Origin of the sequence: Sporosarcina soli (genome assembly GCF_042655805.1) — a bacterium.
Taxonomy (GTDB): Bacteria; Bacillota; Bacilli; order Bacillales_A; family Planococcaceae; genus Sporosarcina; species Sporosarcina soli.
The window spans coordinates 288,446-346,116 of the sequence record NZ_JBHSNO010000008.1; the positions used below are offsets into that span (position 1 = coordinate 288,446).

Consider the following 57,671-nt stretch of genomic DNA (forward strand, 5'->3'; position numbering starts at 1 on the left):
TGCTTCGACAGTCGATTTCCAAGTTTCATTTCCCTCTATGACTGACTGTGGGGCTAATTCTTGTACTTTCAGCACTCTAACCTCGGCTCCTGCTTCTTTTGCTCCTGCTTCTGCCCATTTTGCCAATTGAAAGTTTGTACCACCCATACTATAAAAAACAACAGCTAATTTTACATTTGACATTTTTTTCGCTCCTTTGATTTCTTCATTATTTTTCTGATAGACCAAATTCGCATATACTATTTGTTATTTTTTCATGATCTTTATTAGAATCACCTCGACAATAAATACATATTTTCAATGTAGTACCGTTCTACATATTCCCCCAAAGTAGAAGGTTTAATCATATATTGAATTACGTCAAGGCATTAGAAGTGATTTTCGGCTGATCTATGTGTTTTAGAATTCATAGATCCGCCTGTAAACATATAAACAATAAATCACTAGAGAGAACCATGAGTAGTGACGGGGTAAATACTTCCCTTAAAAGCGAATGAAACTCGCCCCGTCTCCTCAGATACTACGAGTACAAGGGCGTCACTTCGTTCGGATAAACCTAAAGCGGCGCGATGTCGAGTACCCATTTTTTTATCACCTGTAAATTTGTCTGATAGCGGAAGAACATTTGCTGCGGAAACAATTTGATCAAGACTTACCATTACAGCACCGTCGTGTAGTGGATTTCCAGGGAAGAAAATGGATTCCAACAAAGAATGAGTCAATTCTGCTCCAATTGGAATACCCGGTTTCACCAAAAGCTCAAGAGGGTCTTCCCGCTGAATCACAATTAAGCCACCATGTCTCAGCTTAGACATATTTTGTACGCAAATTGACAATTCCGGATATTTGCCCGTAAACGGAGACAAATAACAATTCAAATAAAATGTTGCAGCTTTCATTTCAATGTCCAAAAAATCCTCTTTAATTTTCTCAAAATTACCAAGAAGACAATTCTCTTCGTTATCTATTGCTTCTAAATTATTTTGTAAGGCTGTTATAACTTGATGAATATCCTCTGTTAATGTTTGTTTCATCGGTGAAAAATCACAACCAACATTATTCACGAATACTCTCCTCCTCTTTTTTCACTCTTATTACGTAAATTTATCTTCTAAATATACTTAAAGATTGGCCCAGTGGGAATTTTTTATGCATTTCATGTCTTAAGGATGGAAAGCAAGAGAATAACTATTGTAAAAACCATTTAAAACTAAACATTGTTGAGGTGCTGCAAAATGCCTTACGTGACCGTAATCGGCGGAGGAACTTTTGAGGTGGAAAAGGGTAAAAAGTTAGTTTTGGCACTGGAAGATAACGGCGTAAGTATCCTTCATCGTTGCGGAGGGAATGCCATTTGTACGACTTGTAGAGTAGAGGTTTTAGCAGGTGATTACTTGGAGGTAACCAATAAGGAAAAGAAAGCTTTTGCGGATAAAGGAATTGACGATACTTTAATTGACGATTGTTTGCGTTTATCTTGTCAAATTCTTGTGAACGGAGATATTACTGTTCGCCCAATCCTGACAGCTGAAAATACCGGCAAGCCCGTTGGTCCAAGGCCGGCTAACTAAATCAGATCAATCTGCCAAATGAGCTTTATCTAGATCAAAACAATGTGTCACGAACTTCCAAAAACATCGCTCGAACAATCATGACGGTTCGATCAAATATTTTTTGTTCGAACCGTCATGATTTAACGTTTAATTGACACTAAACATTTTCATCATCCGTATTTCCCCATAATCTATTAGGACTCTGTTTCTAAAAATTCTCTTTCAATATCTTGCGAAATGTCTGTAGTTCTCCTATATGCGAATGGACTATTTAGGTACGTGTAGTAATGCACCGATTACAAACTTACCGTCTTTTATTCTCTGTGCTTTATATAGGAGCTGTTCTATATAATTGAACCTCCTTGTCATTCATTTAATTTCCTTCACTAAAACAATTGTTTCTATGGTCATTTCAGTAATATCTATACCTATAATTTGGAGGTTGGCTCAAAGTTGAGCAGTCCTATCTCAAAGGGGTTGCACAACCTTCAACAAGCTGGAATAACGCTAATTAACTAGCAACTTTAGCTTGTGTGTTATTTCTTGCATAATAATAAATTTGATTATATGTTTATTAAACTCGAACTAAATGACCAAATAACGATACTAATGTGAGACTCACTAAACCTACAGAAACCGCAGCAAGTAGACCAATATAAAATGGCTTCAGGCCAAGTCCTTTAAACAATTTGAAGTTTGTGGATAAGCCGACCCCTGCCATTGCCATACCCAATAAATATTTCGAACCAAAAGAACTCCAAAAAGTATATAGTCCTACCCAAGAATCAATATCTAAAAAACCGAACGCTTTGCTTGTTTTTTCTACCGTCATATCACCAATTGTTCTAAACATTGAGAGCAATAAGAATCCTATTACAAATAATGGAATGAATTTATACCATTTCGGAATCGCATTCTGTCCTTTTGAACTATTAGATCTTTTATAAAAAAAATAAGATAAGGCGGGTATAACTACTATTATAAATAAATTTCTAGTGAGTTTTGTTACAGTTGCTACATCAATAACTTTGGGCATATCATATACTTGACTGTAGATTAAAGCAGATCCAGTCACCTGAGCAGTATCATGAATCGCTGTTCCTAAAAACAAACCAGCCTTTATTGGATCATTACTAAATAAAGCATTGGCTAAATAAGGGTATAAAAGCATTCCAATTAAACCGAAAATAGTAATATTAGCTACAGCGTAAGAAATTTCATTATCTTTAGCCTTTATTACAGGGGAGATTGCCATAATTGCTGTAACTCCACAAACACCTGTACCTCCAGCAATTAAGGTGCCAAGTTTTTCCGGCTGTTGCATTTTATTTGTGAAATACACAGTAATAAGTAATCCACTCGATATACAGATGATTATTAGAGGCAATCCCCAAGCACCTAATTTTAATGCTTCTATAAGACTAAGCCTGAGTCCTAATAGAATAATCCCAGCCCGCAAAGCATAGTTTAAAGAAAAAGAAACACCATTTTCAAAGGTTTTATGCAATCCAATTGTATTTCTTATAATTAATCCCATTAAAATGGCAACAAATATCCCCGAAACTGGACTAGCACTACCAGCAGGTACAACATTCAATGCAACTAAAATCAGCCCTATCAAATCAGCTATATAAATTCCTAATAATGTAATGATAAGACACAGTAAAATTCCTGGTATAATTTTACTTATCGTGTTCCACATGGTATCCATCTTCTCCTCTATATATCTAGTGTCCGACAATCAGTGCCATTCCTCATGGTTATGAGAATTAAATCATAACCATCTTACAGAATATGGCACCTTCCTTTTCCAAATTGTAATTTTCGTAGAATATTTAAACTTTGTTATTTTACTTTTACTGATTTAATAGTTTCGTTAGGTTCTAAGACAGGAACATCAACTTGAACAGTATTAGGATACTTAATTCCTGCTCCTGTATTTAGGGCGACAACCTTCTCATCTTGTTTAATCCAGCCTTCTTTTCTTAACTTGCGGGCCGTCTGCTGTTTTGGCAGCTAATTCTCTTCCCGCTTCAGAATTGCCAGCTTGTACAATCACTGGATGTCCTTGTGGTGTTGTAGGTGATTCGAGTGTACCTTGTGCTTTAAAAAATTCCCCTTTATGATTAACTGGGTGTATTTTTTCGGATCGAGGCACTTCCCTCGTTCTTTGTCGTTTAAAATGGCTTCTTCTTCAATTGAAGACCAGAACCTCTTCTTCGCTATTAAAAGACGTAACTATATTCCAAGCTGCCCGTCCTTTTGATAAATGATTAATGACATTGAATTTTCTAACAATATGGAAAGGCTCATTGTACGTAGACTGTTCCTGTGGTATCACACATTGGTCAAAATTCAGTTGGACGGTAGTTGCCCCATGCACAACCCCATCTTTTTTCCTTTTTGCATCATTTCTTGTTCGCCGGAAAAATGTCCATTCATACATTCGCCCCCTATGGTATGTATGCCTTGTTGTTAGCTGTACTGGTAAAACCCACGTCCTGTTTTCTTACCTAACCATCCGGTATTTACGTATTTCCGAAGTAATGGACATGGGCGATATTTGCTGTCGCCAAAGCCTTCGTGGAGTACTTCCATAATATAGAGACACGTATCCAAGCCGATAAAATCAGCCAAGGTTAATGGACCCATGGGATGATTCATGCCAAGCTTCATGACCGTATCAATATCTTCTACTGACGCTACACCTTCATGAAGTGCAAATACTGCTTCATTGATCATCGGCATCAAGATACGATTCGCAGCAAAACCTGGCAGATCGCTTATTTTCACCGATGTTTTATCTAGTTGTTTTGCCATTTGTTCAATCTGATGGTAGGTTTCGTCACTCGTTTGTAAACCACGTATGATTTCAACGAGTTTCATTACTGGAACCGGATTCATAAAATGCATGCCAATCACTTGTGCCGGGCGGTTGGTATGTGCTGCAATTTCTGTTATCGATAGGGAAGAAGTATTGGTCGCCAGAATCGCATGTGCTGGTGCCATCTTATCCAGTTCAGAAAATAGGCTTGCTTTTATTTCCATATTTTCGACCACTGCCTCAATGACAACATCACATGATGAAGCATCTGCTAACGTTGTCGAAGGATGTAGGCGGTTTAAAATTTCCGTTTTGTCCGTCCCCGTTAGGCGTTGCTTTTCAACTGAGCGTGTCAGCAATTTCTCAATTGTTTTCATCCCGTTATCTAATGCCTGCTCATTTGTATCGTTTACTAACACATTGAAATCGGACTTGGCCAAGACCTGAGCGATCCCTAACCCCATTTGTCCAGCTCCAATTACCATGACATTTTTTATATCCATCTCGTTCCATCATCCTCCCTTATCCCCTTTTTCAGACTCTTTGAAAAGGACCTACTCACTTTTCAAGAAGCGATGTAGGTTCCTTTATAATGTAGCATTTTTTCAGTTATATCCCCCTACTTTAATTGAAGCACGTAATTCTGTTTTTAAAGCTTTACCAGACGGGTTGCGAGGAATTTCTTTTACAAAACTAACTGATTTTGGTTTCTTATAACTTGCTATTTTCCCTTCACAATAGGTAATTACTTCTTTCTCTGTAAGCGACTTACCTTCAGCAGCAACAATAAATGCCTTCACTGATTCTCCCCAAACAGGATCAGGCACACCGAGAACAGCAACATCCTTTATTTTCGGATTCATATGAAGTACATCTTCTATTTCACGTGGGTAAATATTGACCCCACCACTTATTAACATATCTTTTTTCCGATCAACGATATAATAGAAGCCTTCTTCATCCTGCATAGCCATATCGCCGACTGAAAAATATCCTTCATGGAAACCTGCTTCTGTTTCTTCGGGGTTTTTATAATACTCAGTCAGTAAATATGGTGCTTTAAAATATAACTCTCCAATTTCTCCTTGCTGAACAGGCTGTTTTTTATCGTCCAAAATAACACATTCCACAAATGGAAATGGATGTCCTACACTTTGGTCTTTATGATGAATATCTTTCGGTTTCATATTTAACGTCAATGCACTTTCCGTTGTTCCATACCATTCATGTAAACCAGCATCTGGAAACGTATTTAAAATATCCTTTTTAATTTGTGTTGGTAATGGCGCACCACCAGAACTCAACACCCTCATTGAAGAAATATCCGCTTTTACCTTTTCTTGTACTTCAACTAAAAAAGCATGCATTGTTGGTGTTAAAAAGGTATTTGTAATTTGATAGGAAGCAATATCAGCTAATACCTTGTTAGGGCGGAAGGTTTCATGGATAATGATTGTTCCACCAACAATCAATTGCGTCAACAAAAATATCAAAGGTGCCGCATGATAGATCGGTCCCCCAACTAAATGAATATCTGACTCATCCAATTTAAATTCATATGCCACAGCCATTCCTGTTAAAACACGTGAACGATGTGAAATTACTATTCCTTTTGGATTCCCTGTCGTTCCAGAAGTATAACCAAGATAGAGCGGATCCTCTTCTTTTATGTCAACCTCAGGATTAGAACTATCCCCATTATCTAGGAGTTCTTCATAGCTAATCATATTTTCAGAAGTTGAATCACCAACAATAATAACTGTGTCTAATTGGGGTAAGCCTGGTAAAATTTCTTTTATTACATCTACATATTCTTCTGTAAAAATAATCCCTGTACTATCAGAATTATTTATAAGATAGTCAATTTCTGCTCCAACTAAACGATAATTAATTGGAACCATAATAATACCAGCTTTCGCAAATCCAACAATTAATTCCGCATATACTAGGTGATTCTTCATAAAAACTGCAATTTTATCACCCTTTTTAAAACCGCGATCAGATAATGAATTAGCAACTTTGTTTGCTCGCTCATTTAATTCACCATATGTAAGCACCTTGTCTTTGAAAATGACAGCACGCTTATTATGATATTTTTTAGCATTTTGCTCGAGAATACTTCCTAATGTCAGCATATTTAATCCCCCTATAATTTAGGTTAAATTCACACCATCCAATTAAACGTTCTTTTTTATTGCTTAATATACTTGTTCTCCTATTTACTTAAACTATCTATTTACCCCTGTAAACTTGCGGGTGCGATTCCCTTAAATACTTCTAATTCTTCTGAATGCCATCCGAATCGTGCATAGGAAAGAGGCCATGCAAGCGGCTGAGGGACTAAATCTTAAAGTGTAATGCAAATCCAAACAATTGGAAGTTAGCAAGAATATCGCTTTGGAAATATACCACACTTTTCGTGGGCGGCAGGTGAGCCTCGTGTGCTATCGCACTACGGGGTCTCACCAATGCCTTGCTTCCCACAGGGGTATCCATATATTTAAAAATACAATTCAGAGGATTGTTCGGATTTCATCATATTTAAATATTTGCTGAAGCCCCAACACATTATGTTTTTATCAGAAAAGTTTTGCAGGCATAACAGCCTATCATTCAATACCTAAGGCAAAACCTATTAAAAATAAGATCTACATTTGATTTTTCTACCCTTTTTTATTTACCATAATTATTTGCGAATTAGTATATTCAACGAGCCCAGCATTTTCAATACCTATGCCTGATTGTTTGTGGCCGCCAAACGGGTAATTTGGTGCAAAAATATGCACTTCATTGACCCAGACAGTTCCAGTATCAAGTCTTTTGGCAAGATCTTTTGCTTGTTCAACATCATTACCCCATACTGATCCACCAAGTCCATAAATCGAATTATTGGCACGTTCAATGACTTCATCGTAATCACTATATTTTAAAACAGGAAGTAAAGGACCAAACGCCTCTTCGGTTACTACCCTTGATTCTTCCGGTGGATTATCTACAATGCTAACAGGTATAAAGTACCCTGGCTTTTCCTTAACTTGCCCGCCCAAGGCAAATTTCGCACCTATTTTCTTTGTATCCTCTATAAGTTCGATCACCCTTTCATATTGCATTTGATTTTGTATCGGACCAATGCCAGTATCAGGATCACTTCCACTTCCGACTTTTACAGTTTTGGCAAACTCAACTAGTTCATGAAGAACAGCATCATAGATATCCTCATGTACATAAAGCCGCTTAGTCGCAACACAGAATTGTGCATTATTTTGGAAAGATGCCCAAAATAGCTCTTTGGCAATAGCCTTCGGATCAACGTCTGGTAGAACAATTGCCACATCGTTTCCACCCAGTTCTAGCGTTACACGTTTCAAATTAGATGCGCTACTTTTCATGACCTTTTTACCAGTTGCCGATGAACCGGTAAAGCTAATTTTACTCACTTCTGGATGCTCTGTAATCCATTGTCCAAGTTCATTTCCGCCTGAAACGATATTAAGTACCCCTTTTGGAAGAATCTCATTAGCAATCTCACCTAATTTAAGTAAACATAAAGGTGTATATGGAGACGGTTTCAATACAACCGTATTACCCGCCATAAGGGCTGGAGCGATTTTCCAAACGGACAAAAGAATAGGGAAATTCCACGGAGTAATGGCGCCTACAACTCCAAGCGGCGTATAATGTTTTTCAACGATATGGTCATCCGTTTCTTCGATGACTTCTACTTTTAACCTTTGTTTTGCAATTTCTTTAGCCCAGTATACAGAGCCACCGACTTCCCATTCTGCGTCTGGTCTAGGTTTGCCCTGCTCGAGGGTTAAAAGATTCATAAACTCTTCTTGATACTCTTCAATCGCTTCTCCTAATCTACTTACGTATTTACCACGTTCCTCAATCGGTTTACGGGACCATTCTTTAAAAGCATTTTTTGCTGCCTTAACTGCTTCATCTAAATCCTTTTTCGTTGCATTTGGAGCAGAGGCAATCACCTTTTCATTAGCCGGATTGATAACGTTGATAGAATCTTCCGTTGTTACAGATTTCCCATTAATTGTATTACTATAAACATTATTAAAGATACTGATTTTAGTTTTGCTCATCTTATAATCCTCCAATTTTTTTATTGTTTTTGGCCTTTGAAACATTTCTAGAGTCTATTTCTAATAACCCTTTCCTCGTAATCCTATACCTAACAAATACAACCTTAATTTTAAAATAGGTGATAGTTTTTAGACACTAAATTAAAACTCCATCACTCTTCTTCCTCACATTTTTTCACTCCACTGCGTATTTCAAGTTACCCATTTGTAAATAAAACTATTTTTAGCATCCCTTCCTTCCATTGGAATTGGGTGAATAGGAATGGTTTGTCCCAACCAACTCCAATGTCCCCATCAAACGGGACGAGCGATAACGCGGTAGCCGAACAAAGTGTACAAAATGATAGTGCCTGAAATATTGGTATGAAAGCAACATCGAGAAAAACTTGACACATACTTCCCGGTTAATATCTTGACATCATATCGTTGTTCTGAAATTATTGATTAGTTGCTTCTATAGAATAAGAGAGATTGCCTTTTTCTTTTGGACGGTCAGGATTCACGAAAATGGCCAGAAGAACCGCCGTTATAACGAAAAAGCATGCAATTATAAGTAACGATGCATTGTATGCAAATGATAGATTGTCTTTGTATGCATCGAGAATCCAGCCGGTAATAATCGGGGCAACTACGCCTCCTAGATTATATGAGGATACAGTGATACTCCCCATAAGTCCCTTTCGTCGAGGCATAAAATTCATTAAAAATGGAATCGGGACGGATAAGGCTACCATAGCAAAGCCGGAAGCCAAGCCAATTGCAATTATCACACCAATGGTAGACTGATTCACCGTAATGGACCAAAGGCACACGGCAGACAAGAGCAAAGAGACTGCTAAAACGAGTACTCTTGATTTACGATCACTCTGAGTTTTCTTAAACAGATGATCTGAAAATGAACTAACAGAAATGGACACTGTCACGCTAGCTAGTCCAACAGCCATCGCTGCATAGCCCACCTGTACTGGCGACAATTTTATGACTTGTAAAAGATAAGCCGGCATCCATATCGAAGTCCATGAGAGCACCCAGAATGCAGCAAATAGTGCTAATAATGTGAGATAACAAGCGGGTTGACGTAATACGTCCAACAATTCTTTTACTCTTAACTTTGGAAGTGCCTCTTCAAAGTATAATTTTTCTACCGGGGATACAGGCTCCTCCTTAGCGAATGTAACCCATAATACTACCCAAATCAGGCTAATTACACCCGAAATAACAAATGTCATTCTCCATTCGTAACTTTCCAATGCCCACACGATTAATGGAACACACAACGTGCCTCCAAGAATCCCCCCTGAGATGAGTATTGAGTTGGCTTTTCCTCGTGACTCAGGTCCAAACCATTTGGTAATTGAATTGTAACTCGTTGGTGTAAAGGGTCCTTCAAATGCTCCAAGCAAGCAACGGTAAAGCAAGAACAGCGGAACTGTTGCAATAAAAGCAACGCTGAATTGGAGCACTGACCAGACAATCAGTAATATCGTTAATAATTTTTTAACTCCAATTTTATCGGAGATAGATCCCCCAAATAGAGCAACAATGGCATAACACCAGAAGAATAAGCTACCAGATAACCCCCATTCGATATAACCCATATTTAATTCTTCCATAATCCATAAAACAGCATAGCCAGTTACGGATTTATCAATCCAGTTTATGAGCATCCCTAAGAACAAAAAAACTAGAATGAGCCAACGCATAGCAAATCTCCCCTCATTAATTTCGTTCTTCTTAAAATATTGTTGTTTTTCTCTAATTTCCCTCTATTAATATTGGGATAAATACAGCAGTATACTGCCGGGAGGGGGCAATCCTGGAATTGAACTATCTGTTTTAAAACTAGTTGAATAATTTCCTGTGACCGTATCTTGGATCTTCACATTAACACGGCGTCACACCCTCAAATTTTTTCATTACAGGAATGGCTTTTTATTAAAATCACGCTTTATGAAAGCGGATACAAAAAGCGGTAATATAATCTGACTCTCAGTGTCGCCAAGGCAGGTAGAACAAAGGCTTTCTCACTCACACGAGAAACTTTTTAGGATTTCCATCTCTATATAGTTTCAACTGTTCAAAATGGCTTCAATTTACCATAGTTAAGCAAATCATCATGTGAATTGGACTAGCGGGTTAGTGGGTATTGGTACTCCAAGATTTCCACGTAGCGTAGAAGCTTCATATTCTGTACGGAAGAGACCTCGGCGTTGTAATTCAGGGATCACAAGTTCAACGATATCTTTAAAACCTTCTGGAAAATGCGGTGCCATAATATTGAAACCATCTGCTCCATCATTTAAGAACCATTCCTCTAATTGATCAACGACCTGTTCAGGAGTGCCAACAATTTCACGGTGTCCACGTGCACCTCCAACATGTTCATAAATTTCACGTAAAGTCGTTAAATTATTTCTTTCAGCAATTGCTTTGACAAGGGCTGGACGCATATTAGGATTTGTACTATCTTTATTTTGTCCGACACCTTCTGGCAACGGATCATTAATATCATATCCTGTTAGATCAAAATCTAAAACGTTATATAAAGATAAATAGGCTAATCCATCTTGAGGTGTAATATAACTGTTTAATTCTTCTCGCTTCCTCTTTGCTTCTTCTTCTGTTTTTCCAACTATAATAAAGGCACCTGGCATGACTTTCAAATCATCCGGTTGTCGACCATATTTCGCTAACCGTCCTTTTACATCACGATAAAAGGACTGTGCCTCTTCCAATGTTTGCCATGCAGTGAAAACAACGTCTGCTGTTTTGGCAGCTAATTCTCTTCCCGCTTCAGAATTGCCAGCTTGTACAATCACTGGATGTCCTTGTGGTGTTGTAGGTGATTCGAGTGTACCTTGTGCTTTAAAAAATTCCCCTTTATGATTAACTGGGTGTATTTTTTTCGGATCGAGGTACTTCCCTCGTTCTTTATCGTTTAAAATGGCTTCTTCTTCAATTGAAGACCAGAACCTCTTCACCACCTCTATACTTTCCTCTGCACGTGCATAACGTTTAGAATGATCTACATGCTGTTCAAAGCCATACAATAACGCTTCTTCGCTATTAAAAGACGTAACTACATTCCAGGCCGCCCGTCCTTTTGATAAATGATCAATAGCATTGAATTTTCTAGCAATATGGAAAGGCTCATTGTACGTAGATGTTAAAGTCGCTGTTAAACCGATATTTGTTGTAACAGCAGCTAAAGCTGAGATTAGAGTGACAGGATCTATTTGATAACCTGGATAACTATCCTTTGAAAGCGGTCGCATATGAGCATCAGCAAGGAAAAACATATCAAACTTTGCTCGTTCTGCTAATTGCGCAATTTCAGCATAGTAATCTAAGTCAAAAATACGCTCAGTTCCAGCTGTTGGGTATCGCCAGCTCGCTAAATGATGCCCAGTTGTTAAAACAAAAGCACCTAATCTCATTTTTTTATTAGTCATATCAATCCGTTCCTTTCTGAATTCTAATACCTTGATATATATTCAAAATCTACTTAAAAACCACAGTATGAATTTGATAATAATAGTGTCTCTTTAAAAATATTTGAATTGATAGATCATAGATTTATCTAGCCATGCGCTTATAATGGCAGGCAAATTGTTCATATCCGATTCCAATTTTGGATTACCTATAACGGATGTAATTTTCTTCATGCTTCAGGTTCTTGTTTTCAAGGGCTTTAATCATTCGATTATAATTAGAAATCAGCCCACTTTTCGGGAATGAAGCCAATATTTCTACGATAATATAACATGGGGTCTATATCGTTTTTCTTCATATCGATCACTTCCCCAATTAAGATTAGATGATCCCCAGCATCTATTTGCTGCACTTTCTTACACTCCAAAGCTCCGTATACATTCTTTAAAATTGGAAGATCATTAGAAGATGGTCCCCATTCCACTTTAGAAAAACTATCCTTTTCTTGTTTACTGGCAAATATATTACATGCGTCCTTTTGTTCACCTGATAGAATATTAACTGCAAATGAATCAACGTTTTTAAATGTTTCGTATCTTCTAGATCCTTTATCGATGCACCACGAAATCATTAGTGGTTCTATTGAAACGGAGACAAAAGAATTCGCCGTCATACCTACCGGATTATTATCTTTATCTTTTGTTGTAATAATTGTTACACCTGTTGGGTAACCGCCCATAATTTCTTTATATAAATCAACCTTTTGTTTTTTTACAATCATTGTTATTCCTCCAATCGAAGCTTATTTAGGTCTTTTAATCTTGTTAACATATTTACTTCCTTGCCAATATCTCTAGAAGATTTGTAATCTGAATCATGAGCCATAAATTCAAGGATCCGATTGACCCTAGATGGCGCGTCAAGAAGAACAGCAACGGGAGAAAATCGTCTACTAGCTCGGCTATAAGGACTATCTGACTGTTAGTACAAAGAGCTAATATATTCTTACGGGTATGATGACGTCAAGCAATCTAAACGACGGTAAAGCTCTATCCCCCTTGGACTTCAGTGTATTCAAAATCCTCTAAATGAGGAACTAAATTTCCACGGCCAAATCGCAGTTTGCCGTTTTTTTCTGCGCGATGTTTATGAGCCTCTAAGAAACGTAGAATTTTTCTTCTTCTTTCCAAAATATCTATATAGCCATTTTTATAAAACCACGCCTCGATCGTGTTGTAAATGCCTCTGTTTATTCGATAGGAATCTCTACAATAATTATTAAATACTAAATCAGGGAGACTTATTAGTGAGTTTATGGATGTATTTGATATACACATAGAAAGATAATCTTTAATCATACAAATCACCTCCAATAGCAATAATGTCTTTTGAACCAAAAGCCTTAAATGCGAGAATGGTAATAGGGCCTACACCATTTACTGTAACTGTGTCACTGGAATTAAAAGGGCTCGAACTTACGCTGTTTAAAGCTACTGCTACTGGCTCTACTAATCCACCTCCACTTTTCAATATTTTCTTAATATTGTTTATAGTGTATAATAGTTGAATGAGTATGTGAAATACACATTTTTTATACTACGATAGGCATTACCTATGGAGGTTTTTCAATGAGAATTGAAGATTTAGTTTATTTATTAGAAATAGCACGTACCCGCTCATTTTCAACTGCTGCTAATAACTTGCATATTTCTCAGCCCAGCATAAGTCAAGCAATAAAAAAACTTGAGGATGAATTAAATACTAATTTATTTATTCGGTCAAGAGCCGGTATAACCTTGACAGAAATAGGGGAGGACATTGCAAGAAAAGCACAAGCAATATTAAAACTTGTAGAGGAAATTAACAATGTATCCAATATGTTTGATAGTGAATATACTGGAAAACTGTCTATAGGAGTTATACCTAATATTCTGACCCCAATTCCAGGGACCATTAATACTTTTAAAAAAAGCTACCCCAAAATTGATTTAGAATTTGTAGAGGATGGCAGTCAACAAATAATGGATCAGGTAAAAAACAACGAATTAGACATAGGGATAATAGCTACACCAAATAACTTATGGGGGGACGAAGATTTACTTGTTTATAAAAAGCTTGCGGTTGGGGAGGTAATGGCCTGTGTAGGAAAGAATTCACCCCTTGCTTCATTTCGATCACTTACACCTGAGCAAATTATTAATTATCCGATTGTTCATTTTGGTTCTCGGTTTGCATCTATTACTAATTTTATAAACGAATTGAGGAAATTTGGTGAAGTAAAGACACTTTTTTCCTCTACCAATAACGAAATTTCCAAGCGTGTAATTACCGAAGGCTTGGCCATTGGATTTATGTTAAGCACTTTTTTAAGTGAAGACCTTTATGTTAAAAGTGGTGATATCATCCCCTTACCTGTTACAGATATACCTAATGGTCTTACTTTCGGATGTATTTACTCAAAAAAACTATCTTTCCCACCTATTTATAATGAATTTATAAAAGTTTTTAAATCTCAGTTAACGCCGCTAGTGCCTAATTTATTTAATTAGTATTAACAGAATATATAGGGTCGGCTATAATCCGAAGTAGATCCCAAAGTAGTTTCGGAAGGTGATGATATCCTCTTTGTAAAACAACTAGGTGAAAAGTATCATCTTTGCCAAGTACCTTCTTTATCTTATATTTTTTTAAGATCATCTGGATGTTTGTCTTCATAGACTGGATGCTTTTTTAATAAGTAGATGAGAAAAAGGTAATAGCGATTTAATTTCTTTTTGAGGTAGCTTTTAATAATTTTAAAGAACAATTTTTAATCATATTCCTTTGGACATACTTTAAAGGAATAAAGTTCAATTTCCACCATCTATTCCAATGAAATCACCTTTATTGGAGAACTACCAACATTTCGATTGATATTATTCATAAATGTATATGCGGATATATGAACGTTCACAAGCCGTAAAACAATCATTTACGAACGTTAATAAATGGGGAATAAAAGGGATTCCTAACTGTTCGTAAATGTATATATTTACGGCAATCTTAATTAAAAGCACCCAAATATTCTCTTAGCGTAGGAAATATCGGCTTTCTGTAACTCGAAAATTGCTTAGCGTATGTTTTCCGCGTTTTGTTGGTAAGACCCCATATAAAGGAAAATCCTAACTCTTCAACCTATTTTGTACTTGCTTTCGAAGACATTCATGACGGTTCATTATTCAGACGGAATTTTTCTCATTATGGAGAATACTTTGCTATAATATTATCAATTTTATACGGTAAAGAGTTCAGTTCACATGGCATGTTGGAAACTCATGGGATTTATAGACTGCCTGAATTCTTACCTCCAGTCAATAGCTTTTTATGAATTAATTTGTATGGTGGGATACATTCTCTATTCGGGAGGGGGGCCCCTCCCGAACAGAGAATAAGCATGCCAAAAAGACCTAACGATTTTTCATTTTTTCGCAAGGTCATTTATGATATAGTGAATATAATGGATTATACACGCTATACACGCAACTTTATGGGGTTTTCCCTGGGGTTTCGTTTTTAGTTTGTCATAATAATCTACGAGATGGTTCTTTATTTTTTTCGTAACGTAATCATCGTCTTCACCATGAAAAACAAGATCTTTCGTAAAAGACGGTTCCCCCGACGATTGATGATATCTTTCATTTGATGTTTCCCGGATTGATAGACACGCAAATCAATACCAACATACGCATTTACTTGCTTATGGGTTTTAAAACGACGAATATCTCCTAACTCCCCTATAATCCTGACGGCTGTTGTCTCGCCGATTCCTGGAAACGAAATCAGTACCCGATATTCCACTTTTCCTTCGGAAAGGGTTATCATTTGTTTGATGAGCTGCTCTTTCTTTTCCTTTAATTCACTTATTCTACAAGCATAGTCACGTACCTGTTCACATCGTACATCGTCTTTTGGGATGGCTGGATAGGAAAGCTTTGCTGCCTCTAGTAGACATTTTCCTTTTGCTTCTGCACGTTGGAGAGACAAGTTCTTTTTAGTGTTTTGCTTTAAACGATTGCGAATGACTGTTCTCGAATGATTAAGCACTTCATCAGGATGCGGATATAACTGGACAATATTTAAAAAGAGCGCAGAACGCGTGGAAAATACGTTTTCAAGTTCTGGAAAGCTCAGTTGTAAGATCGCATGCATTCGATTATGTAAATGATTGATTTCTGTATCCAGCTCATCATAATAGCGTGACCATGCCCGCATTTGTCGATAATAATCTTCTTCAACGTAGGTATGAACACGTTCGTTACGGAAGTGTGTCCGGGCTAATCCATGGGCATCTGCTTTATCTGTTTTTTGTCGTCTCATCGTCTTGGTTTCTTCATTTGCTTGGATCGGATTTAGACAGCAGTAGGCGTATTGATGATCCTGAAGAAATCTTTCTAACCCTTTGGAATAGACGCCCGTTGCCTCAAAGACAATTTCAGGTGCTTGCTCATCCTGTCCTTTCAGCTCTTAAAGAGTATCGTGGAGCTTTTCAAAAGATGGACGATTATGTAGGATTTCTCCTTCAAATTCACATTGACGATATTGATTGTAAATGACCATTGTACTTTTCCCCATACTGACATCAAATGCCACGACATGTTTAATCATTAATCCTTCTCCTTTATAGCCAATCATAGAAGTCTTCACAGAGCCTTATCGATTCTATTTTCTTATACACGATCTCGAAGGACCCAACATACTAATCTGATTCAAATAAGGGTGTGAAGTGGGCCGGTTTTTAATACGGATTCTTTGTTGATCCACGAGGCTGTTCGGCTTTCCTCCACTTCTACTATAAAAAAATAGTAGCACAAACCATGGCCTTGGTTTGCACTACTAATGTTAGTATGTTTTTTATTTGGATCTTTCAGCGTAAAGTTGTTGACAACATAAATGGCTTCATGGTATATTTATCTCGAATTCGAGATAAATGAATTCCGGATATGAGAGACAATCACTTGGAGGTGAAATATAACATCATGAGCTTTTTCAATAAATTATTCGGTTCAAAACAGGAGGATGAAAATCAAATGGCAACTTTAAATATTGGGATTATTATCGGATCAACTCGTGAAGGTCGTGTATCTCCACAAGTCGCACAATGGGTAAAAGAAATTGCAGACAAACGCGGTGACGCAAACTATACAATTATCGATATTGCAGATTACAAATTACCACTTTTAGGTGAAGCAGGTGCCGATGCATCTGGTGCTACAGCTTGGTCTGAAGCAATCGCAAAACAAGACGGTTTTGTATTTATCGTCCAAGAATATAACCACTCCATTACAGGTGCGCTGAAAAACGCTTTGGATTACTTACGTGAAGAGTGGAACAACAAAGCAGCGGGTATCGTATCGTATGGTTCAGTCGGCGGTGCACGTGCAGCAGAACATTTGCGTGGCATTTTAGGCGAATTATTAGTCGCTGACGTACGGGTACATCCAGCATTGTCTTTATTCACTGACTTTGAAAATGGAACAGATTTCAAACCGAAAGCAGTTCAAGAAGATTCCGTCAATCAAATGCTCGATCAAGTCATCCCTTGGTCTAAAGCACTTTACACAATTCGCTAATGGTGCAAGAGTCATGGTTGCTCATTCAACCATGACTCCCTAATTATGAAGGAAAGTGGTCAATGCGATTTGACTATTTTCCTTTGTATATAGTCATACTGCACACTACAAGATGGAGGTTTATAAAATGAGTCAAATTGCAGGTCACCATCATATTTCGATGATTACAAAAACCGCTGGCGAAAATCATCATTTTTATCGAGATATTTTAGGCTTACGCCGTGTAAAAAAGACCGTCAATCAGGAAAACCCGAAAATGTATCATCTCTTTTATGGCGATTTAACTGGTAGCCCAGGAACCGAATTGACTTTCTTTGAAATCCCAAATGCCGGACGGACGCATCGCGGGACAAATGCAATTACCAAAATCGGTTTGTTCGTCCCGACACAACAAGCCTTACATGACTGGTTACACCGTTTAGATGAACATCATATTTCACATAGTGGCATCACTTCATACGCTGATCGTGAGGCGATTCATTTTGAAGATCCCGACGGACTACGTTTAGTATTACTCAATGGCGAAAAGGATACACTCCCTGATTTCTGGACAGCTTGGCCTGATTCCCCTATCCCAGAAGAGTCCCGCATTTTAGGTATGGGTCCGGTGGAAATAACGGTCCAAAATGCGAAAAGTTTAAGTGCTACGTTAGAGAAAATTTTCGGCTATACACTAGCAAAACACACAGGGGAAGGTTTACTGTATCAATCTACAAAAGGTCATGCATTTGGAGAGATTTTAATAGTTGAGCAAGATGGGCCTGTTGAAAAACCGGGTAAAGGAAGCGTCCATCATCTCGCTATCCGCGTAAAAGATGGCGAGGACCTTCGTTATTGGGCTGAAAAAATCAAAGATTATGGCTATGATATCCTCTTTATGAAAGATCGCTTTTACTTTGAAAGTTTATATTTCAAAGAGGAAAACGGCATACTGTTCGAGCTGGCAACAGATGGACCTGGCTTTACAGTAGATGCATCTGTTGAAAGCTTAGGGACAAAACTTGATTTGCCTCCTTTTTTGGAAACAAAACGTGAAGAGATTGAACGCAATTTAAAACAAATAGATTAAAGGGATGAGTGCGCAATGGACTTTTTAAAGTTAATCGAAAAAAGACGTTCTGCGAATAATTTTATCGAAGATGTCACATTAACCGAAGAAGATTTAGTTCCGATTTTTGAAGATGTGAAGTTGGCTCCTTCCGCCTTCAACCTACAGCATACAGAGTATATAACCATTTTCAATCCGGAATTGAAGGAGAAAATTCGTGAGGCTGCCTTTGGGCAATACAAGGTGCACAATGCTTCCGCTGTCATTATCGTGACAGCAGACCGCTACGCCTATCGTCAAACAGAAAGATTAAATAAAGGTATGCTGGATTTGGGGATGTTAACGGAATTTGAATTACAGGAAATAATTGATGATAATACAAAGTTCTATGAATCCCGTGGAGAAGATTTTATGAAAGAAGAGGCGATTCGGAATGGTTCTCTTTCGGCCATGCTCTTTATGCTTGCTGCCAAAAACAGAGGAATCGATAGTTGTCCAATGATCGGTTTTGACGAAGATCAAGTAAAGGAAATTTTGAATATCCCTCACAATCAGGAAATCGTTCTAATGATGACAGTTGGCAAGGAAAAAGAAAGCAGCCGCCGTTTACGGGGCTATCGCAAACCTGTCGGGGAATTCGTTACATTTATTAATTAAAAGGAGTAGGAGTATAATGAAAAAACAAACTACTGGTATCCACCATATTACAGCGATTGTCGGACATCCACAAGAAAATATCGACTTCTATGCAGGCGTACTTGGTTTACGTCTCGTCAAACAAACAGTGAACTTTGATGATCCAGGAACATATCATTTATATTTCGGGGACGCAGGCGGCCACCCAGGAACAATCATCACATTCTTCCCTTGGGCTAACGCTTATCAAGGACGTATCGGAGACGGACAAGTCGGCGTCACAACTTATGCCATTCCTGAAGGCTCAATGGACTATTGGGTCAACCGCCTTGAAAAATTCGACATTGCTTTCACCAAAGCAGAACGCTTCGGTGAAAATGTTGTCCAATTCGACGATCCTCATGGCCTGCATCTTGAATTGGTAGAGCGTGCAGAAGGTCCGACCAATCATTGGACGTTCGGCGATGTAACGCCTGATGTAGCGATTAAAGGTTTTGCAGGTGCAACCCTGTATTCGAGCAAGCCTGAACAGACAAAAAACACCTTGGTGAATGTCATGGGCTTGGAAGAATTCGCAACAGAAGGCGATTATATCCGCTTTAAAGCAAGTGCGGATATCGGCAACACAATCGATTTGAAAATGGTAACAGGCACTCGTGGTGCAATGGGTGTCGGTACCGTTCACCATATCGCATGGCGTGCAAATGATGACCAAGATCACTTGGAATGGCAACGTCACGCCCAAGAAAACGGGCAACATGTCACAGAAGTAAAAGACCGCAATTACTTCAATGCGATTTACTTCCGTGAATCTGGTGAAATTCTATTTGAAATCGCAACAGATCCTCCAGGTTTCGCACATGATGAATCGGAAGAAACAATGGGGAAAGCGTTGAAACTCCCTGCACAATATGAACAGTTCCGTGAAAAACTGGAACACTCCCTTATTCCGATTGAAGTACGTTCGTTAGACTAAAAAGTAAAAGAGAGACGCCATCACCTGAAAAGTGATTGGTCGTCTCTCTTTTTTGTTCATTATGAAATCAAGTTTAAAAATTGCCGGGTCCGTTCTTCTTTCGGATTCGTGAAAATTTCACTCGGTCCGCTTCGTTCCACGACTTTTCCTTGATCCATAAAGATGACGACGTCCGCTGCGTCTTGTGCAAAACGCATTTCGTGGGTCACAACGACCATCGTCATGCCTTCATTGGCAAGGTCTTTCATCACTTGCAACACTTCCCCGACAAGTTCCGGGTCCAAAGCGGATGTCGGTTCATCGAACAACATGACTTCGGGTTCCAGCGCTAATGCTCTTGCAATGCCAACCCGTTGCTGTTGCCCACCCGATAGTTGAAATGGATAGAAATCGAGCTTGTCTCCCAAACCAACTTTCCGCAACAATTGCTCGGCTTTTTTCCGGGCCGTTTCTTTTGGTACTTTCTGAACGATCACCGGACCCTCCATCACATTCTCGATCGCAGTTTTATGGGGAAACAAATTATATTGCTGGAAAACCATGCCCGATTGTCTTCTAACCGCATCAATTTCTTTTTTGGACACCCGTTTTGAAAAATCCGCTTTCTGTCCATTCAGGCTAATCGTTCCTGCTGTCGGGACTTCCAATATGTTCATACATCTAAGCAATGTCGTCTTTCCAGAGCCTGACGGACCGATGATGACGACCACTTCGCCTTTATCCAGTTCTAAATCGATCCCTTTTAGTACTTCAAGTTCTCCAAAACTTTTATGTAACCCTTGAATTGAAATCATAGTGTACTCCTTCACCATCTCTGTTTTCTATCCGTATTACCTCTTCACAAACCGATCCAATCTATGTTCAATGCGGCCTTGAATTAAGGAAAGGATGAAACAAATGACCCAATAAATGACCGCAACCTCAACATATAACAGTAAAAATTCATAATTCGTCGCGGCAATTTCCTGCGCCCTTCTGAACATTTCCGTCACTAAGATCAATGATGCCAAGGATGTGTCTTTTACAAGACCGATAAATGAATTGGAAAGCGGCGGGATGGAAACCCTTGCCGCTTGCGGTAAAATGATTCTTCTTAACGACTGTGCATAGCCCATCCCAATCGTCTGCGCCGCTTCCCATTGCCCTTTCGGTATCGATAAAATGGCAGCACGGAGAATTTCAGAAGCATACGCACCTACGTTCAATGAAAACCCTAAAACAGCTGCCGGGAACGGATCAATCACCACTCCGATAGTCGGTAGCCCATAAAAAAGAATGAACAACTGGACAAGGAGCGGTGTCCCCCGAATCGCGGACACATAGATCCTTGCGATGATCTGCAAAGGTTTGCTCGTCGAAATCCTGGCCAAAGCAGTGAAGATGGCAATGATCAGCCCGAAAAAGAAAGCGATCAATGTTAAGGGGATCGTATAAGTGATCGCTCCTTCCAACAATGGCCGTAGAGAACTTTGAGCAATATCCGTCAATCGTTGTAATCTTTCCGGATCGATTAATACATTATTGTAGTACATCTTCGCCAAACCACTTCTCGGAAATCTCTAGGTGCGTACCATCTTCAATCATATCTTGAAGCGCTTGATTCACCGCTTCAACCAATGTTTCATTGTCTTTTCTGAACAATAGACCAATATCGATCACTTCATCGGCTTGCGCCACGATTTTAACCGGGGCATCCGGTCTCTGAGTTAAATAGTCCAGCACCGATAGCTTGTCATTCACCGTGACATCCACACGCTTTGAGCTGATTAAATCGACCGACTGTACAAATCCTTCCACACTTACGATTTCAGCACCATAAGATTCTGCGATTTTTCTATGGTTACTCGTCATCGTCTGTGCAGCTTTTAACCCTTTAATGTCTTCGTATTTCGAAATGTCATTATTGTCCTTACTGGCGACGACAACACCAACCGATATATTATAAGGTGTCGAGAAATCATACTTTTCAAGACGATCCTCATTAATACCGACTTGGTTGGCAACCATATCAAAACGCTTCGCATCCAATCCTGCAAACATCGCATCCCATTGTGTTTCCAAGAATACTGGTTTCACACCAAGGCGTTTTGCAACTTCTGTTGCGATATCCACGTCAAATCCCGTCAATTGCCCGGAGTCATCATGAAACGTAAACGGTGGATATACCCCTTCTGTACCGATGACCAGTTCGCCTTTTTCTTGAATATCAGCGAGTAAATCTGCGGAAGTACCACCCGTTTTTTCCTTATTTCCTTCGCTTGCTGTATTTCCTTCTTTCTTAGCAGTTCCGCACGCAGCCAATAGCACAACTGCACAGATTAGCAAAAGAAATGACCAAATACTTTTTTTCATGACTCCACTCTCCTAAATTCATATCTACCGACTTGGTTTTATGTAGTATACAACATTCTATAAAATCGGTCAAAATAATAAATTGCGAATAAAAAAAGAAGTGTCCATATACACTACTTTCGGAAGTGTAGTGCGATATCTGGGACTACTTCTTATTATGAGCTGCGCTTGCGCAATTAATTCTCTTCAAAATTTGTGACATCCGAAGGAGGCTTGGGACAACAGGCTGTTGGTCACTCAGGCGTTGCCAATCAAACAGCGAAGAGGTTGATTTGCCTTAAATTCTGGACGCGGCGATCTTAGACTGAGTTCCTCTATTCAAACAGGGTTTGAACCCCCACTGAACGGAGTGCATAACTAGCATCCATCCCGCCACTTAAAGAAGTGAGGGACTTCTGCTGAATTAAGTTAAACATTGTATTCTTCCTATATGTTCTTCTCCAATCAGAAGCCGCAACATCGTTTGGTTTCACGATGTTACGACTTTCATGAATACATCACTTTGATAAAAATTCCGGCGTACGTTTCTCCAAAAAGGCGCTTGTCCCTTCGTTTGTATCTTCGGTTGAGAAAAGTATAGCTTGGGAAAGCTTTTCGATGAGTAAACCTGTTTTCATATCTGCATCAAATCCAGCGTGAATGGCCAGCTTTGCAAGTTTTACAGCTAACGGGCCTTTCGAAAGGATTTGAGCCGCTGTTTTTTCCACTGCTTCTTTTAATTCACCTAAAGGGACAGTTTCTGAAACAAGTCCAATTCTTTCCGCTTCTTCCGCCGTAATAATCTTCCCTGTTAAAATTAAGTCAACCGCTTTCCCTTTCCCGATTAAGCGTGCCATTCTCTGCGTGCCGCCCGCACTTGGAATAATGCCTAGATTCAACTCAGGAAGGCCAAACTTGGCATTTGTCGAAGCAATCCGAATATCGCACGCCATTGCCAGTTCACAGCCACCTCCAAGTGCAAAGCCATTGATCATCGCAATTGTCGGTTTGTCATATGCTTCGATATAGTCATAGATTTCCTGCATCCCCCCAGGTGTGAAAACATCCAAAGGTTCGCGTTTTTGAAGCTGACTGATGTCTGCCCCCGCTGCGAATGACTTATCTCCTTGTCCCGTAAAAATAATACAATTTATTTCTTTGTCATCTTTTAATCTAACGAGCGCGTCTTTCATTTCCCCAAGTGTTTCTTTACTTAATGGGTTACGCTGATCAGGCAAATTTATAATAATATAAGCAAGTTGATTTGATTTTTCTACTAAAATATTTTGATAGTTATTCATCTCTTCACCATCCTTATTTTTCAAGTAGTAAAGAATCTCCAGATCCTTCATGAATCGCTTTATGTCTTTCGATTTCTTCTTCCACTAGTACACGTTTCAAAATTTTCCCTACCGTGGATTTCGGTAACTGCTCTTTAAATTCGATTGCACGAGGAACCTTATATTTGGCCAATTTTCCGGTACACCACGCTATCATTTCATCCTCAGTTATATGCATTCCTTTTTTGAGAACGATGGCCGCTCTGACCGATTCCCCGCTATATGAATCAGGTACACCATAAACACAAGCTTCTTCGATTCCCGGATGCTGATAGAGTACGTCTTCCACTTCAACCGGGTAAATATTGAAACCACTCGCAATAATCATTTCCTTCTTTCGTCCAACAATAAAGAAATAGCCCTCTTCATCCATCGTGGCAATGTCGCCAGTATATAGCCATCCATCCCGCAACGCCACGGAAGTTTCCTCTGGATTTTTCCAGTATCCTTTCATGATTTGCGGTCCTTTCACGACTAATTCCCCTGTCTCCCCTGGTGGCATTTCCCTTGTCCCGGTTTCAATATCCACAATCTTGGCGTCAGTATTCGGATACGGCACTCCAATACTACCTACTTTCCTTTTTCCACTTACAGGATTCCGGTGCGTCGTCGGGGCCGTTTCTGACATGCCAAATCCTTCAAAAATGGGGATATTAAATTTTCGCTTGAATTGGTTGATGATTTCCACGGGGAGTGGCGCTGAACCGCAACTGCAATATTTAAAGCAACTTAAATCGTCCGCCGTTAAATCAGGCTGATTCAATAAGGATATATACATTGTAGGGACACCAGGAAAAATAGTCGGCCGATATTTCCGTATCAGATCTACAACCTTGTTGATTTCAAACTTTTCGATTGTAATGTACGTAGCCGCAGAAAAAATCGCACTATTCAAACGGGACATCCCAAACACATGAAACAATGGCGACAAACCTAACAGTCCTTCGCCTGAATCTCGAAGTTGAAGTGCTTCTGCTGTATAAAGTCGATCTTGGTAGACATTAGAGGTGATGTTAAAATGCGTCAACATCACCCCTTTGGACCTTCCCGTTGTGCCTCCTGTATATTGCAGTAGAGCTAAATCTTTTTCTGGTTGTATGTGTACCTCGGGAAGTTCATGAGTTCCTTTTTCAATCCAATCATAAAGACTATCTTCTTCCTCCCTATTCCTATCCGCTAAAATGATGGTGAGCTGATGACTCATGCCATTATTCTCTAACTTCTTCTTTTGTTTAGCATGGCCGATAAACCAGACCGCTTCGGAATCTCTCAAGATATAGTCTAATTCAGATGATTCATACATTGGATTGATCTGGACGACAATCCCTCCCAAGCGATGGATTGCATAAAAGGAAATGATATATTCGATGCAATTTGGTAGCATCAACGCAATTCGATCACCTTTTCTAAACCCTTGCCGGTATAATGATGACGCTAAGAGATCGGACGCATTTTTCAGTTCAGAATAAGTGAGTATTTGATCACCGTCTATCACTGCTTTTTGATCGGGATAACGCTCGGTGGAATTTTTTAATAGATCATATAAGGAGAGCAGTGGGATCTCGGTTTCATAAGGGACATTTTTCGGATAAAATGGTGTCCAAGGTTTATTCATTTTCTCACTCCCCTATCATTCTTTTTTCTGGAAAAACAACGATCTTCAAGCGTTTACCTGAGTAGTGATTCGCTCCAATTTGTCTATCGTTCGCTTCGCCTCTGACACCATCTCTGTTATCAGTTCTTTCACGCTTGGAATATCCTGGATCCGTCCAACTGACTGTCCGCAAGAAAAAATACCTGCGTCGATATCTCCTTCCTCATATACTTTCATAACCCTGCGCCCCGAAATCAATGGCAGTAACTCATCAAGTTCTGCCCCTCTGCTTTCCGCTTCCATCACTTGCAGCGCAACTTCATTTCGTGCAACACGCGAGGTAGAACCAATCGTTTTCTGAATTAAGGACGTGTCCAGCTCTGATGCCTGAACCATCCACTGTTTAACATTGTCGTGTACCCAAGATTCTTGAGTCGCTAAAAATCGTGTCCCCATCACGATCCCTTCTGCTCCAAGTGCCAGCATCGCGGCCAGTCCACGCCCGTCCGCAATACCCCCGCCAGCCAATACGGGAATCTTGACGGCATCAACCGTCTGCGGAACAAGCACGACGTTCCCGACATCTTCCATGCCTGGATGACCTCCCGCCTCAAACCCGATAACAGTGACAGCATCACACCCCACCCGTTCTGCTGTCTTGGCATATTTCACTCCTGCCACTTTATGAATGACTGTGACATCGTTATCCTTTAACACGTTCATATACGCTTCCGGACTCCGGCCTGATGTTTCCACGATTTGGATACCTTCCTCGATCAATACATCGATATATGCTTCATTCGGCATTTTCCGTACACTTGGGAACAGATTAATGTTGACTGCAATGGGTTTTGACGTGGCTTTTTTCGCCAGACGTATTTCTTGGCGTAATTCCTCCGCCGTTTCGAAAGTAGCCGACGTGATAATTCCAAGCCCACCTGCCTCCGAGACAGCTGCCGCCAATGGAGCACGGCCAACTCTAAATAATCCTCCACAAATAATTGGATACTCAATGTTCAATAAATCGGTGATACGGGTTTTCATCTTCTTCCTCCTCCCAATGCTTTCATAATGTCATCACTTTCCGCTAAAAATTGGTTTACGCTTTTCCGCAAATGCTTGAACGCCCTCGGTTGAGTCTTCCGTTTCAAAACAAGTTCGTATGGCTTTTATTTCATTTTTCAATACAGTTGTTAAATCCTCATCTGAACTTGTTGTCAATAATCGTTTTGAAAGCGTCAAAGCAACCGGGGGGCCGTCTGCTAGCCCTTGAGCAAATTCCATGACGCGCTTATGAAATTCATCTGCAGGAAACACGCTATTCACAAGTCCGATGCGTTCAGCTTCATCTGCAGCAATCTCACGTCCCGTAAAAATCAGCTCGGCTGCTTTTCCTGGGCCAACAAGTCTAGGCAAGAAATAGCTCATCCCTGCATCCGGGGTCAATGCACGCCGTATATAGCCGGTAGTGACCCGCACGTCTTGACACATAAAACGGATATCACACGCTAAAGCTAGAGAAAGCCCCGCCCCTGCTGCAACGCCATTGACTGCAGCAATGACTGGTTTATCGCATTGAACGATTCCCAATGCTTGGCGCCCTACCCAATCTAACTCATCCAATCGGTTATAGCGTGTGATTGAATCGGAACTTCTGTTTTTTCGGTCCGTCAAATCAAGCCCCGAACAAAAACCCCGTCCAGCCCCGGTGATGACGACGACACGAACCTCGTCATCCATAGACGCTTCTGTCAAAGCTTGTTCCATTTGTAAACTAAGTGAAGGGTTAATCGCATTAAGTCTCTCGGGGCGATTTAACATCAAAACTCTAACGCCGCCTTGTGTACTGATGGTAAGCTCGTTCATATCCAATCTCCTCCATTATCGTTTATCGCATATGCGTGCGTTGTATGATTCAAACAGCTACTAAATAACTTTCTAAAACCGATAACAATTCAGGCGGAATTGACATGGTTTCTTGTGCCTGAAAGTTAAAGCAGACAACTACTGCATGTCCAACAGCGATGATTTCCCTCGTTATAGAGGATTTTATTTCATGGGTAATCATAAAACTTTTGTAACCTATTTTAGCGACGTGTGTAGAGACGGTTAGCGTTTGACCTGCATAAGATTGGGCTAAAAAATCGCATTGTGTGGAAGCAATTATAAAATCTACATTTGTTCGCTCACTTTTTCCAAACCCAATAGCTTCAAAAAATTTTGTCCGTGCTTCTTCCATGTAGATGAAATAACTTGTGTTATTGACATGGCCCGCTGCATCTGTTTCACAAAATCGTATATAGACATTGATTTCAGGAATATCTTTCATTTCTGGTCCTCCCTAAGCAATTGTCGTCCGTTGCGGATCGCTTCCTTTTTAATTTATTTTTAGACAAGAACAGAATCATTGCCTTGCCCTTCGTCACCAACCACTTTCCCGTTTGATACATCCTCATTTTTCTTTGCTGATATCGGTTTTACAAAAATCGCAAAAAGGATGGAAAATACTAGGACGAGTCCGGCCATAAATAAAATAGACAAATTATACCCCGCTATTTTATTTGCCCCTGCTAAAGCGATCAGGGAACCCGTCAGAAGCGGTCCTACAATACCTGCCAGGTTTCCTGAAGATGTCAAAATACTCGTCATCAGCCCACCTCTTTCAGGTAGCTCATTAATCATGATTGTCGGACCGATCGGCAAGATAGCGTATGTGAGGCCTTTCGCAAGACACATTGCAACGACTACCCAAATTGGATTTTGAAAGACCGTGCTAGATGCCATAACAATTGCACCGATGATCATTGCTCCTGCAACCACATATACTCTGGATTGACGCCAATTTTGGCTTTTTTTAAATAAATGATCGGAAAGCATCGACACACCGACATAAATGAGGATAGAAGCGACGCCTATAATCGCCACGCTATACCCCATTTGAGCAGCAGACAACTGCACAACCTCCACTAAATAAATCGGCAACCAAACCGCAAACCAGACGACAAGAAAATAAGCGGAAAAATAGCAGAATGTTGTAAACAAAGCGGTCGGTGAACCGAGCACCTTTAGAAAATCTTTCAATTTAAGTTTCTCTAGTTTGACTTTCTTTTCTTTTTGTTTTTCTTTGTACATTTCAACAGGATTTTCTTTCGTGAAAAATTGGAATAGGAAGAACCAAACAATGCTTGCGGCACCTAGACAGGCAAAAGCGACTTTCCATCCTAAAGTGGCTATTAATGCAACAAGGATTGGGGCAACCACCATGGCACCGACAGTTCCACCAGATACGACAACAGAATTCGCAAATCCTCTAAGCTTTGGTGGAAACCATTTGTTCGCATGGCTATAAGCAACTGGGCTGAAAGGAGCTTCGAATACTCCGAGTAATACTCTGTAAACGATAAGTAACGGTAACGCCGTGATGGCTAGAACGCCAAATTGTAATACCGCCCAGGTAAGCATGAGGAAACCAAGTATTTTCTTCGCTCCCAAACGGTCTGCCAAAGCGGCTCCAAAAATCCCTGTAACTGGATAGAGCCAGTAATAACTACTTCCCACTAAACCCCATGCTGTATAAGATAAATTAAGATCCTTCATAATGGCTACAGCTGCAAGCCCCACAATAGACTTGTCCGCAAAGTTAATAACCGCACCCAAAAATAGTAGAAGAAGCACAAACCAACGCATACAAATCCCCCTTTTCTTCTCCCTTTTACTGCATCTGTAGATTTTCAATCAAGATGGCCATTCCCTGTCCACCGCCAACGCAAAGAGATGCAATTCCATAGCGCCCTCCCCGTCTTTGGAGTTCATGCATCAATGTGATAACAATTCGCGAGCCTGTTGATCCTACAGGATGTCCAAGTGCAATCGCTCCCCCATTGACATTCAACTTCTCCGGATGTATGTTGAGTTCGCGCTGCACAGCGAGTGCCTGTGAAGCAAAAGCCTCGTTGATTTCAAATAAGTCAATCTTTTCAATTGATAAATTTGTCTTTTCCAACAGTTTTTGAATTGCTGGCACAGGACCGATTCCCATCACTTCCGGTGGAACACCGACAGCGACCCAGTCAACGATTGCAGCTCGTGGTGTCAGTGATTGTTCTTGCGCTGCTGTTTCACTCATCAATAGAACAGCCGAGGCACCATCATTTCTCCCGCATGCATTTCCAGCCGTTACGGTTCCCTCTTTCTTGAAAGCCGGTTTTAATTGGCCCAGTTTTTCTAGCGTCGTTTCTGGTCTTGGATGCTCATCTGTATCAAAAACAATCGTTCCTTTTCTCGTCTTCACTTCATATGAGACAATCTCTTCCTTGAATTTTCCTTCTTCAATCGCAACAGCGGCTCTTCTCTGACTTTCAAGCGCAAACGCATCTTGATCTTCCCTGGAAATCCGGTATCTTTCAGCAACATTTTCAGCAGTAATCCCCATTCCCATATCCTCACCGTATATTTCCTTCGGTTGCTGACCTGCCTCCGAATTAGAATCGACTAAATACGTTTTGTCTCCGCCAAAACGGGCACCCCGCAAGTAAATTGCTGAACCGCTCATACTCTCCGTACCACCAGCAACAATAACTTCAGCCTGATTGGACTGAATCTGCTGAACACCGGAAGCGATTGCCTGCATACCCGAAGCACAAAGTCGATTAACCGTGAAAGCCGGCTTCTCAACCGGAATCCCAGCACGAATGGCCGAGACCCGAGCGACATTCGATGATTCTGTCGTCTGCCGGACTTCACCCAAAATCACTTCATCCACTTTGTCAGGGGATAAAGAACATTTTTCCAATAGCTTTTCAATAACATGTGCGCCTAAAAATCCAGAATTTATTTCCTTTAAAGTACCACCATATCTTCCGATCGGTGTGCGTACCCCTTCAACAATGACAACGCGCTCACTCATTCCATTGACCCCCTTAAGGATAATCTTTCGTTAAATGCTTCCGAATTCCGCTTCCCGTATACGAATAACATCACTGCCCTTTGCAACATTACACAGATAATCATGTCGCCGAACCAATTCTACTTCCTTTTTCGTCGTATTTATAAAATCCTTTGCCTGTTTTTTTCCCTAGTTCGCCTTTTTCTACTTTTTCGGCGACAATACGTGATGGCTTGTCCTGTTCATCGCCGCTTTCGTTATATCGCTGCATCCGCACAAAATAATTTACGTCGATGCCCGTCAGATCCATTAAAGCAAACGGACCAATCGGGTGATTCAAAGCTTTTTTACAGACAAGATCAATTTCTTCATGCGTGGCATAACCGTTTTCATACAGATATAAGGCTTCATCCATTAATTTTCCGAGAATTCGATTGGCGATAAAACCGGAAATTTCTTTTTTCAACAAGACTGGCGTTTTACCTATGCTTTTCACAAACGCCATGCTTTTCTCAGTAGTTTCATCAGATGTATGAGGCCCTTTCACCACTTCCACCATCTCCATGACAAGAACGGGATTAAAGAAGTGAATATTACAAACATTCTCCGGATAGCTCACGACATCTTCCAGTTTTGAACTGACAATGGTCGAACTGTTTGTGGCTAATATCGTTTTAGGGCCTACAATTTTATCAATTTTCGCAAATAGATGACGTTTCGCATCCAATTTTTCAACTATCGCTTCAATAACTAAGTTTGTATTCGACAAATCTTCTATATCTTCAGTGAAATTCAAACGTTTAAATGCACTCTCTACCTCCTCTTGTGTATACCTCCCCTTCGCCACACGTTTTTCCATCTGCTCTCGAAGAAATTTTTTTGCTTTTTCTAGATTTTCCGGATCTATGTCTTGCAATATAGTTTGGTAGCCCGCCAGTGCACAAACCATTGCAATTTGCGAGCCCATTGTACCGGAACCGACGACGGCAACTTGCTTAATTACATTGTTTTCCATCTTGTCCCAATCCCCTTTTCTCCATTTCCTCTTTAACAAGCAGTCGTTTTAATAACTTACCGACAGTATTCCTTGGTAGTTTTTCAATCACTTCAAATTCCTTCGGTACTTTGTAAGGGGTTAATCTTGTATAGCAATACCCCTTGATTTCTTCGAGATCGATTGTGGCACCGTCTTTTGGAACAATAAACACTTTAATCACTTCCTCCAGCTCTACTTGGGGGATACTGACAACTGCAGCTTCTTGGATATCTGGATGTTCATATAAGACACTCTCTACTTCCTGCGGATAAATATTAAAGCCGCCTATAATAATCATTTCTTTTTTTCTGCCGACAATATAAAAATAGCCTTCCTCATCCATCATCGACAGGTCGCCTGTATACAGCCATCCGTTCTGTAGCGCCTTTCTTGTTTCTTCCGCATTATTCCAGTAACCTTTCATAATTTGAGGTCCTTTAATTATTAATTCTCCGACGCAATTGGCTCCCAATTCTGTACCATTGTCGTCAATAATCATGCAATCGGTACCTGGAAATGGAATGCCGATGCTCCCTATTTTTCGTTTAGCAAATGAAGGATTACGGTGTGTTGATGGGGAAGCTTCAGACAAGCCAAAGCCTTCACCAATAACAGCTCCTGTCAATTTTTCAAAACGCTTTATGACCTCGATGGGAAGCGGAGCAGAGCCACATGAACAAAATTTCAAACACTTCAAATCGTATTCTTCAATCTGGGGGTAATTGACAAACGAATTATACATTTTAGGTACACCTGGAAAAAAAGTCGGTCGATGTTTCTTTATATTTTCAAGAACGGTTTGAATTTCAAACTTCGGAAACAAAAGAATCGTCGAACCAAGGTAAATACTAAGGTTCATAGCACTCGTCATTGCATACACGTGATAGAGCGGTGTCGCTGTAAGTGTTACTCCTTTTCCTGACACCATCTCTGCACCATACATCTCAACACTTTGAACGACATTGGAAGTAAGATTATAATGTGTGAGCATCGCCCCTTTCATAACGCCAGTTGTTCCGCCAGTATATTGAATAACAGCGACATCTTCATGCGGATCAACTTCTTCAGGTCCCGTTATGGCCACGCCGTCTTCAATCAGGGTTGAAAGGGATACATATCCACTGCTGTCATCTTCACTCGTAAAGCACTGTTCAAACGCATACAAATCTTTTATTTCTTCAACAGTCTTTTTCGCCAGCTTATCAAATACAATATATTTCGCACGCGAATCAACCAAAATTTGCATCAACTCACGGGGGGTATACATAGGATTCACTTGGACAACAACCAGCCCCACTGCTTGCGCGGCATAGTAGCTGACAATATAAAGAGGATGATTGGCCATCATCAGTCCAATTCGATCCCCTTTTTTCAATCCAATCTCTTGCCACTTCCCAGCCAGTTTGTCGACTTGCGTCTTTAACTCCCTATAATTTGTTGGCTCGTCTTCGAAAATAATTGCTATATGGTTTGGATACTGCTGAGCAGTTTTTTCAAGCAAAGCGTAAATTGAACTTTCTGGAAGCTGAAGAGATAATGTTCTTTCTTCATACCATTGCTCCCATGGTTTATTTACCATTAGTTTCACCATCTGCACCCCCACTTCCAATGATTAATCCTCTAGAACGTTACGAGCAATAATGAGTCGTTGAATTTCATTTGTCCCTTCGTAAATTTGCGTAATGCGTGCATCACGATAAAATCTTTCAATCGGATAATCCGCTACATATCCCATTCCACCGTGAATTTGAACAGCTTTATCTGCAACTCTATTAAATACATCGGATGCAAAGAGCTTCGCCATGGACGCTTCTTTAATGACTTTTTTTCCCTCATCGATCATATGGGCTGCCTTCAACGTCAGCATACGCGCTGCCTCCGTTTCTGTTGCCATATCTGCAAGCATCCATTGAATCGCTTGGTTATCCGCAATCGGCTTACCAAACTGTTTCCTCTCTTTTGCATACGTGGCAGACATTTCGATCAATTTATCACAAGAACCAACTGCTCTGGCAGCGAGCCCGACACGCCCTTCACCCAGAATTTTCAATGCGGACATATAGCCCATTCCAACTTCTCCGATAACATTTACGTCCGGCACTTCACAATCTTCAAAAATAAGCTGAGCGGTATAAGAGCCCCGCAGACCCATTTTTTTATCGATTTTACCTATCGTAAAGCCTGGAAAGTCTTTCTCGATCAAGAACGCAGTAATACCACCCTTTGCACCTTTTTCTTTATCCGTTAAAGCAAAGACGGTAAAAACATCAGCAACTGGCGCGTTTGTAATAAAGTGTTTCGTCCCATTTACAATCCATTTATCTCCACGTTTTTCTGCTCTCGTTTCCAGATTGGTTGCATCGGACCCCGCCCCCGGTTCAGAAAGCGCAAATGCCGCAATTTTTTCACCGGCTGCCATTGCTGGCAAATATTTTTCTTTTAAATAAGGAGAAGCCAATTTCACTAGACCGGTACTGCCTATCCCTGTATGCGCACTGATTAAGCTCACAAAACCATTATGTGTTCGACCAAGCTGTTCGAGGACAATCGCTTTACCCACCGCATTTAATCCAATTCCGCCGTACTCTTCAGGAATACTCATTCCGAATAATCCAAGTTCTTTTGCCTGTTCGATTAAATGCTGCGGAATTTTATCCTCCTCTTCAATTTGCTGTGCGTATGGTTCTACTTCTCTTTCCACATAGTTTCGCACCATTTGTTTCATCTGCTCAATTTCCGGTTTCAATTGCATTAGCATGTTTGTTGCCTCCCTTTTATGATCAATCTCAATGACTCTATAAGAATATTTGCAAGTAACATGCCAACCATCGAAACGCATTTTTTGAAGGTTCTGTATACTTTTTGTTTCCTCTATTAATTCATTTTTGAATCAATTTATGTGATCCCCCTTCTCTTGATGCGATTCAAAAATGTATTGTCAATTCATTTTTGTTCTTTTCAATAAAAGCCAAAATAAAAAACCTGTAAAGATACAGGTTTAAATGGCATTCTCTTTATTTTTCAAGAGTAAATATACGGTTTGCAATGCGTTTATTGATATTTTATGAACTTCTGCCTTTTCGGTTAAATAACCTACTAACTCATCAGCTTCCGTCACTTTACCTTTTCGGATATCTTGTAGCATTGAAGTTGTATGAGTCCGGGCATATTCCGCATTTTGAAATGCAACTTGTAAATCCTCTTCACTTAGCGGATAACCTAGCCTAGTTGCCACCTCAATCGTTTCCAGCCCGATCATCCATGCGATTTCCCTCAAATAAGGATCATCCAGTATTTGTCCGACTGACCGATCAGTCGTTGCAGATAATGGATTAAATAACAGGTTCCACAAATATTTCTTCCATTTTCTCAATAGAATTTGACTGGAAATGCGTGTAGGAATTCCGGCTTCGTTCAAGAGTTCCGCAAATTTTTTCTCGAGTTCTTGTCCGCTTTCTTGAAGCGCACCAATCACAAGCTTATGGCTTCCACTTTGTTGAATGATGCCCGGCGATTCGACCGCCGCTTGGACATATACCGCCGCTGACAATACGCGATCTTGCCCAAAAATCTCGACCAGTTTCTCTTCGTTGGACACGCCATTTTGAAGAGATAGGACATACGCCGACTCATGAATCACTTCTTTCATTCGTTCAGCGGCCTCTTTCGTATCCCCTGATTTCACACAAAACAAAATGAGCTCACAATCGGTAAGATCTTCAACTTTTTCAGAAAAAGTTTGGCGGATGACCCTTTTCTCGTCCTCTCCCCTAATCGTGAGTCCGTTTTTATTCATTTCATCTAAATGAGCCCCTCGTGCAATGTACGTCACATCATGGCCGCCTTCAGATAAAAAACTACCAAAAAAAGAGCCGACAGCTCCGCTTCCCATCACTCCTATTTTCATACGTTACTCCCTTTCAAAAGTATGTTATATTTTTTCAGTTTCCTGACAATCGTCGGTTGGCTCGTATCGAGCGCTTTTGCAAGCTCATATGTTGTTGTATACTTTTCAACTGCCCGCCTTAGCAAGTTTTCCTCAGCCAGTTCCACCGCTTTTTTCAATGTCATCCGCTCAATCTTTTTAAAGGAAGAAACCCCTTCTTCGTTTTGATATTCAACAGGAAGATGTTCAATCTTCAACAATGCTTCTCCATTCAACAACACCATTTGTTCAAGTAAGTTTGCTAACTCTCTAATATTCCCTGGCCAATGATAACGATAAAAGAAGGAGGTGAGCTCTGCGTCCAGTTCTTTTTTCATTCCATATTTTTCATTTATTTCATTCAAAAATATGTGGATAAACGAATGTATTTCCTCTTTTCGCTCACGTAAAGGAGGGATTGCAATTGGGATGACATTCAACCGGTAATAGAGATCTTCACGGAATGTGCCTTCTTGGACCATTTCTTTTAAATTCCGATTCGTTGCTGCAATCAGACGGACATCTATTTTTTTGGTGGTAGTGGCGCCAACACGCTGGATTTCCCGCTCTTGTATGACCCTCAATAACTTCACTTGGAGATCCAATGGCATCTCTCCAATTTCATCCAAAAACAACACGCCTTTATCTGCCATTTCAAACATACCCGGCTTCCCATTCTTATTAGCGCCTGTAAAAGCCCCGCCTGCATAACCGAACAATTCGGATTCAAGTAAATTAGCAGGGATGGCTCCGCAATTCACTTTGATGTATTTCCCGGTTCCCCTTCGTTCACTTGTATTGAAAATATATTTTGCAAGCACGTCTTTACCGACACCTGTTTCTCCTAAAATCAGGACAGTAGCTGGCACATTGGCAATTCGTTTGGCAGTGTCATAGATGAATCGCATCCGCTTATTTTCGACAACGGTCTTTCCATCTATGTAAGATCTCCTTCCTTTTAATCTTTCGAGTTCTTGTTGATAACTTTGGTTCAATTCATTCGCTTCACGTAGTGCGGTTTGCAAGTTATTCAGATCAGATAAGTCACGAATATTCGTCACTACGCTTTCCACTTCGCCTTGATCGTCGAAAACCGGATTGCCGGTCAGAAGTGTTTCTTTTCCTAAATAATTGAGTTGGACAAGGGATACGCTTCTTTTATTTTTAATGACTTTCTCTGTGACGGAATTTTCAAGAATCCCCCGCTTCATTAAAGCATCCACGTTTTTATTTAAATAGTATTCTTTCGGAATTCCTGTAATTCTTTCAATGGCCGAGTTTGTCCGTAATGTGACGCCGTCTCTATTTGTAATATAAATGCCATCATACGAACTTTCAATCACAGCGTCTAGATGCCGATTCAGCAATCTTAACTCCTCTAGTTCAAGAAGTTGATTTTCAAGTTTTTTAGAGGCAATTCCGACATAGAAGGTTCTCTCTTCTTTCCATGACTCTTTGAAAAAAACATAGCTTTTTTCGTTCAAGCGGGCTCGGATTAATTGTCCCCCCTGCTCTGCTTGCCACACGTCAAAGAGTTCTTTGACAGGCTGGTGCAAAACATTCTTTTTCATATCGGATAATAGGCGCTCATTCATGTTGATCACTTCATCATTGGATGATGTTTCAAAATAGAGAAACGGTATGTTATCTACTGCTATCACATTCATCCCTCCCCTTGAACAATATTACCTTCATTTTTTAAATAATGCAAAATTTTAAAGATTAATATTACAAAATCGGGTAAGCAATCAAGGTGGCTTTGTTCCATCCTGAACATTTATCATTATATTGAAGAAAGCCCACACAAAAGTACAAATCGCCTGTCTAAACAAAAAACGTTCGGAATGGGACCATTCTGAACGCCTTTTTGCCTACAATCTGACACTACTTATCATACTGATGCATTTATTTCAGTTTTTCCAGAGTAGCTTTGTTACCCCATTACTTTTTCTTACAGTATCCAAAAGTGAAAGAGCGATTTAATCTCCTATACAAGTGAATACTCAGGCAATGATATTGATTGTTGCAAAAATCTCTTTGTCCGAGGATTTTGTGGATGATCGAGGACTGCTGTAGGCGTTCCTTGTTCGACAATATGTCCATCCGCCATAAAAATGACTTTATCGGCTACCTCCCGAGCAAAATCCATTTCATGTGTCACAATAATCATGGTTGTTTGCTTTTCTGCAATTTGTTTGATGACTTGAAGCACTTCACCCACTAATTCTGGATCGAGTGAAGATGTCGGCTCATCCAATAAAATTGCGTGAGATTGAACTGCGAGTGCGCGGGCAATTCCAATGCGCTGTTGTTGCCCGCCTGATAGGGTGATCGGATAATTATCCGCTTTATGAGCCAATCCGACCTGCTCGATTAAAGCCTCACCAACTTTCTTCGCTTCATCATACTTCATTTTTTTTGAAACAAGCAATGGTTCAATAATATTTTGCAAAGCGGTTTTATTTTTAAATAGGTTGTAGTGTTGAAATACCATGGCGGTTTGTCTCCGTAGTTCATTCGCCTCTTTTCGGCTATATTTTTTTGCATTGAGCATTATGTCTCCAATTTGAATATGTCCCTCATCCGGTTTTTCTAAAAGGTTTAAGCATCTCAATAATGTCGATTTTCCAGAACCTGAGGGACCTATGATCGCTACAGTTTCCCCTTGTTTCACTTCAATATCAATTCCATCCAGGACGATCAGGTCTTTAAATTTTTTACGTAATCCATGTACCTTGATCACCGTTATTCCTCCTATTTTATATACGGTTTACTCATTTTACGTTCCATCAACTCTTGTAAATTAGAATAAATAATGGTCAACGCCCAGTAAATAATAGCAACTGCTAAGTACGTTTCAAAGTATCTAAGAGAAGCGGATGCCATCATTTTACCTTGAGCAAATAGCTCTACCACTCCAAGGGTAAATGCTAATGATGTTTCCTTTATAACACCGATAAATATATTACCTGTGGCAGGTATAGCATTTCTGATAGCTTGAGGAAGGATTATTCTAAACAATGATTGTACTCTAGTCATTCCAACTGAAAGACAAGCTTCCAATTGTCCTTCATCTACTGATTTCAGCGCAGCTCGGAATATTTCTGATAGGTAAGCCGCATTTTTTACACTTAATCCAATTATCGCCGCTGTAATTGAGTTGATAACACTAAATGACGGAAATAACTGTGGTAACCCATAATAGATCAGGAATAATAAGACAAGCATGGGTGTTCCACGAAAAAAGGATAAAATGATATTCAGCAATTGGTAGATGACCGGTATACGTTTATTTGTGATAAGCGCAATTATTAATCCCATCATAATTGCAAGTATCATTGATAGTACTGCTAGTCCTATCGTTAACGGGATATATTTTATTAAACTCGGAAACACTTCCAAAAAGTATTGTACTTCAAAATTCATCCTTATCGTGCACCGCCTATATCATTAGTTGCTAACCTTCTCAACCGTAACATCTTCTTTAAAGTACTTTTCCGATAACTCCTTCAACGTTCCATCCTCATGAAGCTCGGCAAGTGCCTGATTAAACGCTTCTATCAATTCATCGTTTTTATCATCTTTCACAAATGGAAAAGCTACTCGTTCTTTTGATATTGGATCCCCCACAGCTTTTAGTGGCAAGCCACTTTTTTCGATTTCAGCTAATAATATATTTTTTCCATTCGCATACGCATCAATCCGTCCGAAATCCAATTCATTGAGCATCCCATCATGTGCCTCATAAGTTTTAATGTCAATTTCATTAGCGAAATCTAGTCCTTCTAGATTAGCAGCATGATTGGAGCCTAATACAGACGCTACTTTCTTTCCTTTTAAATCTTCTACAGATTCGATGTCATTGTTATCTTTTTTCACAATTATTTGCGTTCCATCATACGCGTAAGCTTCGGAAAAGTTGAATTTTTCTTCCCGCACGGCTGTAACGGCAACTTGATTCGCCACTGTATCAAGTTTGCCTGATTCCAACTGCCCCATCAGACCGCTAAAATCAGTTAGTTGCCAATCAATTTCATATCCCAGTTTATCGGCAATCTTCTCAACAACTTCAATATCAAATCCTTGTAGTTTCTCACCTTCTTTGAAGGAGAACGGATAGACCAATCCTGTAGATCCAACCTTTAGTACTTTTCCTTCATTTTCAGCCGAAGCATTTTCACTGTTGTTACAAGCAGACAATGCTAACAGAAGTAAAACAGCCATAATAGCAAATAACCCTTTGTCTAACATTCTTTTCATCTACAATCTTCCTTCCATATTAAATACTATTCATCTCTGAAAATTCAAGATTCAAACAACTTTCTCTTATATTATCATACAATTTATATCTGTCAACTCGGAATTGAATAATCGTGTTGTATTCTGTATATTCATAGCACTAAACCGTCATTGTAAGTATTTTTTGAACATCAGGCCATTCCACCGTCTTAATGGATTACTCCTTTTAGTTTTCACGATCACCAATATTATCCAAACGAAAAATAAAAAACAAACATACACCAATCTGAATCGGTGCATGTTTGTTTCTATGTACGGTGAATTTCACTTCACCAAATCATCGGTTTTTGAACCATCAACCAAAGAATGATAAGCATGAGACCAATGTATGTCCATGTTGTACGGCTTAAGCGATGGATAATGTCATTCTTATTGGTCCCTAGTTCGTGAAATTTGCGGAGAACTTGTGTAAATCCTCTCGATAAATAAACTGCAGATAACAGCAAAACAATCATTGTCAGTATCACCCATGACGCATGCCATGGCCAAGGTCCAAGTATTAGTAGAAGAACCCCTGTGATGACAAGCGCATGTCCCGCATGCATGACACCACGTATTGTGACACGGATTACAGTTAAGTATGCTTCTTCGGCTTGTGAATCCGCGCCACGCAATCGTCTAATAATGGGTAGTAAAAGAAATAATGGACCGATCGCAATCACGGCACTGACGACATGGAGAAAGACAAATAATCCATAGACAGCCGGCATCATTTTAGAACGTCATTTCTCAACCGGACTGAATTCGTGTACCCAAACCTTCATTGTCGGAAGCCACGGCATTTGTGCATGGGCGTGCATCGACATCATCGATTGCTTATATTCTTCCACATTTGTATAGCCCTCTTGCTGCGCATGTTCATCTGTCAGTTCACCAAGTGTCTGTCTGTAAAGCGCATCGATGACAAATTCTTTGCCATCCAACACCATGATCTCACCTGGATAAGCATAAACGCCATTCCGGCGTGTAGCCGTTTTTTGTCCGTTCAATACTTTTTCTACGTCTTCCGGTATGGTGACCAACCGTTCGATCGAGCATGTTTTTTCTGGTAATTCCTTCATGTAAATCGCCTCATTTCATATTCGTACTCTAACTTCTATCATACCGATTTAAGTCCATTTTTGCGAGAGCTGCCGAACAGGTTCCTCCTTTTTCAGATCTCGAAAAGTACTGTTCGTCACGCATCGGTCACATTTTTCATTGCTGATTGCTACAAACGACTTCTGCTACTGCTTTTGCGGCAACGAGAAGCGCATCTTCGTCAATGTCCCATCTCGGATGATGATTAAAATACGGCTTTTCCACCCCTTTTGGTTTGCAGCCGATGTAGAAAAAGCAAGAAGGGAATCTTAGTGCATAATAGGCAAAGTCCTCCGATCCCGAGAACATTGGAAATTCTGTCATCGCTTTAATTTCCGGCTCCGTTGAATTTTCAATGGCTGTTATCACCCCTGCCGTAATCTCCGGATCGTTGTAAAGCGGCGGGTAATCCGGAACGTAATCTAGTTCACAAGTGACATCGAATTCCTCTTCAATTCCCCTGACAATTCGATGGATTTCTTTTTCCATCAATTGCTGGATCTCTGATGTCATATAACGAACATCACCTTCCAATTCAACACTATCCTTAATAACATTGAATTGACCTTTCCCATCAAACGAACCAATCGTGATAACACCCATATCAAACGGATTTAATCGACGGCTCACAATTGTTTGGATCGATGTAACAAAATGGGCTCCCGCTACAATCGTATCATTCGCTAAATGTGGAGATGAACCATGACCACCGATGCCTTGAATCTTCAACTTGAAATAACTTCGGCCTGCCATTGCAAAACCACTTCGATAGCCGACATCCCCAGCCGGATTGGTCGGAAATAGATGGATGCCATAGACCGCATCCACATCATTCAGCAAGCCGGATTCCACAATGCTTTTCGCTCCACCTGGCGGAACTTCTTCCGCATGCTGATGAATGATTTTGATAGTGCCAGCTAATTTCGACTTTAATTGGATTAAACAATCTGCCAAGACTAACAAATAAGCAGTATGTCCGTCATGTCCACAAGCATGCATGACCCCTTCATTATTCGACTTGAACGGTACATCCGCTTCTTCATGGATCGGCAACGCATCAAAATCAGCCCGCAAACCGATCGTTTTCCCCGGTTTTCCACCTTTGATTGTCACGATGATGCCATAACCGTTCCCGACATTCGTCTGAATATCCACATCTTTCCCTTCGTAAAAATCAGCAATGTACTGTGCCGTTTTTTCTTCTTTGAAAGATAATTCAGGATGCTCGTGTAAATAACGTCTAATTTGAATAATTTCATCTTCACGCTCTTCAAGCATTTTCATCAGCTGTTCCTTCATCGACTATCATTCCTTTAACATTTGATGTAATCAATTACGCCTCGGTGTAATTGCGTCCAGATTTTGAATCGAGCTTGCTCGATTCAAAATCTGTGACATTCGCCGGAGGCTTTAACTTGATTCAGCAGAGATTTGAACCACCACTGAATTGAAGGCGTGTTTGGCATTCATCACATCACTTATGAAAGGGGGGTCTTCTGCTGAAGCAAGTTAAACATAGTTGTCCAACTAATTTTAACATTTTTTCAATAACATATCTGCTATTCCACTATCTAAAAAGCCCGGTCCCATTTAAACTCGGGATCGGGCTTTACTATTTAGATCTGTTTCAATAAATTCGCCATTTCAATTGCAGAGGTTGCCGCATCCCAGCCTTTGTTTCCAGCTTTTGTTCCAGCACGCTCGATTGCTTGTTCGATCGTATCCGTCGTCAAGACACCGAAAATGACTGGAAGCCCTTCCTGCAAATTGATGGCAGCGACTCCTTTCGCCACTTCATTACAAACAAAATCAAAGTGCGGTGTAGAACCGCGAATGACCGTGCCGAGGGTGATGACTGCGTCATACTTTCCGGAAGCTGCCATTTTTTTCGCAACGAGCGGAATTTCATAAGCTCCCGGTACCCATGCGACAGCAACATCGCTATCTGCAACGCCATGGCGTCGCAATGCGTCCTCAGCCCCACTTAATAATTTACTTGTGATAAATTCATTGAACCTTCCAACAACGATTCCTACTTTAAGCCCTGTGCCAACTAAATGTCCTTCAAAAATATTTCCCATTATAAGTCCCCCTCAATATATTTTTTCTTCAAACAAGTCATTTGCCGATTTCTACAGCTTTTATGCCTTCTTGTTCCAGACGATAGGTGACAAGATCCTGAATCGTTAACAACACAAGATCTAAACGTTCTGCAACTTCTTTTAATTGTGGAACTCTCGCCATTGTTCCATCCTCATTCATGATTTCGCAAATGACGCCAACCGGTTCGACACCCGCAAGCTTCGCAAGATCGACAGCCGCTTCCGTATGGCCTGTCCGTTTCAATACGCCGCCAGCTTTAGCAATCAGCGGGAAAATATGTCCCGGTCTTCTAAAGTCCTCAGGCTGCGCTTCTTTTCCGAGCATCTTTACAATGGTATCCGATCGTTCGAAAGCGGATATTCCTGTATGGCAGTCTTTATGGTCGATGCTAATGGTAAAAGCAGTCCCATGTGCATCACTATTATTTTCAGTCATCAGTGGAAGGTCGAGCTGCTTTGCTTTCGCTTCCTCTATCGGTACGCAAATTAATCCTCTACCTTCAGTCGCCATAAAGTTGATAATTTCAGGGGTTGCATATTGTCCTAGTGCAACAAAGTCCCCTTCGTTTTCCCGATCTTCATCGTCCACAACGATAATCGGTTTCCCATTTTTCAATTCTTCAATTGCTTGTTCAACAGTAGCAAACATTTGCCGATCGCCTCCTTAGTCCAAAAAGCCACTTGCAGCAAGCGTATCCATAGTAAGTCCGCCGCTAGCTGTATTTCCTTTATCCGTTGTGAATAGTCGTTCAATATATTTTGCGAGCATGTCACATTCAATATTCACAAAATCGCCTACATGTTTCCGCCCAATGATCGAGTCATCTTGTGTCACAGGAATTAGCGAGATGGTAAATCCGCTATCCGTCACGTCAAAGACGGTCAGCGAAGTGCCATCGACTGTGACCGACCCTTTCGGCATCAAGTATTTTAAAAATGCCGGTGCGATCTTGATATCGAAGTAAATGGCATTTTCCATCGGCTTCACCGCTATAATTTCACCTGTCCCATCGACATGTCCACTAACAAAATGTCCACCGAAACGACCATTGGCAGCCATTGCGCGTTCCAAATTGACAGGGCTTCCCGTCCTTAATTGATGGAGATTGGTCGCCTTATACGTTTCAGGCATGACATCAGCCATAAATTGGTGTTCCGTGAATTGTGCAACTGTCAAGCAAACACCGTTTACCGAAATGCTATCACCAATATGGACATCCGACAGTACAGTCGTACAGCTGATTGATAATTGCATTGCATTTTTTCCACGTTTCACTGACGCAATACGCCCGATTTCTTCTACAATCCCAGTAAACAAATTTATTTAGTCTCCTTTCTAGAACTAAACAACTAAGACAGGGTATCTCCATTTTTTTCAAACATAAAGAAGATGAAGAGTATCCGCTCCGTCACGTAGTTCCATCGATTGAAAAATTACAGCTGTCCATCCAAACAGGCAACGCTTGGCATGCTGGGATGCCGACATTCAAAAAAAAGAATTGGATTCTTTCCACCGTGGGGCAAACGGGTGGTAGGGAAAGGGTTGATAATACGGATTGTACGTAAACGTAAAAAACAATTCCTTCGTATGGCGGAGGAGAGGACATTTGTTCATTATGTATAAGCATGTCCATTGCCAACTCAAAGAAGCGAAAGACGGCCGACGAGAATTGCGGCGACTTTCAAAATGACGTACACTTTCTTTCCGTAGTTGATAAATTGAAGAATGCTTGATTCGACTGTTCGTTATACTTGCAATAGTTCAGGCCTATCTATTTTAAGGTAATTTTAAGAAGCCTGCTCCTTATACTATCAAGAACGGCTAGGTATCACTGCGTCCTTTGCTAATCCAAGTTAAAAAAGCAGAATTTTCAAGCATTGCACGCATCTCCAAATAACTTCTCCCATCCAGACTGTCACTGTCGGTGCCGGAATTTCACCAGCTCCACCGCCTTCCAACTACGGAAGGACGGGTCACGGACTGACGAGCCATTGCTCGATCACCGTCGGTAAGGAATTTCACCTTGCCCCGAAGTATTTATCATACATGCTCTTTTAAGTTATCATATTTCCTTCATTTAAGCAAAAAAAGACTCAGCCCGAATCAAGTTCGGTACTGAGTTTTTTTGAATTTATTCCTTCAAGTCTTCAATCGAGTCAATATCCATATACGTTGGAACGACAAGACCGATTTTGACTCCTTCCATATTGACGCCGAGTTCTTCAAATTTACCTTCGAACTTTTCAGCATATGTTTTATGGGTGATCGGCAGCCAAGCTGCAAGTGTTGCGTCCGCACTGCCGTCCGCAACTGCTGTCCACATTGGACCTGCTTCCACTTGCGTTAAAGTAACATCATACCCCATGTCTTCGAGGACAATTTTCATAACGTTATGGCTTGCGATTTCACTATCCCATGCAACGTAGGCAAGTTTGATTTTATCGCCATCGACTTTTTCCACGCCTGCTGTCCACTCCGCAACTTTTTCTTCATTTGCCTCGATCCAATTTTGTGCAGCGACTTCTTCTTTTTCGCCTTCCTGAATGGCCATCATCACCTCACCCATATCCTCTTCAGTCCAGTGGAACTGTGAAAGAATTTGGTGTGCTTCCGGCAAGTCTTCGGCAAGCCCGATTCTTCCGATGGAGCGGATTTGCTCTTCCCCTCCGTAAACTCCTTTTGGATCTTCAAGATACTTCAGATCGTACTTAGCGAATTTCCAATGTGGTGTCCAGCCTGTTACGATGATTGGATTTTCTTTGTCATACGCTTTTTTCAAAGCGGCCGTCATCGCTGCTCCTGAGCCGGATACGAGATCCCAATCTGTCAGTTCATATTCTTCAATCGCTTTTTCAGTCGTTTCCATAATGCCAGCGCCCGGATCGATGCCAGTGATTTTATAGTTCACTGATTCACCGACGGAAGTTGCCGTTCCTTCATTTTCCGTCTTTCCGTCATCGTTGCCACATGCTGCAAGACCAAGTGCAAGTAAAGCTGTCGCTCCAAAACCTACTAGTTTTTTTGTAAGTGTCATCCTGTAATTCCCCCTTGTTTTTTCTTACCGGCGTGCTGTGTGATCCGGTCCAAGATGATCGCCACAATGACGATTGCCAGACCCGTTTCGAAACCGACGCCTGTTTTCAATTGTGTGACTGCCCGATACACTTCTTCACCGAGCCCAGGTGCACCGACCATTGACGCGATGACAACCATCGATAATGACAACATGATACTTTGGTTGACACCTGCCATAATTGTCGGTTGAGCGAGCGGAATTTGTGTTTTCCATAATCTTTGCCATGTCGTCGATCCGAAAGCTTCCGTCGCTTCAATCAAATCTTTCGGCACTTGCTGGATTCCGAGCATCGTCAAACGAATTGTTGGCGGCATCGAGAAGATGACGGACGCAACAACCCCCGGTACAACCCCGATATTGAAGAAAAAGATCGCTGGTAACAAGTACACGAATGCCGGCATTGTTTGCATCAGATCCAAAATGGGATTGATAATTTTCCTAACCGTTGCTTGTTGGGAACCCCATACCCCGATCGGAATACCGATGAGAAGTGCGAACAATACGGATGTCAGTACCAGCGCAAGCATTTGTAACATCGGATACCAATAGCCCAAATAATCAATGAACAACAACCCGATCAATGAAAATAGAGCAATTCGACGCGTAGATATAAACCACGCAAGCAAGGAGAATAGAACAGCAAGCAGAATTGATGGCACCATATTTAGCCACTCCACTGACCCTTCGACAATCCCCGCAAGAAAGCCTGATATTCCATCAAAAATAGTACCAAATGTATCTACAAGCCAATCGACACCATCATCGATCCAATCTGCGAATGGAAGGCGAGGTAGTAATTTATCCAATTGACTTCACCTCCGAATCCGATTCATCGTTGAGATCGACTTCATTTTCACTGTGTGAATGTGAATCAATCGTCCCGTCATTTTCAATGGACGCAACATCTCCATTGTTATTGATAAACTGTTCGTCGCCAGACAATGCGCCGATCAGTGCACCCCGAATAATAATGCCTTGCAATTTCTTCGTCTCATCTACGACCGCTACAGGAATAGTAGCCGTTGAGACGGCATCAAATAATTCCGTCAAAATGGTATCTACCGGGAACATCGGCACATTTGAAATGAGGACTTCTTCAAGGGATTTACCTGCATCAGCTGCCTCCACCGCGTCTTGGGCCGTCACGGCACCGAGTAACCGATTCCCTTTATCTACAACGTAAATCGAGGAGATACGCAGCCGTTTCATAAGGCGCAAGGCTACACGTGGTCCACGATCTACTTGTACCGTATCCGCCTTTTTCATAATATGTCCTGCCGTCAATACTTTGGATAAATCGACATCTTCGACAAACCGTTCAACATACTCATTGGACGGGCTCATCAATATCTCTTCAGGTGTCCCGATTTGAACGATTTCTCCATCCTTCATCAGAGCGATGCGGTCTCCTATTCGAAGTGCCTCGTCTAAATCATGGGTGATGAAAATGATCGTTTTTCCCATATCATTATGCAACTGCAGCAATTCATCTTGCATATCTTTTCGGATCAATGGATCAAGTGCACTGAATGCTTCGTCCATCAGCAAAATATCTGGACCATTTGCAAGCGCTCTTGCAAGACCGACCCGCTGCTGCATCCCACCACTCAATTGGTTCGGATATTGTTCTTCATATCCTGCAAGACCGACCAACTTCAACGATTCTTTTGCCTTCGCTTCGCGTTCGGCTTTGGCGACCCCTTGAATTTCCAGGCCGTATTCCGTATTTTCAAGAATGGTTTTATGCGGAAAGAGCGCAAAGTTTTGGAATACCATTCCGATTTTTTTCCGTCTCACTTGGCGGAGTTGTTCTTTGTTCATTCGAACAATATCTTCTCCGTCCAATAGGATTTCGCCCATCGTCGGGTCGATCAAGCGATTCAGCATTCGAACCAATGTCGATTTCCCACTACCGGACAATCCCATAATGACAAATATTTCACCTTCATACACTTCGAAGTTAGCGCTTTTGACACCCACTGTCGCGCCGGTCGCCTTCAAAATCTCTTGCTTCGTCTTACCTTCATTGAGCAGCTGCGCCGCCCTTTTACTGTTTTTGCCAAAAATCTTCGTCGTGTTCTTCACTTCGATTTTTTTACTGGCAATCTGTTCACTCATCGTTCCACTCCTCAATTTAATCAATTACGCCTCGGCATAATTGCGTCCGGATTTTGAATTGGGAATCGAACAGCTAAGGGTTCGATTTGCAATTGATGCCTTTCAAAATCCCTGACTCCGCCGGAGGCTGAACTTATGAATGTTTACTAGTATAGCTGTAATATTTTCGTAATACAACCGTTTCGACAAAATAAATCGTTTGTACGGAAAAAACTGTACGAACTAAAATAATTATAAATTGCTTTTTGAGAAGGGATATATTACGCTATCATGGAGAATAACTGTTTAGACTTCAGAAGTGCTAAATAGTGAAGGAGTAAATTTCAATGGATGGTAAAGATAGACTTGAAAAAGCCCGTGAGCGGATCATCGAAACAATTGCACAAAATATACATTTATACGGTCTCACGCCTTCTGCCGGCAGACAATATGGCACGATGTATTTTCATGACGAACCATTGACATTGGATGACATGACCGAAAAACTCGGAATGAGCAAAACGAGCATGAGCACTTCTGTCAGGGCATTATCCGATTTGAAACTAGTAGAGCGAGCTTGGAAAAGAGGCGTTCGAAAAGATCTGTATCAAGTGTCCGACGATTGGTACCAGAGCTTTATCGATCTATTTTCAATCAAGTGGAGACGGGCCGTGTCATTACACACAATTGCAGTGAGAAGATCATTGAAGGAATTGGAAGATTTGGTGAAAGATCCGGACATTCCAGATGAAGTAAAAATGGAAGCGAATGCCGATATGGAAAAATTGCTTTATATGCGTGATTATTACGAATGGCTTGACCGGCTTGTTGATGCATTTGAAGATCATGAAATCTTTAATCTTGTACCAATAAAAGACAAATCTGTAGATAAATAAATAAACAAGTTGGGGATCAGGATACCTGACTGCCAACTTGTTTATTTTTTACTTATTATAGCCATTTTCGCCGTAAGGCTGTAGATGTGCCACCCATTTCTCAAGCAATTCCTCAAGAATTTTCTTCGTACTTTTCCCTTTCCATTCCTTCTCGTCCACGGTCTCCAATATGCTGAATTCAAAATGATCTTTCCCATGCCTATTCCAATCCAGCTGTAGTTCTTTATTCGTATGGGTATTATTATTCAACATGAACTTCAAACCATTCAATGTTTTAAAGTTCGGTGTGGAACCGACGAATATTTTTTCATTCTGTAGATTTTTAATTTGAAAGATCCCATAATTCACTTTTTCTTCTTTGGCTTGCAGTTTCATCTCTTTTTTAAAGTCCATCTTTTCACCCTCTTCTTCTTCGTTCATAGGGACTAAGCGATATTCGCTCCCCTCATCGTTTCGGGACAGAAAACCTCGATCAACCATCTCCCGCCGCAACAGCATATAATCTTCAAAAATCTCTTCCAATATGGCATTGATTTCTTTTTCCTCATAGACTTTTTTCGGTTTGAAAAGCAATGCAACTTCTGCTAGCAATTGCTCTTTTTCATACTCTTTCAGACGATAAGTTATTAAACGTCCATCCTCTTCAGAGAAATAGCGCTTCAAGTCTGCTGGCGGTTCGAATGTCTTTTGGATTTCAGCATGTGTATCCGATCCAATTGTTTCTTCTGCTTGTTGCCGTTTTACCAAATTCATCAAAGCTAATAGCGTTTTTGCTTGTCTTTCCTTTTTGCGTAGTGCAAATCGATGATTACGGATCGTCGACATACTACCGATTTTTAAAGCCTGTTGAATTTCTTTATCTGTTTTCCCTTCATAAATTAAAGCCAGCAATTTCGATTGCTGATCGGATAACCCCGTATGATCACGACCGCTAGCAAGTAGCACATCAAAAACGGATCCGTGGACGCTCGCTAGATGATGTTCCATATAGCGCCAATCTTCATAAAGGACATTTTCAACGGGATAAATGACACCTTTCGCAACCTTTTCTTCACAAAATAGACAACGATATGCTTGTCGATCTTCTACATAACCTTTTTCCAATACATCAATGGGATAATCTTCAGCAGGATTCATAAATACACAAACACCTTTCTATATAATTTATAATAACATAGACAATTATACAATTCATCTACAAAATCAACAAGGGGATCCCCCAACAAAAAAACCGTATCCTCATAAGATACGGTTTTTTTGTCCTATTTCGTTATAGTCGCTTCCAACTCCACTACAACATTTCCTTGTATCGCCCGGCTGATCATGCAGGATGTTTCCGCTTTTTCTGCAAGCCTTAAAGCAAGGGCCTCGTCTTTTGCCGTTGCAACCGACTTCAAAACGATTCGCGGTTTATGAATGATTTTCTTATACGTAATGATGCCCTTCGTTACATCGACGACGCCGACTGATTCCATCGTCAATGCTTCCTTGTCCAATTTACTCCGCTCCATCATTGCCGCTAACGTAATGATATAGCACGTCGCCGCAGCCCCAAGCAACATTTCGTCAGGATTTGTACCGACACCGGGACCGTCCATTTCAGGCGGTATGGACACTTTTGTTTTCAAATTCCCCGCATCGATTGTTCCGACATCATTCCTTAAACCCAGCCATTCCGCTTTCAAGTGAAATAAATGCTCCGCCATTTCAATCGCCCCTTCCAGACACTTATTATACAATTTCACAAGCTTCTTTCATAAAAAAACTTCCCAGTAAAGCTCACCGGGAAGGTTGATCCAATTATTCATTTACTTCAATCGTATGCGTCTCATGCTCATGTAAGTCGTGCTCATCTTCTACATGAATTTGAATTTGGAATGTTCCTGGCTCCGTGAACGTGTGCGATGCAGCATATTCACCAGCTTTCGTTTCTTCAGCTTCTACCCAAGCACGTTGATCGGCATCTGTTTCGCTCCAAATTTCATAGCGAACTCTTGCTTGCTCAAGCGGCTTTTCGTCCAGTTCTAAATGGACGACTAAATCCGTCGCTTCATTCCCTTTGACATTTTCAGGTTGTACGAAATGCATAGAAAATCCGTCTGCGTGCCCATGTCCATGCTCGTGCCCCTCTTCGGCATGCTCTTCATAATGACCTCCGTCGCCAACTGTCACTTCTTTGACCGGCATCGAATGCATGCCCCTTGCAGTCACATGGACTTGGATGTGGAATCGTCCGTCATGATCGAATGAAGTTTCAGAAGAGTACAATCCTTCTTTTTCATTGGTTGCTTCAATCCTCACACTAGCGTCTTTTTGGCCTTCTTCCCATACTTCAAATACGACTTCATTGGCATCTTCCACTTTGTCGTCGCCTTGCGTCACGACAGCTGCCATCGCTACCGGAGCATTGACCTCCGCTTCTTCCGTTACCGTCAATTCGACAGCAATCGGAACAGGCATGTCATCTGCGGTATCATTCGTTGGTGTATCCTCCGCACAAGCAACTAATATACCCAATACGACAACCAACCAAACCAATCCAAACAGTTTTTTCATTCAAAGCCCTCCCACATCGTATCGCTTAACGTACGTCGATAAGTTCGTTATGATTATATAGAACATTTTAGAAGTAATTGTGAAGTGTCAGTGACTTCACTCCTTTTTCACATCTATTTGAGATGCTAAGCATACGTGTGATCTATATTCGAAAAGAGGTTTTATTATGAATCCAGTAACGATTATGATTATAGACGATGAACCACAGATGAGAAAGTTAATCCGCACTTTCCTTGAGATAGAAGGATATGACGTCGTAGAAGCAACAGACGGCTTGAACGCCCTTTCTTTAATGACCGAATGCCAGCCACATTTGATCATCGTAGATGTGATGATGCCGTATATGGATGGTTTTACATTCGCTAAGGAAATCAAGCGTACCTCTACGGTCCCTCTCATTTTTCTTTCTGCGAAAGGAGAAGAGTGGGATAAAATCCAAGGTTTGAAACTGGGTGGGGATGACTACATTGTCAAACCGTTTCTCCCAGGCGAGCTTGTTGCGAGAGTTGAATCTGTCCTCAGACGGTCCTACCAACATAAGACCGAAGAAGATACTTTAACAATCGGACCGCTTGTCATTGATAACGTTGCCCATACAGTCCAGATTCACGATAAGCCCCTCACCCTTACTCGAAAAGAGTTCGGGCTACTCCATCTTCTTGCCAAAAACAAAGGACGAGTCTATTCAAGGGGACAATTACTACATCTCGTCTGGGGGGAAGAACATCAAAGCAGTGAGCGAACAGTCGATACTCATATTAAGACATTACGAATAAAGATGGGGAAAGATGGAGATCTCATTGAAACTGTGTGGGGAATCGGCTACAAATTCGAGGTCTAGGGGATGAAGAAACTAACGCTAAGTAGAAAAATCCTGCTCATACTCGGTGCCAGCATCGGTTTTACTGTCCTGTTCTCGTTTTTCTTCATCCATTATTTATATTCAGAATTATATATAAAAAGCATTGAAGAATCGATTGTCTATCAAGGTAAACGAACGACTGCCCATTACCATTACGGTGAATTGAATGATGAGATCATAGAAAAAATCCAATGGTACAACATTATCTCGGAATACGAAATTATTGTCGTCAACAATTTGGATGATCTATCATCCTATTTCCCTTACAAGGTCAATTATGAAACACTGATCGACGCAAACGATCGAGCCGCCTTGGAAAATGGCGCCTATATCTTTAAAGAAGGATTCGTCAAAGAATTGGATCGCGAAATCCTCGGTGCCATTTTCCCAATCAAAGGAGAGAATGAACTACTTGGCTTCATTTATATTTACGTGCCGCTTGCCGCAGTCCAAGACGTCTTCCGAGGAAGCATCCCACTCCTCGTCGCTGTCGGTACGACATTTTTCTTTCTCCTCTTTCTAGTTATCAATCAATCGTGGCGTTCATTGTTCAAACCGTTGCAAGATCTGCAGCAACTTTCCTATGAAGTATCGAAAGGAAATTATTCCACTCGGATCGAAACGGAACGTGATGATGAAATCGGACAATTGACAAAAGCATTCAATACAATGAGCCGATCATTGGAACAACAGGAAATACGGAAAAAAGAATTCACATCGAGTATCGTCCATGAGCTCAGGACACCTCTGACGTACATCGGAGGCTATACACATGTCTTGAAGGAAAAAATCTATTCTTCCCCGGAAGAAGCCGAAAACTATTTGTCGACTATTGAAAAAGAGACGGAACGGTTGAGCAAGTTGATCAATGATCTTATTCAATTGAATCACCTGCAAGAAGATCTATACATCATCGATAGACAACCGATTGCCATTGCTCAATTAGTACATGATACGCTGGCCTTGTTCACAATCCATATACAGGAGAAAGAACTCAAGATCGAAACCGCCATCCAAGAAGACCTGATCATTAGCGGAGATCCGCAACGTGTCCAGCAGATTTTTTACAATACGATTGACAATGCAGTGAAGTATTCCGCCGCGAAAGGGGTTCTTCGGGTTTCATTGAAAGTAGAAGGGGATTTCGTCCAATTCCAAGTGACAAATGAAGGCTTACCTATCGACAAAGAAGATTTGGAACGGATCGGGGAGCGCTTTTTCAGAACGGATAAGGCAAGGAATCGGACAACCGGTGGGACCGGTTTAGGACTATCCATCGTGAAAGAACTCATTCGTTTGCACAACGGCCAATTTATGATTGCTAGTGATGCCCAGACCGGAACGACGGTCACGATTCAATTACCAAGCTTTTCAATGGTTGAAGGGAATGATTGAACGTGAATAAAAAAATCTATATCCTGAGTTCTCTTCTGTTGTTGACGGTATTATCTGCCTGTAGCACAACATCCCAGTATGGACGGCAGATCGAATCTTTTTCCTTTACCGATCAACATGGACAACCTTTCGGCAGTGATCAATTGGCCGGAAAAGTATGGATCGCCAATTTCATCTTCACGAACTGTGAAACGGTCTGTCCACCCATGACGATGGAAATGGCGGCTTTACAGAAGAAATTGGCTGAAGAAGCCATTGAAGTTGAATTCGTTTCGTTTACCGTGGACCCGCAAGTCGATTCACCCGATGTGCTCCAAACATACATCCGGCAGTTCACAGATGACGTTTCAAATTGGCATTTGTTAACGGGTTATACCCAAGATGAGATTGAATCGTTTGCAAGAGAACAATTCCAGACAATCATCCATAAACCCGATTCGTCCGACCAAGTCATTCATGGAACAAACTTTTACTTAATCAATGAACAGGGCCTACTGGTGGAAGAAGTGAATTACGTCGACCCTACGTATCTGGATGAGCTCCTGAAATCGATGAAAAAACTGCTAAAGGACTAACTGAAAACACCTCCTGGATTCTTCCGGGAGGTGTTTTCAATACTGATTTAATTTAATTTACTTTTTCTGCAATCTTGCTCGGATAATCCCAACTAGCGCAGGCAAAATAGAGATGAAAATAATAAGAAGTAGAACTGTCGAAAAGTTTTCTTTGATGATTGGAATATTCCCGAAGAAATAGCCTAACATCGTACAAATCCCTACCCATATTGCAGCACCCACGATATTGTAGACAAGGAAATAACGATAATTCATGCGGCTCGCCCCTGCTACAAATGGGATAAATGTGCGGATAAAAGGCATAAAACGGGCGATGACAATCGTTTTACCACCATGCCGATTGAAGAAATCTTCAGCGGCCTTCATTTTCTCCTGATTGATAATTTTACCGATAAAACTTCGAGGTGAGATGGCTAACCCGACTTTTTTACCGATGTGATAATTCACTGTATCGCCAATAACTGCTGCAATAAAGAACACAATCAGAAGCAGAACGATGTGAAAGGCACCGAGCGCAGCAAACGCACCGGCTGCAAATAATAGTGAATCCCCCGGCAGAAAAGGAAAAATCACAATACCGGTCTCCACAAAAACGATTAAAAATAAAATTGCATACGACCAAGGGCCGAAATTTTGAATGATATCAACTAAATGTTCGTCAATATGCAAAATAAAACTGATTAAGTTCTGAATGATCGTCATTTTATGTACTCACTTTCTAAGATATTCACTAGATCAACCTTACATATCATACTTCTTTCTATGAAAGTTGTCACGAATAGTCCCGTATGGTGACCTCAATCAATAACGCCTCGGCGTTATTGCGTCTGGATTTTGAATTGAGTCTGCTCAATTAACTCCTTTCAAAATCCGTGACATCCGCCGGAGGCTTGGGCCAACAGGATGTTGGTCACTCGGGCGTTGCCAATCAAACAGCGAAGGGTTTGATTTGCCGTATTTCTGCGGTTTTTTGCAGAAATTAAGGCACTTTCATTCAGGACGCGGCGACCTTAGCCTGAGTTCCTCTATTCAGCCGGGGTTTGAACCCCCACTGAATGGAATGCATTTCCAGCATTCATCCCACCACTTATAGAAGCGGGGGGACTTCTGCTGAAGCAAGTTAAATTCTTCTTTCTATCAAAATTCTGCATAATTGCGTTCAATTCAAACAAGCTTTCCCAACTAATTGGAAAAGCTTATCTCTTTCTCTATTCAGATACACAGTCCTTGATGATTTGCATCAAAGAACGGCGCATTTCGTTTCTTGCTCCAACTATTATTTTCGGTCTTCAAATTCAACCTTTGTACCATCCTTGAATCTGATTTCTAACTCAAGCTCTTTATAATCAGCTGGTAAAGTGAACACATTCATCACTTCTTGAATGGCATCCGCTTTGCTCGTCTGTTGTGTGATCTTCAACTGTGCGACGAGCGGGTACAGTTCATTGAAAGCATCTGTCCCTTTCTTTTTCACCTGATTAAGCGAATCATCGATTTCGGCTTCAACGGAATTATTACTATGCTTCTCGAGCTCCGCTTCGTACTCCTGATGATTGGCATAATCCACACTTAAGCTGAACTCTGCATACTCGATGTCATTCATCTTTTGTTGCATTTCATCCTGGCTTGCCGTGTTTTTCCCGGCCGTAGTGCCAGCATTGGTATCCGGTGTATTCGTTACGGATGAATCAGTCGATTCGGTCGATCCAGTCGTTCCATTTGTTGTTTCTTGACCGCTCTCCCCTGTAGCCGGTTCGTTGACTGCAGGATCCGAATCATTTTTCGTTGTTCCGCAGGCACCCAGCATGAGCGCCAGCGCCATTGCAGAAATGGTAATGGGCATTTTCTTCATTTTATCTACCTCCTGCACATTGTTTTCCCCATTTGCTGAATCTTACACATGCATTATTGATTTTGACGATTTTCTTTCAACAACAGACACATCATGATGGTGATGATGAAAAATGCGACGAATGCCAAAAATGGAATGGTGATAAATCCGAGCCAGTTGATATACTGTCCGGAACATGGAACACCGCTCGAACAGACACTGAATTCTTGCAATCCAGGCAGTTTTTGTAACGCATAATGATAACCAGAAACAAATAGGCCGATAATTGACATCGGAAGCGCATACAGGTAAATCTTCCGGTCATTGCGATAAAATGCAGTGCCTAGAATTAGGACGAACGGATACATCAGAATGCGTTGATACCAGCAGAGTGTGCAGGGCACGAAGCCCATGCGCTCACTGAAAAACAAACTGCCTGCCATCGCAATAATCGCAGTTATCCAGGCGAACAGGAGCGGTTTATTGACCATTCGTAGCCGCCTCTTCCACCATTTCAGTGAAGTCATTCATCGTTTGTCCTTTAAATTCCTTGCCATCGATAAAGATTGTAGGTGTAGAGGATACACCAAGACCTTTGGCGATGTTCATATCCTGATTCCAAGATTCTTTCCCTTTTCCTTCACGATAAGCAGCCATCACTTTTGCGGTCTCTTCTTCACTTACCACGCTCGCTAACAGCGCTTCTAACGCATCATCCGTAAAGAGAGTCGGTTGTCCTGTTTCTGAAGTTTGATTAGCAAACAACAAGTTGTGGAATTCCCAAAACGGGTCATTCCCCAATTCCTCATAGACGGTTTCCGCGAACTGTGCCGCCGTCGTTGAATCTGCAGCAAGAAATGAGTAATTCATAAAGTAAAATTTCGCTTTTCCTGTTTGAATGACCTCTTCATAGATAATCGGGAACATTCGATCATTAAAATCTTTACAACTTGGGCATTTGTAATCGCCAAATTCAACAATCTCAACAGGTGCCGACGCTTCCCCTATGAATGGTTGGCCTGCATAGTCGACATCGACCGACTTATTACTTGTATTCGTTAACACAATGATACCAATCAAACAAACGGCAATGATACCGATCAACCAAAATATTTTCTTGTTCATTTTCAAACACTCCTAATTCAAACTACGATATGTAGTGTAATATGGTAAAAAATTTACGCTAGTGCGTAAATAAATAGTGAACTGATTAAGCTAAAAACAGCTAAAGAAAGTATCGTAATATGCAATGGAAGTTTTAGCCGAAACCCGTTCAATGGATTAAGCAAATAATTCATCCGGTAATTGACCGATGTATCAGCAAATGATGCATAAGCGAAGCCCATGTTTTCAGGTTGTCCTGCTTTCAACATTTTCAACAAGGCGCTGCCTAAATGGACAGAAGTCCCTTGTTGTTCAATCGCATATTCATCCGCTAGTAATTCTTTTATAATGCCGTACTGCTGATTGAACCATTTCAAAATCGGAATATACCACATCGTTGCCGCACAAAGGGTCATTAAAAAGATGGCTAACGGATCCCGATTCTTTTTATGAACCATTTCATGGACAATGACGGCTTTTAGCTCCTCCTCATTCAACAAGCTGATCAATC

56 protein-coding genes, 2 pseudogenes and 1 riboswitch (2 of these 59 running past the window's edge) are annotated in these 57,671 nt (G+C 40.8%); of the genes and pseudogenes, 10 read left to right on the forward strand and 48 right to left on the reverse strand.

What is annotated here, in order from left to right:
• Together wrbA and cdaS are read right to left on the reverse strand one after the other, a co-directional pair.
• Positions 1-183, reverse strand: partial view of an NAD(P)H:quinone oxidoreductase type IV gene (gene wrbA, locus ACFPRA_RS16650; protein WP_381437172.1) — the start only. The gene continues 429 nt to the left of window position 1, outside the view; only the first 183 of its 612 coding nucleotides appear in the window; it begins with the start codon at positions 181-183; its stop codon lies off the left edge, out of view.
• Between the two features lie 260 nt (positions 184-443).
• The gene (gene cdaS / locus ACFPRA_RS16655) at positions 444-1,064 is read right to left on the reverse strand and encodes a sporulation-specific diadenylate cyclase CdaS (protein WP_381437174.1); all 621 of its coding nucleotides are present in this window, start codon (positions 1,062-1,064) and stop codon (positions 444-446) included.
• Positions 1,065-1,235: 171 nt separating this feature from the next.
• On the opposite strand from cdaS, the gene ACFPRA_RS16660 reads away from it, so the two are divergent.
• On the forward strand, positions 1,236-1,571 hold the full coding sequence (locus ACFPRA_RS16660) for a 2Fe-2S iron-sulfur cluster-binding protein (RefSeq protein ID WP_381437177.1): 336 nt from the start codon (positions 1,236-1,238) through the stop codon (positions 1,569-1,571).
• A gap of 556 nt (positions 1,572-2,127) precedes the next feature.
• Here ACFPRA_RS16660 and ACFPRA_RS16665 read toward each other — a convergent pair.
• The 10 genes and pseudogenes from ACFPRA_RS16665 to ACFPRA_RS16710 all read right to left on the reverse strand — a co-directional run bounded on the left by ACFPRA_RS16665 (position 2,128) and on the right by ACFPRA_RS16710 (position 13,264).
• The gene (locus ACFPRA_RS16665) at positions 2,128-3,264 is read right to left on the reverse strand and encodes a YeiH family protein (protein WP_381437180.1); all 1,137 of its coding nucleotides are present in this window, start codon (positions 3,262-3,264) and stop codon (positions 2,128-2,130) included.
• A gap of 134 nt (positions 3,265-3,398) precedes the next feature.
• Positions 3,399-3,551, reverse strand: a pseudogene (locus ACFPRA_RS16670) (threonine synthase); the annotation flags it as partial.
• On the reverse strand, positions 3,520-3,711 hold the full coding sequence (locus ACFPRA_RS16675) for an LLM class flavin-dependent oxidoreductase (RefSeq protein WP_381437183.1): 192 nt from the start codon (positions 3,709-3,711) through the stop codon (positions 3,520-3,522). The pseudogene ACFPRA_RS16670 and the gene ACFPRA_RS16675, both read right to left, overlap by 32 nt.
• 317 nt (positions 3,712-4,028) lie before the next feature.
• A complete protein-coding gene (locus ACFPRA_RS16680; protein WP_381437186.1) occupies positions 4,029-4,880 on the reverse strand; it encodes a 3-hydroxybutyryl-CoA dehydrogenase in 852 nt (283 codons plus the stop codon).
• A gap of 102 nt (positions 4,881-4,982) precedes the next feature.
• Entirely contained in the window at positions 4,983-6,512 is a 1,530-nt protein-coding gene (locus ACFPRA_RS16685) for a class I adenylate-forming enzyme family protein (protein WP_381437188.1), read from the reverse strand.
• Between the two features lie 528 nt (positions 6,513-7,040).
• Positions 7,041-8,474: an aldehyde dehydrogenase family protein gene (locus tag ACFPRA_RS16690; protein ID WP_381437190.1), complete on the reverse strand. Its 1,434-nt coding sequence runs from the start codon at positions 8,472-8,474 to the stop codon at positions 7,041-7,043.
• Between the two features lie 437 nt (positions 8,475-8,911).
• Positions 8,912-10,177: an MFS transporter gene (locus ACFPRA_RS16695; RefSeq protein WP_381437193.1), complete on the reverse strand. Its 1,266-nt coding sequence runs from the start codon at positions 10,175-10,177 to the stop codon at positions 8,912-8,914.
• 411 nt (positions 10,178-10,588) lie between these two features.
• Positions 10,589-11,926, reverse strand: a complete 1,338-nt coding sequence (locus tag ACFPRA_RS16700; protein ID WP_381437195.1) for an LLM class flavin-dependent oxidoreductase — start codon at positions 11,924-11,926, stop codon at positions 10,589-10,591.
• A 257-nt stretch (positions 11,927-12,183) separates the two neighbouring features.
• Complete coding sequence (locus tag ACFPRA_RS16705; protein ID WP_381437197.1) at positions 12,184-12,687, reverse strand: flavin reductase family protein; 504 nt, start codon at positions 12,685-12,687, stop codon at positions 12,184-12,186.
• A 268-nt stretch (positions 12,688-12,955) separates the two neighbouring features.
• Positions 12,956-13,264 (reverse strand): hypothetical protein, encoded by a 309-nt coding sequence (locus tag ACFPRA_RS16710; protein WP_381437199.1) that lies wholly within the window; start codon positions 13,262-13,264, stop codon positions 12,956-12,958.
• 270 nt (positions 13,265-13,534) lie between these two features.
• On the opposite strand from ACFPRA_RS16710, the gene ACFPRA_RS16715 reads away from it, so the two are divergent.
• Complete coding sequence (locus tag ACFPRA_RS16715) at positions 13,535-14,455, forward strand: LysR family transcriptional regulator (protein WP_381437201.1); 921 nt, start codon at positions 13,535-13,537, stop codon at positions 14,453-14,455.
• 908 nt (positions 14,456-15,363) lie between these two features.
• On the opposite strand, the pseudogene ACFPRA_RS16720 reads toward ACFPRA_RS16715, so the two are convergent.
• Positions 15,364-16,547 (reverse strand): annotated as a pseudogene (locus ACFPRA_RS16720) (IS110 family RNA-guided transposase).
• Positions 16,548-16,921: 374 nt separating this feature from the next.
• On the opposite strand from ACFPRA_RS16720, the gene ACFPRA_RS16730 reads away from it, so the two are divergent.
• The 4 genes from ACFPRA_RS16730 (at position 16,922) to ACFPRA_RS16745 (ending at position 20,175) form a co-directional block, all read left to right on the forward strand.
• Complete coding sequence (locus ACFPRA_RS16730; protein ID WP_381437206.1) at positions 16,922-17,515, forward strand: NADPH-dependent FMN reductase; 594 nt, start codon at positions 16,922-16,924, stop codon at positions 17,513-17,515.
• Positions 17,516-17,642: 127 nt separating this feature from the next.
• Positions 17,643-18,584: a ring-cleaving dioxygenase gene (locus ACFPRA_RS16735; RefSeq protein ID WP_381437208.1), complete on the forward strand. Its 942-nt coding sequence runs from the start codon at positions 17,643-17,645 to the stop codon at positions 18,582-18,584.
• A 15-nt stretch (positions 18,585-18,599) separates the two neighbouring features.
• On the forward strand, positions 18,600-19,220 hold the full coding sequence (locus ACFPRA_RS16740; protein ID WP_381437210.1) for a nitroreductase family protein: 621 nt from the start codon (positions 18,600-18,602) through the stop codon (positions 19,218-19,220).
• 16 nt (positions 19,221-19,236) lie between these two features.
• Positions 19,237-20,175, forward strand: coding sequence for a ring-cleaving dioxygenase (locus ACFPRA_RS16745; protein WP_381437212.1), 939 nt, complete (start codon positions 19,237-19,239; stop codon positions 20,173-20,175).
• Positions 20,176-20,234: 59 nt separating this feature from the next.
• On the opposite strand, the gene ACFPRA_RS16750 is transcribed toward ACFPRA_RS16745, so the two are convergent.
• From ACFPRA_RS16750 to ACFPRA_RS16880, 27 genes are all read right to left on the reverse strand, one after another.
• Complete coding sequence (locus ACFPRA_RS16750; RefSeq protein ID WP_381437214.1) at positions 20,235-20,969, reverse strand: amino acid ABC transporter ATP-binding protein; 735 nt, start codon at positions 20,967-20,969, stop codon at positions 20,235-20,237.
• A 36-nt stretch (positions 20,970-21,005) separates the two neighbouring features.
• On the reverse strand, positions 21,006-21,707 hold the full coding sequence (locus ACFPRA_RS16755; RefSeq protein WP_381437216.1) for an amino acid ABC transporter permease: 702 nt from the start codon (positions 21,705-21,707) through the stop codon (positions 21,006-21,008).
• Complete coding sequence (locus ACFPRA_RS16760) at positions 21,694-22,527, reverse strand: amino acid ABC transporter substrate-binding protein (protein ID WP_381437218.1); 834 nt, start codon at positions 22,525-22,527, stop codon at positions 21,694-21,696. The genes ACFPRA_RS16755 and ACFPRA_RS16760 overlap by 14 nt, the downstream gene beginning before the upstream one ends.
• Positions 22,528-23,024: 497 nt before the next feature.
• The gene (locus ACFPRA_RS16765; RefSeq protein WP_381437221.1) at positions 23,025-23,807 is read right to left on the reverse strand and encodes an enoyl-CoA hydratase/isomerase family protein; all 783 of its coding nucleotides are present in this window, start codon (positions 23,805-23,807) and stop codon (positions 23,025-23,027) included.
• A gap of 13 nt (positions 23,808-23,820) precedes the next feature.
• Positions 23,821-25,461, reverse strand: coding sequence for a long-chain-fatty-acid--CoA ligase (locus ACFPRA_RS16770; protein ID WP_381437223.1), 1,641 nt, complete (start codon positions 25,459-25,461; stop codon positions 23,821-23,823).
• A gap of 45 nt (positions 25,462-25,506) precedes the next feature.
• Positions 25,507-26,484 (reverse strand): NAD(P)H-dependent flavin oxidoreductase, encoded by a 978-nt coding sequence (locus ACFPRA_RS16775; protein WP_381437225.1) that lies wholly within the window; start codon positions 26,482-26,484, stop codon positions 25,507-25,509.
• Positions 26,485-26,517: 33 nt separating this feature from the next.
• A complete protein-coding gene (locus ACFPRA_RS16780; protein WP_381437226.1) occupies positions 26,518-27,306 on the reverse strand; it encodes an enoyl-CoA hydratase/isomerase family protein in 789 nt (262 codons plus the stop codon).
• A 49-nt stretch (positions 27,307-27,355) separates the two neighbouring features.
• Positions 27,356-27,769, reverse strand: coding sequence for an acyl-CoA thioesterase (locus tag ACFPRA_RS16785; protein WP_381437228.1), 414 nt, complete (start codon positions 27,767-27,769; stop codon positions 27,356-27,358).
• Between the two features lie 59 nt (positions 27,770-27,828).
• Positions 27,829-29,127 (reverse strand): MFS transporter, encoded by a 1,299-nt coding sequence (locus ACFPRA_RS16790; RefSeq protein WP_381437230.1) that lies wholly within the window; start codon positions 29,125-29,127, stop codon positions 27,829-27,831.
• A 25-nt stretch (positions 29,128-29,152) separates the two neighbouring features.
• Complete coding sequence (locus tag ACFPRA_RS16795) at positions 29,153-30,346, reverse strand: thiolase family protein (protein ID WP_381437233.1); 1,194 nt, start codon at positions 30,344-30,346, stop codon at positions 29,153-29,155.
• A 100-nt stretch (positions 30,347-30,446) separates the two neighbouring features.
• Positions 30,447-31,340 (reverse strand): 3-hydroxyacyl-CoA dehydrogenase family protein, encoded by an 894-nt coding sequence (locus ACFPRA_RS16800; RefSeq protein WP_381437236.1) that lies wholly within the window; start codon positions 31,338-31,340, stop codon positions 30,447-30,449.
• Positions 31,321-32,940 carry a long-chain-fatty-acid--CoA ligase gene (locus tag ACFPRA_RS16805; RefSeq protein WP_381437594.1) on the reverse strand — a complete coding sequence of 540 codons (1,620 nt, stop codon included), beginning with the start codon at positions 32,938-32,940 and terminating at the stop codon, positions 31,321-31,323. Before ACFPRA_RS16805 ends, ACFPRA_RS16800 begins: the two co-directional genes overlap by 20 nt.
• A 33-nt stretch (positions 32,941-32,973) precedes the next feature.
• The gene (locus ACFPRA_RS16810) at positions 32,974-34,119 is read right to left on the reverse strand and encodes an acyl-CoA dehydrogenase family protein (protein ID WP_381437238.1); all 1,146 of its coding nucleotides are present in this window, start codon (positions 34,117-34,119) and stop codon (positions 32,974-32,976) included.
• Positions 34,120-34,359: 240 nt separating this feature from the next.
• Positions 34,360-35,268: a ketopantoate reductase family protein gene (locus ACFPRA_RS16815; RefSeq protein ID WP_381437240.1), complete on the reverse strand. Its 909-nt coding sequence runs from the start codon at positions 35,266-35,268 to the stop codon at positions 34,360-34,362.
• A complete protein-coding gene (locus ACFPRA_RS16820; RefSeq protein WP_381437242.1) occupies positions 35,265-36,953 on the reverse strand; it encodes a sigma-54 interaction domain-containing protein in 1,689 nt (562 codons plus the stop codon). Before ACFPRA_RS16820 ends, ACFPRA_RS16815 begins: the two co-directional genes overlap by 4 nt.
• A 320-nt stretch (positions 36,954-37,273) precedes the next feature.
• Positions 37,274-38,029: an amino acid ABC transporter ATP-binding protein gene (locus ACFPRA_RS16825; protein ID WP_381437243.1), complete on the reverse strand. Its 756-nt coding sequence runs from the start codon at positions 38,027-38,029 to the stop codon at positions 37,274-37,276.
• Between the two features lie 11 nt (positions 38,030-38,040).
• Positions 38,041-38,712 carry an amino acid ABC transporter permease gene (locus ACFPRA_RS16830; RefSeq protein ID WP_381437246.1) on the reverse strand — a complete coding sequence of 224 codons (672 nt, stop codon included), beginning with the start codon at positions 38,710-38,712 and terminating at the stop codon, positions 38,041-38,043.
• Between the two features lie 24 nt (positions 38,713-38,736).
• Positions 38,737-39,537 (reverse strand): amino acid ABC transporter substrate-binding protein, encoded by an 801-nt coding sequence (locus tag ACFPRA_RS16835; RefSeq protein WP_381437597.1) that lies wholly within the window; start codon positions 39,535-39,537, stop codon positions 38,737-38,739.
• A gap of 317 nt (positions 39,538-39,854) precedes the next feature.
• The gene (locus ACFPRA_RS16840) at positions 39,855-40,298 is read right to left on the reverse strand and encodes a DUF2269 family protein (protein ID WP_381437248.1); all 444 of its coding nucleotides are present in this window, start codon (positions 40,296-40,298) and stop codon (positions 39,855-39,857) included.
• Positions 40,299-40,307: 9 nt separating this feature from the next.
• Complete coding sequence (locus ACFPRA_RS16845) at positions 40,308-40,646, reverse strand: ASCH domain-containing protein (RefSeq protein ID WP_239390519.1); 339 nt, start codon at positions 40,644-40,646, stop codon at positions 40,308-40,310.
• A gap of 136 nt (positions 40,647-40,782) precedes the next feature.
• On the reverse strand, positions 40,783-41,964 hold the full coding sequence (locus ACFPRA_RS16850) for an amidohydrolase (protein ID WP_381437251.1): 1,182 nt from the start codon (positions 41,962-41,964) through the stop codon (positions 40,783-40,785).
• Between the two features lie 317 nt (positions 41,965-42,281).
• A complete protein-coding gene (ribH, locus tag ACFPRA_RS16855; RefSeq protein WP_381437254.1) occupies positions 42,282-42,746 on the reverse strand; it encodes a 6,7-dimethyl-8-ribityllumazine synthase in 465 nt (154 codons plus the stop codon).
• A gap of 37 nt (positions 42,747-42,783) precedes the next feature.
• A complete protein-coding gene (gene ribB, locus ACFPRA_RS16860) occupies positions 42,784-43,416 on the reverse strand; it encodes a 3,4-dihydroxy-2-butanone-4-phosphate synthase (protein WP_381437256.1) in 633 nt (210 codons plus the stop codon).
• 15 nt (positions 43,417-43,431) lie between these two features.
• On the reverse strand, positions 43,432-44,085 hold the full coding sequence (gene ribE, locus ACFPRA_RS16865) for a riboflavin synthase (protein WP_381437259.1): 654 nt from the start codon (positions 44,083-44,085) through the stop codon (positions 43,432-43,434).
• A gap of 574 nt (positions 44,086-44,659) precedes the next feature.
• Positions 44,660-44,808: riboswitch (FMN riboswitch) on the reverse strand.
• Between the two features lie 91 nt (positions 44,809-44,899).
• A complete protein-coding gene (locus tag ACFPRA_RS16870; protein ID WP_381437261.1) occupies positions 44,900-45,802 on the reverse strand; it encodes a glycine betaine ABC transporter substrate-binding protein in 903 nt (300 codons plus the stop codon).
• Positions 45,799-46,650 (reverse strand): ABC transporter permease, encoded by an 852-nt coding sequence (locus tag ACFPRA_RS16875; protein WP_381437263.1) that lies wholly within the window; start codon positions 46,648-46,650, stop codon positions 45,799-45,801. The genes ACFPRA_RS16870 and ACFPRA_RS16875 overlap by 4 nt, the downstream gene beginning before the upstream one ends.
• Positions 46,643-47,962, reverse strand: coding sequence for a quaternary amine ABC transporter ATP-binding protein (locus ACFPRA_RS16880; protein ID WP_381437265.1), 1,320 nt, complete (start codon positions 47,960-47,962; stop codon positions 46,643-46,645). Before ACFPRA_RS16880 ends, ACFPRA_RS16875 begins: the two co-directional genes overlap by 8 nt.
• A gap of 326 nt (positions 47,963-48,288) precedes the next feature.
• On the opposite strand from ACFPRA_RS16880, the gene ACFPRA_RS16885 reads away from it, so the two are divergent.
• Positions 48,289-48,837: a GbsR/MarR family transcriptional regulator gene (locus ACFPRA_RS16885; protein ID WP_381437268.1), complete on the forward strand. Its 549-nt coding sequence runs from the start codon at positions 48,289-48,291 to the stop codon at positions 48,835-48,837.
• A gap of 48 nt (positions 48,838-48,885) precedes the next feature.
• Here the strand turns inward: ACFPRA_RS16885 and ACFPRA_RS16890 are convergent, their stop codons facing one another.
• The 3 genes from ACFPRA_RS16890 to ACFPRA_RS16900 form a co-directional block, all read right to left on the reverse strand.
• Positions 48,886-49,974 carry a DUF2087 domain-containing protein gene (locus tag ACFPRA_RS16890; RefSeq protein WP_381437270.1) on the reverse strand — a complete coding sequence of 363 codons (1,089 nt, stop codon included), beginning with the start codon at positions 49,972-49,974 and terminating at the stop codon, positions 48,886-48,888.
• Between the two features lie 125 nt (positions 49,975-50,099).
• Positions 50,100-50,543 carry an OsmC family protein gene (locus ACFPRA_RS16895; protein WP_381437272.1) on the reverse strand — a complete coding sequence of 148 codons (444 nt, stop codon included), beginning with the start codon at positions 50,541-50,543 and terminating at the stop codon, positions 50,100-50,102.
• Positions 50,544-50,637: 94 nt separating this feature from the next.
• Positions 50,638-51,393: a FixH family protein gene (locus ACFPRA_RS16900; RefSeq protein ID WP_381437275.1), complete on the reverse strand. Its 756-nt coding sequence runs from the start codon at positions 51,391-51,393 to the stop codon at positions 50,638-50,640.
• Positions 51,394-51,559: 166 nt separating this feature from the next.
• On the opposite strand from ACFPRA_RS16900, the gene ACFPRA_RS16905 reads away from it, so the two are divergent.
• From ACFPRA_RS16905 to ACFPRA_RS16915, 3 genes are read left to right on the forward strand one after another with little or no spacing between them, the layout of a single operon-like run.
• Complete coding sequence (locus ACFPRA_RS16905) at positions 51,560-52,234, forward strand: response regulator transcription factor (RefSeq protein ID WP_381437277.1); 675 nt, start codon at positions 51,560-51,562, stop codon at positions 52,232-52,234.
• A 3-nt stretch (positions 52,235-52,237) separates the two neighbouring features.
• Positions 52,238-53,650: a sensor histidine kinase gene (locus ACFPRA_RS16910; RefSeq protein ID WP_381437279.1), complete on the forward strand. Its 1,413-nt coding sequence runs from the start codon at positions 52,238-52,240 to the stop codon at positions 53,648-53,650.
• A gap of 2 nt (positions 53,651-53,652) precedes the next feature.
• Positions 53,653-54,225, forward strand: coding sequence for an SCO family protein (locus ACFPRA_RS16915; protein WP_381437282.1), 573 nt, complete (start codon positions 53,653-53,655; stop codon positions 54,223-54,225).
• Between the two features lie 57 nt (positions 54,226-54,282).
• Here ACFPRA_RS16915 and ACFPRA_RS16920 read toward each other — a convergent pair whose 3' ends face one another.
• The 5 genes from ACFPRA_RS16920 to ACFPRA_RS16940 form a co-directional block, all read right to left on the reverse strand.
• On the reverse strand, positions 54,283-54,927 hold the full coding sequence (locus tag ACFPRA_RS16920) for a VTT domain-containing protein (protein WP_381437284.1): 645 nt from the start codon (positions 54,925-54,927) through the stop codon (positions 54,283-54,285).
• A gap of 574 nt (positions 54,928-55,501) precedes the next feature.
• Positions 55,502-56,077: a YusW family protein gene (locus tag ACFPRA_RS16925; RefSeq protein ID WP_381437286.1), complete on the reverse strand. Its 576-nt coding sequence runs from the start codon at positions 56,075-56,077 to the stop codon at positions 55,502-55,504.
• A gap of 53 nt (positions 56,078-56,130) precedes the next feature.
• Entirely contained in the window at positions 56,131-56,547 is a 417-nt protein-coding gene (locus ACFPRA_RS16930) for a disulfide oxidoreductase (RefSeq protein ID WP_381437295.1), read from the reverse strand.
• A complete protein-coding gene (locus ACFPRA_RS16935) occupies positions 56,537-57,181 on the reverse strand; it encodes a DsbA family protein (protein ID WP_381437297.1) in 645 nt (214 codons plus the stop codon). Before ACFPRA_RS16935 ends, ACFPRA_RS16930 begins: the two co-directional genes overlap by 11 nt.
• Positions 57,182-57,234: 53 nt before the next feature.
• Positions 57,235-57,671, reverse strand: the 3' portion of a protein-coding gene (locus ACFPRA_RS16940) for a M56 family metallopeptidase (protein WP_381437299.1). 412 nt of this gene lie beyond the right edge of the window; the window shows 437 of its 849 coding nt (coding positions 413-849); the start codon falls outside the window, past its right edge; it ends in the stop codon at positions 57,235-57,237.

Excerpts from the sequence above, each read along its gene's own strand:
- ACFPRA_RS16660 (WP_381437177.1), top strand. The coding sequence starts at position 1,236 with ATGCCTTACGTGACCGTAATCGGCGGAGGAACTTTTGAGGTGGAAAAG.
- ACFPRA_RS16665 (WP_381437180.1), bottom strand. The coding sequence starts at position 3,264 with ATGGATACCATGTGGAACACGATAAGTAAAATTATACCAGGAATTTTA.
- ACFPRA_RS16680 (WP_381437186.1), bottom strand. The coding sequence starts at position 4,880 with ATGGATATAAAAAATGTCATGGTAATTGGAGCTGGACAAATGGGGTTA.
- ACFPRA_RS16685 (WP_381437188.1), bottom strand. The coding sequence starts at position 6,512 with ATGCTGACATTAGGAAGTATTCTCGAGCAAAATGCTAAAAAATATCAT.
- ACFPRA_RS16690 (WP_381437190.1), bottom strand. The coding sequence starts at position 8,474 with ATGAGCAAAACTAAAATCAGTATCTTTAATAATGTTTATAGTAATACA.
- ACFPRA_RS16695 (WP_381437193.1), bottom strand. The coding sequence starts at position 10,177 with ATGCGTTGGCTCATTCTAGTTTTTTTGTTCTTAGGGATGCTCATAAAC.
- ACFPRA_RS16700 (WP_381437195.1), bottom strand. The coding sequence starts at position 11,926 with ATGACTAATAAAAAAATGAGATTAGGTGCTTTTGTTTTAACAACTGGG.
- ACFPRA_RS16705 (WP_381437197.1), bottom strand. The coding sequence starts at position 12,687 with ATGATTGTAAAAAAACAAAAGGTTGATTTATATAAAGAAATTATGGGC.
- ACFPRA_RS16710 (WP_381437199.1), bottom strand. The coding sequence starts at position 13,264 with ATGATTAAAGATTATCTTTCTATGTGTATATCAAATACATCCATAAAC.
- ACFPRA_RS16715 (WP_381437201.1), top strand. The coding sequence starts at position 13,535 with ATGAGAATTGAAGATTTAGTTTATTTATTAGAAATAGCACGTACCCGC.
- ACFPRA_RS16730 (WP_381437206.1), top strand. The coding sequence starts at position 16,922 with ATGAGCTTTTTCAATAAATTATTCGGTTCAAAACAGGAGGATGAAAAT.
- ACFPRA_RS16735 (WP_381437208.1), top strand. The coding sequence starts at position 17,643 with ATGAGTCAAATTGCAGGTCACCATCATATTTCGATGATTACAAAAACC.
- ACFPRA_RS16740 (WP_381437210.1), top strand. The coding sequence starts at position 18,600 with ATGGACTTTTTAAAGTTAATCGAAAAAAGACGTTCTGCGAATAATTTT.
- ACFPRA_RS16745 (WP_381437212.1), top strand. The coding sequence starts at position 19,237 with ATGAAAAAACAAACTACTGGTATCCACCATATTACAGCGATTGTCGGA.
- ACFPRA_RS16750 (WP_381437214.1), bottom strand. The coding sequence starts at position 20,969 with ATGATTTCAATTCAAGGGTTACATAAAAGTTTTGGAGAACTTGAAGTA.
- ACFPRA_RS16755 (WP_381437216.1), bottom strand. The coding sequence starts at position 21,707 with ATGTACTACAATAATGTATTAATCGATCCGGAAAGATTACAACGATTG.
- ACFPRA_RS16760 (WP_381437218.1), bottom strand. The coding sequence starts at position 22,527 with ATGAAAAAAAGTATTTGGTCATTTCTTTTGCTAATCTGTGCAGTTGTG.
- ACFPRA_RS16765 (WP_381437221.1), bottom strand. The coding sequence starts at position 23,807 with ATGAATAACTATCAAAATATTTTAGTAGAAAAATCAAATCAACTTGCT.
- ACFPRA_RS16770 (WP_381437223.1), bottom strand. The coding sequence starts at position 25,461 with ATGAATAAACCTTGGACACCATTTTATCCGAAAAATGTCCCTTATGAA.
- ACFPRA_RS16775 (WP_381437225.1), bottom strand. The coding sequence starts at position 26,484 with ATGAAAACCCGTATCACCGATTTATTGAACATTGAGTATCCAATTATT.
- ACFPRA_RS16780 (WP_381437226.1), bottom strand. The coding sequence starts at position 27,306 with ATGAACGAGCTTACCATCAGTACACAAGGCGGCGTTAGAGTTTTGATG.
- ACFPRA_RS16785 (WP_381437228.1), bottom strand. The coding sequence starts at position 27,769 with ATGAAAGATATTCCTGAAATCAATGTCTATATACGATTTTGTGAAACA.
- ACFPRA_RS16790 (WP_381437230.1), bottom strand. The coding sequence starts at position 29,127 with ATGCGTTGGTTTGTGCTTCTTCTACTATTTTTGGGTGCGGTTATTAAC.
- ACFPRA_RS16795 (WP_381437233.1), bottom strand. The coding sequence starts at position 30,346 with ATGAGTGAGCGCGTTGTCATTGTTGAAGGGGTACGCACACCGATCGGA.
- ACFPRA_RS16800 (WP_381437236.1), bottom strand. The coding sequence starts at position 31,340 with ATGGAAAACAATGTAATTAAGCAAGTTGCCGTCGTCGGTTCCGGTACA.
- ACFPRA_RS16805 (WP_381437594.1), bottom strand. The coding sequence starts at position 32,940 with ATGGTAAATAAACCATGGGAGCAATGGTATGAAGAAAGAACATTATCT.
- ACFPRA_RS16810 (WP_381437238.1), bottom strand. The coding sequence starts at position 34,119 with ATGCTAATGCAATTGAAACCGGAAATTGAGCAGATGAAACAAATGGTG.
- ACFPRA_RS16815 (WP_381437240.1), bottom strand. The coding sequence starts at position 35,268 with ATGAAAATAGGAGTGATGGGAAGCGGAGCTGTCGGCTCTTTTTTTGGT.
- ACFPRA_RS16820 (WP_381437242.1), bottom strand. The coding sequence starts at position 36,953 with ATGAATGTGATAGCAGTAGATAACATACCGTTTCTCTATTTTGAAACA.
- ACFPRA_RS16830 (WP_381437246.1), bottom strand. The coding sequence starts at position 38,712 with ATGAATTTTGAAGTACAATACTTTTTGGAAGTGTTTCCGAGTTTAATA.
- ACFPRA_RS16835 (WP_381437597.1), bottom strand. The coding sequence starts at position 39,537 with ATGTTAGACAAAGGGTTATTTGCTATTATGGCTGTTTTACTTCTGTTA.
- ACFPRA_RS16840 (WP_381437248.1), bottom strand. The coding sequence starts at position 40,298 with ATGATGCCGGCTGTCTATGGATTATTTGTCTTTCTCCATGTCGTCAGT.
- ACFPRA_RS16845 (WP_239390519.1), bottom strand. The coding sequence starts at position 40,646 with ATGAAGGAATTACCAGAAAAAACATGCTCGATCGAACGGTTGGTCACC.
- ACFPRA_RS16850 (WP_381437251.1), bottom strand. The coding sequence starts at position 41,964 with ATGAAGGAACAGCTGATGAAAATGCTTGAAGAGCGTGAAGATGAAATT.
- ribH (WP_381437254.1), bottom strand. The coding sequence starts at position 42,746 with ATGGGAAATATTTTTGAAGGACATTTAGTTGGCACAGGGCTTAAAGTA.
- ribB (WP_381437256.1), bottom strand. The coding sequence starts at position 43,416 with ATGTTTGCTACTGTTGAACAAGCAATTGAAGAATTGAAAAATGGGAAA.
- ACFPRA_RS16870 (WP_381437261.1), bottom strand. The coding sequence starts at position 45,802 with ATGACACTTACAAAAAAACTAGTAGGTTTTGGAGCGACAGCTTTACTT.
- ACFPRA_RS16880 (WP_381437265.1), bottom strand. The coding sequence starts at position 47,962 with ATGAGTGAACAGATTGCCAGTAAAAAAATCGAAGTGAAGAACACGACG.
- ACFPRA_RS16885 (WP_381437268.1), top strand. The coding sequence starts at position 48,289 with ATGGATGGTAAAGATAGACTTGAAAAAGCCCGTGAGCGGATCATCGAA.
- ACFPRA_RS16890 (WP_381437270.1), bottom strand. The coding sequence starts at position 49,974 with ATGAATCCTGCTGAAGATTATCCCATTGATGTATTGGAAAAAGGTTAT.
- ACFPRA_RS16895 (WP_381437272.1), bottom strand. The coding sequence starts at position 50,543 with ATGGCGGAGCATTTATTTCACTTGAAAGCGGAATGGCTGGGTTTAAGG.
- ACFPRA_RS16900 (WP_381437275.1), bottom strand. The coding sequence starts at position 51,393 with ATGAAAAAACTGTTTGGATTGGTTTGGTTGGTTGTCGTATTGGGTATA.
- ACFPRA_RS16905 (WP_381437277.1), top strand. The coding sequence starts at position 51,560 with ATGAATCCAGTAACGATTATGATTATAGACGATGAACCACAGATGAGA.
- ACFPRA_RS16910 (WP_381437279.1), top strand. The coding sequence starts at position 52,238 with ATGAAGAAACTAACGCTAAGTAGAAAAATCCTGCTCATACTCGGTGCC.
- ACFPRA_RS16920 (WP_381437284.1), bottom strand. The coding sequence starts at position 54,927 with ATGACGATCATTCAGAACTTAATCAGTTTTATTTTGCATATTGACGAA.
- ACFPRA_RS16925 (WP_381437286.1), bottom strand. The coding sequence starts at position 56,077 with ATGAAGAAAATGCCCATTACCATTTCTGCAATGGCGCTGGCGCTCATG.
- ACFPRA_RS16930 (WP_381437295.1), bottom strand. The coding sequence starts at position 56,547 with ATGGTCAATAAACCGCTCCTGTTCGCCTGGATAACTGCGATTATTGCG.
- ACFPRA_RS16935 (WP_381437297.1), bottom strand. The coding sequence starts at position 57,181 with ATGAACAAGAAAATATTTTGGTTGATCGGTATCATTGCCGTTTGTTTG.